Origin of the sequence: Nocardioides sp. NPDC006303, assembly GCF_040613175.1 — a bacterium.
GTDB lineage: Bacteria > Actinomycetota > Actinomycetes > Propionibacteriales > Nocardioidaceae > Nocardioides.
This window is the reverse complement of sequence record NZ_JBEXRR010000042.1, coordinates 1-55,060: the sequence shown is the minus strand read 5'-3', so window position 1 is coordinate 55,060 and position 55,060 is coordinate 1. Positions and strand designations below refer to the sequence as shown.

46 protein-coding genes and 1 pseudogene are annotated in these 55,060 nt (G+C 68.0%); 22 read left to right on the top strand and 25 right to left on the bottom strand.

Annotation, left to right across the window (positions count from 1 at the left end):
* The 3 genes from ABZY89_RS24295 to ABZY89_RS24285 all read right to left on the bottom strand — a co-directional run.
* Positions 1-2,807: heavy metal translocating P-type ATPase (locus ABZY89_RS24295; protein WP_355231340.1), on the bottom strand; the 2,807-nt coding region annotated here is incomplete at its 3' end.
* A gap of 5 nt (positions 2,808-2,812) precedes the next feature.
* Entirely contained in the window at positions 2,813-3,016 is a 204-nt protein-coding gene (locus tag ABZY89_RS24290) for a heavy-metal-associated domain-containing protein (RefSeq protein WP_141801970.1), read from the bottom strand.
* Between the two features lie 33 nt (positions 3,017-3,049).
* Entirely contained in the window at positions 3,050-3,370 is a 321-nt protein-coding gene (locus tag ABZY89_RS24285) for a metal-sensitive transcriptional regulator (protein ID WP_045550265.1), read from the bottom strand.
* 72 nt (positions 3,371-3,442) lie between these two features.
* Between ABZY89_RS24285 and ABZY89_RS24280 the strand changes: the two genes are divergently transcribed.
* The 3 genes from ABZY89_RS24280 to ABZY89_RS24270 all read left to right on the top strand — a co-directional run bounded on the left by ABZY89_RS24280 (position 3,443) and on the right by ABZY89_RS24270 (position 7,513).
* Positions 3,443-4,237 carry a deoxyribonuclease IV gene (locus ABZY89_RS24280; protein WP_355020408.1) on the top strand — a complete coding sequence of 265 codons (795 nt, stop codon included), beginning with the start codon at positions 3,443-3,445 and terminating at the stop codon, positions 4,235-4,237.
* A 203-nt stretch (positions 4,238-4,440) separates the two neighbouring features.
* The gene (locus ABZY89_RS24275; RefSeq protein WP_355231339.1) at positions 4,441-6,498 is read left to right on the top strand and encodes an acyltransferase family protein; all 2,058 of its coding nucleotides are present in this window, start codon (positions 4,441-4,443) and stop codon (positions 6,496-6,498) included.
* Between the two features lie 394 nt (positions 6,499-6,892).
* Positions 6,893-7,513: a DUF5317 family protein gene (locus ABZY89_RS24270; protein ID WP_355231337.1), complete on the top strand. Its 621-nt coding sequence runs from the start codon at positions 6,893-6,895 to the stop codon at positions 7,511-7,513.
* A 414-nt stretch (positions 7,514-7,927) separates the two neighbouring features.
* On the opposite strand, the gene ABZY89_RS24265 is transcribed toward ABZY89_RS24270, so the two are convergent.
* From ABZY89_RS24265 to ABZY89_RS24250, 4 genes are all read right to left on the bottom strand, one after another.
* Entirely contained in the window at positions 7,928-9,820 is a 1,893-nt protein-coding gene (locus tag ABZY89_RS24265) for a CHAT domain-containing protein (protein WP_355231335.1), read from the bottom strand.
* A gap of 530 nt (positions 9,821-10,350) precedes the next feature.
* A complete protein-coding gene (locus tag ABZY89_RS24260; protein WP_355231333.1) occupies positions 10,351-11,865 on the bottom strand; it encodes a S8 family serine peptidase in 1,515 nt (504 codons plus the stop codon).
* A 13-nt stretch (positions 11,866-11,878) separates the two neighbouring features.
* Positions 11,879-12,388, bottom strand: a complete 510-nt coding sequence (locus ABZY89_RS24255; protein WP_160158716.1) for a hypothetical protein — start codon at positions 12,386-12,388, stop codon at positions 11,879-11,881.
* The gene (locus ABZY89_RS24250) at positions 12,388-12,957 is read right to left on the bottom strand and encodes a sigma-70 family RNA polymerase sigma factor (RefSeq protein ID WP_355231331.1); all 570 of its coding nucleotides are present in this window, start codon (positions 12,955-12,957) and stop codon (positions 12,388-12,390) included. The genes ABZY89_RS24255 and ABZY89_RS24250 overlap by 1 nt, the downstream gene beginning before the upstream one ends.
* A 298-nt stretch (positions 12,958-13,255) precedes the next feature.
* Between ABZY89_RS24250 and ABZY89_RS24245 the strand changes: the two genes are divergently transcribed.
* Positions 13,256-14,419, top strand: coding sequence for a peptidoglycan bridge formation glycyltransferase FemA/FemB family protein (locus ABZY89_RS24245; protein WP_355020401.1), 1,164 nt, complete (start codon positions 13,256-13,258; stop codon positions 14,417-14,419).
* A gap of 7 nt (positions 14,420-14,426) precedes the next feature.
* On the top strand, positions 14,427-15,479 hold the full coding sequence (locus ABZY89_RS24240) for an alanine racemase (protein WP_355231329.1): 1,053 nt from the start codon (positions 14,427-14,429) through the stop codon (positions 15,477-15,479).
* Here ABZY89_RS24240 and ABZY89_RS24235 read toward each other — a convergent pair.
* Both ABZY89_RS24235 and ABZY89_RS24230 read right to left on the bottom strand, forming a co-directional pair.
* The gene (locus ABZY89_RS24235) at positions 15,437-16,858 is read right to left on the bottom strand and encodes a glycosyltransferase 87 family protein (protein WP_355231327.1); all 1,422 of its coding nucleotides are present in this window, start codon (positions 16,856-16,858) and stop codon (positions 15,437-15,439) included. The genes ABZY89_RS24240 and ABZY89_RS24235 overlap by 43 nt on opposite strands.
* Before the next feature lie 27 nt (positions 16,859-16,885).
* Positions 16,886-19,429, bottom strand: coding sequence for a transglycosylase domain-containing protein (locus ABZY89_RS24230; protein WP_355231325.1), 2,544 nt, complete (start codon positions 19,427-19,429; stop codon positions 16,886-16,888).
* Between the two features lie 560 nt (positions 19,430-19,989).
* On the opposite strand from ABZY89_RS24230, the gene ABZY89_RS24225 reads away from it, so the two are divergent.
* Both ABZY89_RS24225 and ABZY89_RS24220 read left to right on the top strand, forming a co-directional pair.
* Complete coding sequence (locus ABZY89_RS24225; protein ID WP_355231323.1) at positions 19,990-20,643, top strand: PadR family transcriptional regulator; 654 nt, start codon at positions 19,990-19,992, stop codon at positions 20,641-20,643.
* A gap of 42 nt (positions 20,644-20,685) precedes the next feature.
* Complete coding sequence (locus tag ABZY89_RS24220; RefSeq protein WP_355231321.1) at positions 20,686-21,768, top strand: inositol-3-phosphate synthase; 1,083 nt, start codon at positions 20,686-20,688, stop codon at positions 21,766-21,768.
* 60 nt (positions 21,769-21,828) lie between these two features.
* On the opposite strand, the gene ABZY89_RS24215 is transcribed toward ABZY89_RS24220, so the two are convergent.
* From ABZY89_RS24215 to ABZY89_RS24205, 3 genes are read right to left on the bottom strand one after another with little or no spacing between them, the layout of a single operon-like run.
* Positions 21,829-23,052, bottom strand: a complete 1,224-nt coding sequence (locus tag ABZY89_RS24215; RefSeq protein WP_355231319.1) for an ABC transporter permease — start codon at positions 23,050-23,052, stop codon at positions 21,829-21,831.
* The gene (locus tag ABZY89_RS24210; protein ID WP_355231317.1) at positions 23,049-23,723 is read right to left on the bottom strand and encodes an ABC transporter ATP-binding protein; all 675 of its coding nucleotides are present in this window, start codon (positions 23,721-23,723) and stop codon (positions 23,049-23,051) included. The genes ABZY89_RS24215 and ABZY89_RS24210 overlap by 4 nt, the downstream gene beginning before the upstream one ends.
* 29 nt (positions 23,724-23,752) lie before the next feature.
* Positions 23,753-24,877 carry a hypothetical protein gene (locus ABZY89_RS24205; RefSeq protein WP_355231315.1) on the bottom strand — a complete coding sequence of 375 codons (1,125 nt, stop codon included), beginning with the start codon at positions 24,875-24,877 and terminating at the stop codon, positions 23,753-23,755.
* A gap of 152 nt (positions 24,878-25,029) precedes the next feature.
* On the opposite strand from ABZY89_RS24205, the gene ABZY89_RS24200 reads away from it, so the two are divergent.
* On the top strand, positions 25,030-26,307 hold the full coding sequence (locus ABZY89_RS24200; protein WP_355231314.1) for a helix-turn-helix domain-containing protein: 1,278 nt from the start codon (positions 25,030-25,032) through the stop codon (positions 26,305-26,307).
* 15 nt (positions 26,308-26,322) lie between these two features.
* Here ABZY89_RS24200 and ABZY89_RS24195 read toward each other — a convergent pair whose 3' ends face one another.
* Positions 26,323-26,778, bottom strand: coding sequence for an SRPBCC family protein (locus ABZY89_RS24195; RefSeq protein ID WP_355231312.1), 456 nt, complete (start codon positions 26,776-26,778; stop codon positions 26,323-26,325).
* An 85-nt stretch (positions 26,779-26,863) separates the two neighbouring features.
* Positions 26,864-28,291, bottom strand: a complete 1,428-nt coding sequence (locus tag ABZY89_RS24190) for a CCA tRNA nucleotidyltransferase (RefSeq protein ID WP_355231344.1) — start codon at positions 28,289-28,291, stop codon at positions 26,864-26,866.
* Positions 28,292-28,365: 74 nt separating this feature from the next.
* Here ABZY89_RS24190 and ABZY89_RS24185 point away from each other — a divergent pair, with 74 nt between their 5' ends.
* The 5 genes from ABZY89_RS24185 to trxA all read left to right on the top strand — a co-directional run bounded on the left by ABZY89_RS24185 (position 28,366) and on the right by trxA (position 35,534).
* Positions 28,366-30,555: a DUF6049 family protein gene (locus ABZY89_RS24185; RefSeq protein WP_355231310.1), complete on the top strand. Its 2,190-nt coding sequence runs from the start codon at positions 28,366-28,368 to the stop codon at positions 30,553-30,555.
* The gene (gene murJ, locus ABZY89_RS24180) at positions 30,552-32,189 is read left to right on the top strand and encodes a murein biosynthesis integral membrane protein MurJ (protein ID WP_355231309.1); all 1,638 of its coding nucleotides are present in this window, start codon (positions 30,552-30,554) and stop codon (positions 32,187-32,189) included. Before ABZY89_RS24185 ends, murJ begins: the two co-directional genes overlap by 4 nt.
* A 69-nt stretch (positions 32,190-32,258) precedes the next feature.
* Positions 32,259-33,998, top strand: coding sequence for a hypothetical protein (locus tag ABZY89_RS24175; RefSeq protein WP_355231307.1), 1,740 nt, complete (start codon positions 32,259-32,261; stop codon positions 33,996-33,998).
* 115 nt (positions 33,999-34,113) lie between these two features.
* A complete protein-coding gene (trxB, locus tag ABZY89_RS24170) occupies positions 34,114-35,088 on the top strand; it encodes a thioredoxin-disulfide reductase (RefSeq protein ID WP_355231306.1) in 975 nt (324 codons plus the stop codon).
* A 128-nt stretch (positions 35,089-35,216) separates the two neighbouring features.
* On the top strand, positions 35,217-35,534 hold the full coding sequence (gene trxA / locus ABZY89_RS24165; protein WP_176883721.1) for a thioredoxin: 318 nt from the start codon (positions 35,217-35,219) through the stop codon (positions 35,532-35,534).
* A gap of 154 nt (positions 35,535-35,688) precedes the next feature.
* On the opposite strand, the gene ABZY89_RS24160 is transcribed toward trxA, so the two are convergent.
* Entirely contained in the window at positions 35,689-36,345 is a 657-nt protein-coding gene (locus tag ABZY89_RS24160; protein ID WP_355231304.1) for a GNAT family N-acetyltransferase, read from the bottom strand.
* A gap of 67 nt (positions 36,346-36,412) precedes the next feature.
* On the opposite strand from ABZY89_RS24160, the gene ABZY89_RS24155 reads away from it, so the two are divergent.
* Positions 36,413-37,729 (top strand): PLP-dependent aminotransferase family protein, encoded by a 1,317-nt coding sequence (locus ABZY89_RS24155; RefSeq protein WP_355231302.1) that lies wholly within the window; start codon positions 36,413-36,415, stop codon positions 37,727-37,729.
* 231 nt (positions 37,730-37,960) lie between these two features.
* Here the strand turns inward: ABZY89_RS24155 and ABZY89_RS24150 are convergent, their stop codons facing one another.
* The 3 genes from ABZY89_RS24150 to rsmG form a co-directional block, all read right to left on the bottom strand.
* Entirely contained in the window at positions 37,961-39,001 is a 1,041-nt protein-coding gene (locus tag ABZY89_RS24150; RefSeq protein ID WP_355231300.1) for a ParB/RepB/Spo0J family partition protein, read from the bottom strand.
* 97 nt (positions 39,002-39,098) lie between these two features.
* A complete protein-coding gene (locus ABZY89_RS24145; protein ID WP_355231298.1) occupies positions 39,099-40,091 on the bottom strand; it encodes a ParA family protein in 993 nt (330 codons plus the stop codon).
* A gap of 113 nt (positions 40,092-40,204) precedes the next feature.
* Positions 40,205-40,945, bottom strand: coding sequence for a 16S rRNA (guanine(527)-N(7))-methyltransferase RsmG (gene rsmG, locus ABZY89_RS24140; protein WP_355231296.1), 741 nt, complete (start codon positions 40,943-40,945; stop codon positions 40,205-40,207).
* Between the two features lie 263 nt (positions 40,946-41,208).
* Here rsmG and ABZY89_RS24135 point away from each other — a divergent pair, with 263 nt between their 5' ends.
* Positions 41,209-41,538 carry a GIY-YIG nuclease family protein gene (locus tag ABZY89_RS24135; protein ID WP_355231294.1) on the top strand — a complete coding sequence of 110 codons (330 nt, stop codon included), beginning with the start codon at positions 41,209-41,211 and terminating at the stop codon, positions 41,536-41,538.
* Positions 41,539-42,031: 493 nt separating this feature from the next.
* Positions 42,032-42,787 (top strand): L,D-transpeptidase family protein, encoded by a 756-nt coding sequence (locus ABZY89_RS24130; protein WP_355231293.1) that lies wholly within the window; start codon positions 42,032-42,034, stop codon positions 42,785-42,787.
* 121 nt (positions 42,788-42,908) lie between these two features.
* Here the strand turns inward: ABZY89_RS24130 and ABZY89_RS24125 are convergent, their stop codons facing one another.
* The 5 genes from ABZY89_RS24125 to rpmH are packed head-to-tail and all read right to left on the bottom strand — an operon-like array spanning position 42,909 to position 45,272.
* Positions 42,909-43,403: a R3H domain-containing nucleic acid-binding protein gene (locus tag ABZY89_RS24125; protein ID WP_355231292.1), complete on the bottom strand. Its 495-nt coding sequence runs from the start codon at positions 43,401-43,403 to the stop codon at positions 42,909-42,911.
* A gap of 23 nt (positions 43,404-43,426) precedes the next feature.
* Entirely contained in the window at positions 43,427-44,416 is a 990-nt protein-coding gene (gene yidC / locus ABZY89_RS24120; protein ID WP_355231291.1) for a membrane protein insertase YidC, read from the bottom strand.
* Positions 44,417-44,420: 4 nt separating this feature from the next.
* Entirely contained in the window at positions 44,421-44,759 is a 339-nt protein-coding gene (yidD, locus tag ABZY89_RS24115) for a membrane protein insertion efficiency factor YidD (RefSeq protein ID WP_355231289.1), read from the bottom strand.
* Positions 44,756-45,109 (bottom strand): ribonuclease P protein component, encoded by a 354-nt coding sequence (gene rnpA / locus ABZY89_RS24110; RefSeq protein ID WP_355231287.1) that lies wholly within the window; start codon positions 45,107-45,109, stop codon positions 44,756-44,758. The genes yidD and rnpA overlap by 4 nt, the downstream gene beginning before the upstream one ends.
* 25 nt (positions 45,110-45,134) lie before the next feature.
* Complete coding sequence (gene rpmH, locus ABZY89_RS24105) at positions 45,135-45,272, bottom strand: 50S ribosomal protein L34 (RefSeq protein ID WP_091044043.1); 138 nt, start codon at positions 45,270-45,272, stop codon at positions 45,135-45,137.
* 520 nt (positions 45,273-45,792) lie between these two features.
* Here rpmH and dnaA point away from each other — a divergent pair.
* The 3 genes and pseudogenes from dnaA to gnd form a co-directional block, all read left to right on the top strand.
* Positions 45,793-47,502 (top strand): annotated as a pseudogene (gene dnaA / locus ABZY89_RS24100) (chromosomal replication initiator protein DnaA); the annotation flags it as partial.
* 607 nt (positions 47,503-48,109) lie between these two features.
* Positions 48,110-49,249, top strand: a complete 1,140-nt coding sequence (gene dnaN / locus ABZY89_RS24095; protein WP_008355535.1) for a DNA polymerase III subunit beta — start codon at positions 48,110-48,112, stop codon at positions 49,247-49,249.
* Positions 49,250-49,330: 81 nt separating this feature from the next.
* Positions 49,331-50,221 carry a phosphogluconate dehydrogenase (NAD(+)-dependent, decarboxylating) gene (gnd, locus tag ABZY89_RS24090; RefSeq protein WP_355231285.1) on the top strand — a complete coding sequence of 297 codons (891 nt, stop codon included), beginning with the start codon at positions 49,331-49,333 and terminating at the stop codon, positions 50,219-50,221.
* 34 nt (positions 50,222-50,255) lie between these two features.
* On the opposite strand, the gene ABZY89_RS24085 is transcribed toward gnd, so the two are convergent.
* Positions 50,256-50,654, bottom strand: coding sequence for a DUF2752 domain-containing protein (locus ABZY89_RS24085; protein WP_355231283.1), 399 nt, complete (start codon positions 50,652-50,654; stop codon positions 50,256-50,258).
* 22 nt (positions 50,655-50,676) lie between these two features.
* Positions 50,677-51,099 carry an NINE protein gene (locus tag ABZY89_RS24080; protein ID WP_355231281.1) on the bottom strand — a complete coding sequence of 141 codons (423 nt, stop codon included), beginning with the start codon at positions 51,097-51,099 and terminating at the stop codon, positions 50,677-50,679.
* 29 nt (positions 51,100-51,128) lie between these two features.
* Here ABZY89_RS24080 and recF point away from each other — a divergent pair, with 29 nt between their 5' ends.
* The 3 genes from recF to ABZY89_RS24065 form a co-directional block, all read left to right on the top strand.
* Positions 51,129-52,292, top strand: coding sequence for a DNA replication/repair protein RecF (gene recF / locus ABZY89_RS24075; RefSeq protein ID WP_355231279.1), 1,164 nt, complete (start codon positions 51,129-51,131; stop codon positions 52,290-52,292).
* The gene (locus ABZY89_RS24070; RefSeq protein WP_355231277.1) at positions 52,285-52,857 is read left to right on the top strand and encodes a DciA family protein; all 573 of its coding nucleotides are present in this window, start codon (positions 52,285-52,287) and stop codon (positions 52,855-52,857) included. Before recF ends, ABZY89_RS24070 begins: the two co-directional genes overlap by 8 nt.
* 356 nt (positions 52,858-53,213) lie before the next feature.
* The coding region (locus ABZY89_RS24065; RefSeq protein ID WP_355231342.1) for a DNA gyrase subunit B at positions 53,214-55,060 on the top strand (1,847 nt) is incomplete at its 3' end.

Sequence of the window (55,060 nt, the reverse complement as noted above, 5' to 3'; positions counted from 1 at the left end):
TTGTCGACAGTCGACGATCTCGGGCTCACCTCCAGCGGGACGGCCGGGAGTTGCGTACCTTCGACAGTGAGCTGCTGCCGGTCGAGCACGTCGGCCATGTCGGCCCGGCGCCGGAACTCGGTGTCCACGCGGTAGGTGCCTCCGGCGGGGAAGGTCACGTCGGTCTCGAGCTCGCCCGGTCGGCCGGTCGGCTCGGCGTGGACGTGGCGGAACCAGGAGAGGTCCTGGCTGGTCACGATGACGTGCATCCAGGCCTGGTGGGTGCGACCGAGGTCGGTCACCGGGTCGCCGGTGGTGGCGTCCGTGACGAGGAACCGGAGCCCGCCCTCGCGCCGCGTGATCGCGACGTCGATGCCCGACTCGGCGGAGGCGACGGGGGCGATGTCGACCTCGTGCATCTCCGTCATCGACGGCCGCATCGGGCTCATCCCCTGCGCCCACTCCAGGATGCCGTTCATCCCGCGCTGCGCCGGCTCGGTGCGCGACAGGTACGTCAGGCCGGCCCCGATCGAGATCGCGATCACGGCGGTGACCAGGAGATATCCACCGTCGCGGACGCGGGTGACGAAGCCCCGACCGGCGTACGCCTCGGGCGTCTCGGGGCGGCGGAAGCCGCGCAGACGCAGCGCGTTGGTGACGACGCTGACCGAGCTCATCGCCATCGCGGCGCCGGCGAGGACCGGGTCGAGGAGGGCGAGCGCGGCGACGGGGATGAGGAGCACGTTGTAGGCGAACGCCCAGAACAGGCCCTGCTTGATCGTCGCGACGGTGCGGCGGGAGAGCGCCAGCGCGGTGACCACGCCGCGGAGGTCGCCGCCGACCAGGGTGATGTCGGAGGCGGCCAGCGCGACGTCGGTGCCGGTGCCGATCGCGATCCCGACGTCGGCCTGGGCCAACGCCGGGGCGTCGTTGATCCCGTCGCCGACCATCGCGACGACCTTGCCCTCGTCCTGGAGCTGCTGGATCCGGGCGAGCTTCTGCTCGGGCAGCAGGCCGCCGGCGGCGTGGCGTACGCCGACCTCGTCGGCCACCTTAGCCACCGTTGCGGCGGCGTCGCCGCTGAGGATGTGCACCTCGACGCCCGAGTCCTCGAGCAGGCGCACGGTCTCCTTGGCCTCGCCGCGGATCCGGTCCGAGACCCGGATCGACCCGGCGTACGCACCGTCGACCGCGATCAGGACGGAGCCGTTGTCGGTGGCGTCGATGCCCTCCTCGGCCAGCATCGCCGAGTTGCCGACGACGACCCGGCGCCCGTCGACGTACGCGCTGATCCCGCGGCCCGGGTGGGCCTCGAACGCCGAGACCTCCATGTCCACGGCGTCGGCTGACGCTTCGGCACGCGCTCGGAGGGCGGTGGCGAGGGGGTGGTCGCTGCCGGTCTCGGCTGCGGCGGCGATCCGGACCAGCTCGTCGCGGGTCCAGCCCGGAGCCGGGGCGATGTCGGAGACCTCGGGCTTGCCGTGGGTGATCGTGCCGGTCTTGTCGAAGACGATGGCGGTGACGGAGCGGGCGCGCTCCAGGGTCTCGCCCGAGCCCACCAGTACGCCGAGCTCGGCGGCGCGGCCGGCGCCGACCATGACGGCGGCCGGAGTGGCCAGGCCGAGGGCGCACGGGCAGGCGATGATGAGGACCGCGATGGCCGCGGTGACGGCGCTGGTCAGGCGCTCGGCGTCGGGGCCGAGGACCAGCCAGCCGATGAAGGTCAGCGCTGCTACGACGAGGACGGCGGGCACGAACACCGCCGACACCCGGTCGGCGAGGCGCTGCAGCTTGGTGCCGGAGCCCTGGGCCGACTCGACCATCGCGATGATCTGCGCCAGCGTGGTCTCGGAGCCGACCGCTGTCGCCTCGATCTCGAACGAGCCGGTCTGGTTGATCGTCGCACCGATGACGATGTCGCCCTCGGTCTTCCGCACCGGGTCGCTCTCACCGGTGAGCATGGACTCGTCGACGTAGGACGCGCCGGCGACGATCCTGCCGTCGACCGGGATCTTCTCCCCGGCACGTACGCGAATCCGGTCGTTGACCTGCAGGTTCGCGACCGGGACCGTGACATCACGGCCGTTGCGGATCACCGTGGCCGTCTCCGGCATCAGGCCGACGAGGGCCTTGACCGCATCGGCCGTACGCGACTTGGCCCGCGCCTCGAGCCAGCGGCCCATCAGCACCAGCGCGACGATGACCAGGGCGGTCTCGAAGTAGAGGTGGAGGGGTAGGCCCCACGCCTCGGCCTGCCCCATCCACAGGGTCACGAAGGCGCTGTAGGCGAAGGCGATGCCGGTGCCGAGCGTGACCAGGGTGTTCATGTCGACCGTTCCGTGGCGTGCGCCTCGAACCGCCGCGACGTAGATGTCACGACCCGCCCACCACTGCGTGACCGCGGCGACCACGAGCACGATCGACATCACCGGCTCCATGGCGTCGACGGGGAGCGGGACGTACATCAGGGCCATCAGGCCGAGCCCCACCGCCAGGGCCGCGACCCACCGCCGCTTGAGCTGGACGAGCTCTGTCTCGCGGCGTACGTCCCGGTCGTCCTCGACCTCAGGCTCCTGCGGATTGTCGACAGTCGACGATCTCAGGACAGCCTGATAGCCCGCCTTCTCGATGGCGGCGCTGATCTCGGCGAGGTCGGTGCGGGTGGGGTCGAAGTGCACGAGGGCGGTCTCGGTGGCGAGGTTGACGTTGGCGTCCTCGACACCCTCGACGCGGCTGATGGCCTTGGTGACACGGCGTACGCAGCTCGCGCAGGTCATGCCCTCGATCTCGAGCTGCTGCTCGGTCGGGTTCGCGGCGGTGGGGGTCATCATGATCAGGCCAGCGAGTAGCCGGCCTCCTCGACGGCCGCGCGGATGGCGTCGTCCGAGATCGGCTCAGCGGCGGTGACGGTGACGTTGCCCGAGGCCAGGTCGACGTCGACGTTGCTCACGCCGGCGATCTCGGTGACCTCTTCGGTGACGGAGGAGGCGCAGTGTCCGCAGGTCATACCGACGACAGTGAAGTTCTGGGTGCTCATGAGAATCTCTCTGGGTTGTTGGATTGTCGACAATCAGGACCGGACGAGGCGAGCGATGGCAGCGGAGGCCTCGGCAAGCTTCTCGTCGGCCTCGGCGCCACCGTTCTGGACCGCGCCGGCGACGCAGTGACCGAGGTGCTCGTCGAGCAGGCCGAGAGCGACCGCCTGGAGCGCCTTGGTCGAAGCGGAGACCTGGGTGAGGATGTCGATGCAGTAGGCCTCGTCCTCGACCATCCGCTGCAGCCCGCGCACCTGACCTTCGATGCGCTTGAGGCGCTTGAGATAGGCCTCCTTGTTCTTGTTGTGGAGGTATCCGTGATCCGCGTGGCCTTCGTGCCCAGTGTGCTCGTCCATGCCGCCTACCATACCCCCGTAAGGTATGAAGTCAAGCCGGAAGATGTCGGTGCGGCGTCCTAGACTGGGCCCATGGCTGTTGCGATCGGTGCCCACGTAGACCAGACCGACCCCGTCGCCGAGGCGACCGCGCGTGGCGCGAGCCTGGTGCAGTTCTTCCTGGGCGATCCCCAGTCCTACAAGGGCCCGGTGGTGACGTACGCCGACGGCGCGGCAGCCCTCAAGGCCCGCGCGGAGGAGCAGGGAGTCGATCTCTACGTCCACGCGCCCTACATCATCAACGTCGCCACGACGAACAACCGGATCCGGATCCCGAGCCGCAAGCTCCTCCAGCAGCACATGGACACCGCGGCCGAGGTCGGCGCCAAGGGCCTGATCGTCCACGGCGGCCACGTCAATAAGGACGACGACCCGGCGAAGGGCTTCGACAACTGGCGCAAGGCGATCGAGGCGACCGACATCAAGGTCCCGCTCCTGATCGAGAACACCGCGGGCGGCGACAACGCGATGGCGCGCTACCTCGACCGGATCGCCGGCGTCTGGGAAGCCATCTCCACCGCCGAAGGCGCAGAGAACGTCGGCTTCTGCCTCGACACCTGCCACGCGCACGCCGGCGGCAACCCGCTCGAGACGGTGGTCGAGGACGTCCGCAAGATCACCGGCCGCATCGACTTGGTCCACTGCAACGACTCCCGCGACGAGTTCGACTCGGGCGCCGACCGCCACGCCAACTTCGGCGCCGGCCGCATCGACCCCGACCTGCTCGCCGGCGTGGTCCGCGACGCAGGCGCCCCGGTGATCTGCGAGACCCCGGGCGGCGCCGCAGAGCACGCGAGCGACTTCGCCTGGCTCCGCGACCGTCTCTGACCGATTCTCACCGAATCTTCACTTCTGTCAGCCGAGTTTTGCGTTCTGGCGGACGAATTCGCACGCTGGTCCGCCACAACCGAAGATTCGTTCGCCACAGCTGCAGTTTCGCTCGCCAAAGGTGAAGATTCGGCTGAGAATTGGACCGCCCAGTGGGACCGTCGGCTATGACCCAACAGGGCCATTGACATATCGTCCTCCGAATGAGTTCGAACTGGCGCGCCGATGTTCAAGGTCTCCGTGCCGTCGCTGTCGGTCTGGTGATCGCAGGACACGCGGGGCTCTCAGGGTTCGAGGGAGGATTCGTCGGAGTCGACGTCTTCTTCGTCCTGTCCGGGTTCCTGATCACCACCCTGCTGCTGCGTGAGACCGACCGCAGCGGCACGGTCAGCATCAGCCAGTTCTACGCCCGCCGCGCCCGCCGGATCCTGCCGGCGGCGACCGCGACGATGCTGGTCGTACTCACCTACAGCGCGATCGTCCTGCCCCAGACCCGCACCGATCAGATCGCGGGCGACGCCGGCTGGGCGGCGGTCTTCCTGGCCAACGTGCACTTCGCCCAGGAGGCCGTCGACTACTTCAACAACGCCGCGCCCTCTCCGTTCCAGCACTACTGGTCGCTCTCGGTCGAGGAGCAGTTCTACGTCGTCTGGCCGCTGCTGGTGCTCGCCGTCGCCCTCTGGATCCCGAAGCATCACCGCCGCCGCGCGATCACCGCGCTCGCCGCGCTCGTGGCAGTGGTCAGCTTCGCCTGGTCGCTGCACGCCACCGCCGCAGACCCGACCACGGCCTACTTCTCCACCCCTGCCCGGGCGTTCGAGCTCGCCGCCGGCGCCCTGCTCGCCTGCCTCGCGGGGCGCCTGCAGGTCGCGACGAGCGCGACCCGGACCGGTCGGCTCGCCGCGGCAACCCTCGGCATCGCCGGCGTCGGCACGCTCGTCTATGCCACCGCCAACTTCAGCGAGGCCACTCACTTCCCGGGCTGGCACGCCCTGGTCCCGGTGCTCGCAACGGTCGCGCTCCTGGTCGCCGGCCCCGCCACCCCGACCGGCTGGCTGCTCTCGAAGCAGCCGCTGCGCTACCTGGGTGACATCTCGTTCAGCCTCTACCTGTGGCACTGGCCGATCCTGATCCTCGCGCCCGAGGCGATCCCCGGCGGCGGCGTACGCCAGCTGCTGATCATGCTGGCGCTCATCCTGGCCGCCTCCGCGGCGAGCTACCACTGGATCGAGATGCCGTTCCAGCGCCACAAGGTCCCGCATCTCACCAAGGGCCGCCGCGCACTCGCCCTCTGGCCCGCCGCCGCTGCCCTGGCCCTGGTCGCGGGCACGAGCTCGCAGGCGTACGCCGGCTATCAGGTCGACGTCGCCAAGGCCAACGCCGAGGAGTGGTTCCAGGAGAACCCCGACGTCCTCGAGACCGACGACAAGCCGGTCACCGGCGTACTGAAGACCACCGTCGAGGCCGCCGAGGAGGGTGCACCGCTGCCGCCCGAGGTCGAGTTCGACGCCACCGACTCGTGGGCCGAGCGCGGTGGATACTGCTACGCGGGCTACGGCGAGACGAAGCTCGACGGCGACTGCATCTACGGCGACGGCAATGCCGATCGCACCGTCGCAGTCGTCGGCGACTCCCACATCGGGATGTGGCTGCCAGCTCTCGACACCCTCGCCGAGCGCCAGCACGTGAAGCTGGTCCCGTTCGTGAAGCTCGGCTGCGCCGCGTACGGCGTGAAGCAGAAGTCCTCGAAGATGACCGTCGCCGAGTGCGAGGACTTCCGGAAGTGGACCAACGAGCAGATCACCGAGCTGAACCCGGACACGATCGTCGTCGGCGCCCGCGGCATGCTCGACATGGAGGAGCGCGACGGCGTCTCGACCGAGGAGCAGTGGCGTGAGGGCGTACGCCACGGCGTCAGTGCCTTCGAGAAGATCACTCCGGACGTACGCGTCTTCGCCGACGTCCCCTCCGTCGACAACGACCCCGGCGAGTGCCTCTCCGACGCCCGCAACCTCCTCGAGGACTGCGTGGTGAAGGCCGACGGCACCGAGGTCGACTCCAACGAGGTGACCCAGGACGCGCTCAAGGGGACCGAGGCGGCGTACGTCGACATCGTCGACCTGGTCTGCTCCGAGCGCTGCCCGCTCGTCGTCGGCGACGTCGTCACCTACTACGACGACTCCCACATCACCGCGACCTGGGTCGACCGGGTCACTCCGGCGCTCGGGAAGCGCCTCGGCCGCCTCGACCGTTCCGCCTAGAACACATTTCAGTTCTGGGCTGACGGAACCATTGCCGTAGCGGTTCCGGAGCGGGAGAATCGAAAGTTGCCGGGCGGGGCAGTCAATCCCCTCACCGCCCCGCCCGGCCCACGTCTCGGGCCGGCGCAGGTTGGGCATCCCCCTCTTGCCCAACCCACGCTGCGGCCCCGAAACCGCCTGCCTCCCCCAAGGCGGCGGCGCCAGCGTCCGAACCGAATTCCCCCGAATCTCGGTCCGGACAGTCCCAAGGAGTACGCGGCAGACCCCCTGATACAAGGTCTTCAAGAATTTTCTTGCCGCCGCGCTCAGGCCGACCGTCCGCACCTCCGGCAGCCCGAGACGAGTTGCCTCGTTCCTCGCCCGGGTGCCGCGCAACGCCACTAGCCTGCTTCGCATGCCCGGCCCAGGAATGCTCACGCTGATGGTGCTGCCAGCAATCGTCGGCCTCATCATCGTCGCCCGCCCTAACGTCGCGCTGTCACTGAAGAGAATCCGCGGTACGTGGCTGATCGCCATCGCTGCTGCACTCCAGTTCGTGCATTACCGCGGCTGGTGGCCGGATCAGGTTCCAGAGGCTACCGAGCGGCGCATATACGCCGTCTTCATCATCGTCGTCGCCCTGACCTTCTCCTGGCTGAACCGGTCGCTGGGGAATCGGGCAACGGGTCGCTGGGCGCTGTCACTGATCCCGCTCGGGGCCATGTCGAACGCAATCCCGATCGCGTTCCTCGGGGCGATGCCGTACAGCCTTTCCGGGGCAGGTATTGCTGGTTACACCGACGCGGATCTGGCCACCGATGCGCCCGGATACATCCGCCTCGAGGACGTGTCGCCACTCTGGACTCCGCTGGCAGACCTAATCCCGGTCCCCGTGCTGATGAAGGTCTTGAGCATCGGTGATGTCTTTCTGTTCTCCGGCCTCGTCCTGTTGATCGTCGCCTGTTCTCGGCCCCGCGCCGAGGCAGTTTCAGATCCAGTCAACACCAGTGATGGGACCGTCCAGTCGTCGGTGTGATCTCGCACCGATCTCCATCTCTACCCCACGAGAGGAGGAACCAATGAAGTTCAACGACTTGAAGGCACGCGTGTACCTCGCGGGCGCAACGGTCGTGCCGACCGCGCTGGCGATCTACGCCCTCGCAGCCCCGCACAACGAGCCGACATAGACGGCGACTCGATGACCGAGGCCACGCGTTTTCTCATTCGCCGCAACCCCGGCATCTATCTCCACACTACGAGAGGAGGGACCAATGGCATTCGACGACCTGAAGGCGCGCATGTACCTCGCAGGCGCAACGATCGTGCCGACCGCGCTGGCGATCTACGCCCTCGCAGCCCCACACAACGAGCCCAACTAGCGCAGCACGTCGGGTGGGCGGGGCCTGGGAAGGTCCTCGCCCACCAGGACGCCGATGCTCGTAGCTTCGACCTACGAGAAGCAGACGAAGGGGGCCGGCGGAGCGTCCGCGGTTGCTGCAGGAAGGGACTCGGCGAGAGCCTCGGCCGGGGCCAGGCCCTTCGCGAGGGCGCCGTGGAGGCGGCTGAAGACCTCGTACGCAGCCTCATCGGCCACGACGGCAGGTGAGGCGATCACGGCCCGGGCGCCGGCGTGCAACCAGGCTCCCACTAGCCCGATCAGTTCCTCGCCCCAGCGGATGGTCGATCGTCCGACCTCGCAGGCCGAGAGGAGCACCACGTCGGGGACGGCGGAGAGGCCGTCGATGTCGTAGCCGTACCAGGTCCCGTCCGCGAGCTCGAGGCCTGAGAAGAGTGGGTTGTCGGCGGAGTGGTGGCCGTGGGCGGCCAGGTGAAGTACGTCGACCTCGGCCGCCAGTGCGGAGACGGCTGTCGCGGTGGCGTCGGCGCCGATGAGCGTGTGCGCGGTCGACCAGGCTGTGGCGCTCTTGGTGACCTCGTCGGCGGCTCGCATGACCCGCGGTCCTGCGACGAACCCGGCTGTCGTGGCTCGCAGCGGGGTGTCGGCGCGGCTCAGCCAGGCGGTGGCGCTCTGGGCGACCGTCACCGGTCGGCCGGTGAAGCCGGACAGCAACGTCCACGGCACCGCCGCCAGCACGGCCGAGGGAGTCAGGACGACCGGGCGGGCACCGATCCTGTCGAGAACCGGGGTGACGAGCAGATCGGAGAGCTGCTGGAGCCGAGCGGTGAGGTCACCGCGTACCGCAGCGCCGAGCGGACCCGGGAGGTCTGTCGCAGCGACGTCGAGGTCAGGCAACAGTCCGCCGAGCAGGGACCGGAGCGCAGCTTGCTCGCCGAGGTCAATCCGGGTGGACGAGTTATCGGTCGCGACGACGGCGACGATCCGTCCGGCGGCGACGACATAGGCGACGAGCGCATGGTTGCCGATGCGTTCGCGCAGGTCAGGCAAGGAGATCGGCTCAGAGACCTGGCCCGAACCCTTGACCCGCCAGGCCCGCTGCCGGATCTGCTCACGCAGCTCGGTCTCGCGCTCGGGCGTCACCTCACCGCGGAGCTCGGCCAGGTCGGCAGCAAGCTGCGGGTCGGACGGCGGCCGCACCGGCTGGACTCGCGAGGCCACCATCCGCGATCGCTCCGACCACTCGAAGAGCGCGTCGGTCTCGCCGGACTCAACGGCCAACTCCAATCCTCGCCGTGCCAGGGTGCGGCCGTGTCCGGCGACGTTGGTCTGCAGATCCAGACTGCCGAACGAGCTCTGCCACAGATGGAAGTCGTCGAGCCCTGCCCGAAGCTCACGGAGCCCAGCTACGGATCGGCCCGCGGCTACGGCCAGCTCGGCTCGGAGCTCTCGCTCCAGGAGGCGGATGTCGATCGGCGCCTCGGGCGGGACGGGGCCGATGACCCTGCCGCTCGCCGGTCTCGTCGGTAGACCCGCGATCTCCGCCGAACGAATGCGCGCGAGCCGGGCCTGCAAGCGCACTCGGAGCGCCGGCCAATTAAGGCCTTGTTCCTCGAGCGGACCCGCCAGCGCCTCGCCGTCCTCGCTCGGATCCTCGCGGGCGGTCACCGCCGCCTCGAACGCCACGGCCCGTGCCCGCAACGCCAGCCCTGGCGCTTTGGCCTCTTCGAACCATCCCAGCGCCGAGCGCGCCACCCGCTCCGCCTCGACCGGGTCGGTCGCAACCAAGTGCGACGCCAGCGCCAGCTCTGCCTCCCCCTGCCGCTGGCGCTGCCCCTTCGATCCGTACGCCTCGGCCGCTTGCCTAAGCATCTCGCCACCCTGCCGGGTCAGCCCCGCCGCCATCAGCACCTCGGCCCGGTCCGCGTTGCACACCGCCGTCACCAGATATCCGGCATCGGCCAATAGGCGATAGGCAGCCTCCATCAAGGCAAGTGCCCCGGGAAGGTCGCCCGAAAGAAACAGTGCGTACGCCCGGTTGTGATCTGCTTGCGCAGCCAAAACCTGCTCGCCAACTGATCGGTATCGATCTGCAGCCGAGTCGAAGTCCTCTATGGCTCGCACAATGTCATTGCGATCTAGATGAACCGTGCCTCGGTTGAGGTAAGCCTTGGCCAGGTCGAGACCTTCGAGTGATGAGATGGCGTCGCCAAAGGTCTCCAATGCTTCCGCCGCACGGCCGGCACGCCGTAAGAGCAGGGCACGCTGCGCGAGAAGTACACCTCGTGTGGAGCCCTCGACGTCGAACTCAAGCGCTCGATCACTTTTCTCCAACGCCACGCTCAGGTTGGAGTCATCGACTTCGAGGTACGCCAGCGACGACTCGATCCGAGCGAGGACTTCAGGAGCGGTTGCGAGATTCAGGGCTCGTCCCAAGAGCGCCCTCGCGCTGTCGAAATCGCCTGACCTGAGCGCCGCGACGCCCTGCTTGTGCAGCTCGTCCGGATCGTCGGAAGTCATTGCTTGAGCGTAGTGAGGACTTCGATGGCGGCCCAGGCGCGATCGATGTCCTGCGTGACATCCCCGGGATGACCATTGTCAAAGAGGTGCTGAGCAATTCGGCCGGCGAGCAACGGTGCCGCAAACGACGTACCGCTCCAGGTTCCGAATCCGCCGCCGAAGTCGTCAGGATCCAACGTCTCCCGCCTTCGACCGGAGAACTCGGATGCGACGCTCGCTTGATAACCGCCGTCGAAGCTGGCGGGGAAGGTACTCACGACTCCAGCCCCGATGTCGTACGCACGCACCCACGGTCCAGCGTTGCTGAAGATCGCGTCCGTCCCGTTGGGGTTGAGGGCTCCCACTGAGACGATCGGCAACGCCTTGTCCGACGCCGAGCAAGGACCCTCTCCCTCGCTCCATGGCGCAAAGGCTGCGGGGAAGTTCGGCCTCGATGTCGCGTCGTTGCCGGCCGAGCAAACGACCAGCGTCCCGTTGGCCGCAAGATCGGCCAGGATCTCGTGAAGCATCGGATCGAAGAGCGCATCCTCGGGAGTCTCGTGGTAGTAACCGATCGACAGGCTGAGCACGTCGATCCGACGCCCACGCGGATCCCCTTGGCGATAGAGGTGCACCAAGTCAGCAATCTGAGCGAGGGCCGTCAACCAGCCGTACTCAGCAACGGGGCCATTCGGCGGAACGATTCGCCACGCATAGATGTCGGCGTTGGGACATGCCTGATGAACGAGGCCTGCGATGAAGGTGCCATGGCCGGCCATGGGGTCGATCAGGCCGTCCAGTCCGCCAACCTGGTCGCCGTCGATCTCCGAGTCCGGAACACTTGAGGGCCATCCGATCTGATGGTCGCCGAGGCGTACGTCCCGATCGACGAAGTCGAGCCACGGGTGCTGGCCGCACCCCGTGTCGAGAACGGCCACCACGGGTCGCGACCGGCCGTCAAGGTCATCATCGCTTCGTCGGTAAGGAGCCGAGCCGACGTACGCTACCGGTTGACGACCGCCTGTTCCCAACGGGTCGTACCCGGAGCTCGGGTGCGGGTCGTTGAGGGGGTGGGGATCGTTTAGCGGGTGCGGGTCGTTCAGCGGGTGCGGGTCATTGAGCGGGTGCGGGTCATTGAGCGGCACCGGAACGAGAACGTGCTCCAAGCTCACCCCTTGCGCGCCGTCTTCTCCTTCAGCGCGCAGAAACTGAAGGAGCGTCCAAGCGTCCGGGGCCGCAACTGCCTTTCCAGGAACCACTCCGAGGCTGACTCGCCGGACGCCGAAACGGAGGTCAACGGCGTGTGCAGGCTCCGGCTCGGCGTCGACACGCCAATGCAGAGACCGAGCAACGTTCTTGATCCGCCGGAACGTGTCTTCGAAGTCGACCGACTTGGAGATCAGGAGCGTGGTCGAGGAGTAGATCGTGGTACCGGCAGTGACGCCGTCCACAGCCACGGCATTGGTCGGGTCGAGGATGCGGGCGTCGGACCTGTACGGCACCGGCAGTCGGGGCTCACGCTTGGAATGCACTGCTACTCCTGGGTCAGATCTCGAACGTGGGGGTGAGGAAGGCTGACGAACCGTCGGCGGGCTCGAAGCGGAGCCGGATGAGGCCAGCGGGCAACGAGGTGAGCTCGAAGCGACCCGAGGCTCCGAGGGTGACGGCGACGATCGGCGTACGGACGTCGTCGGCGCGGACGGCGCGGACGGTCATGGGTGAGCCGGGGACGACCCAGCCGTCGAGACGGGCGGTGGTATCGGTGTCGGAGGCGACGCGCACGAGCACGTCGACGCCGGACTGCGCGAAGCGCAGTGTGTAGGCAGAGCGGGCGGAGGCAGGGGCGGCGGAGCGTACTCCGGCCGCCTCGGCGCCCGAGGACTCCACCAGAAGCATCAGCTCCAGGTCGAGCCCGAGTCCGGACTCCTCGGCGGCGCCGGCGGCGGCCGCCTGCATGCGCGAGATCAGGCCCCCGGGGACGGGGTCACCAGCAACATAAGCCTGTCGAACCAGGCCCAACAGCTCTTCGCGAGTGGGCTCCTCCGAGCGACCCATCACGACACCTCCCCTTCATCCAGCAGAGCACGCAGTGCGTCCCGCAGCTTCCCGAGACAGCGGCCGCGGGTGGGGCCGATGCTGCCGACGGGCATCTGGAGCTCTTCGGCCAGGCCGGCGTAGTCGGGCCGGTCGGAGAAGGCGACCACGCGCAGCAGCCGCCGGCACCGCTCCGGGAGCGACTCCACGGCTGCCCAGATGAGCGAGTTGCGGTCGCCCTCGACGACCAGGGACTCCGCCGAACGCTGTGTCGGGACGCGAGACTCGAGCGCCTCGTCCTCCACGGGTACGTCACGCCCGGATCGCTTCGCGACCCGCCAGGCCTCGCGGCGTGTGGTCAGAGTGAGCCAGGCACCGACGGCCGCGGTGTCGAGGATCGAGGAGTGCTTGCGTACGAAGGTGAGCCAGGTGTTCTGGACGACGTCCTCGGCCTGCTCCTGAGTGAGCCGGTAGGAGCGCGCGACCTGCCACAGGATCGGGGTCATCGTCGCGACCAGCTCGTCGAGAGCGGCGGAGTCACCGCTGAGCCAGCGGTCGAAGTCGGCCGTGGCCCGGGACCATACGGTCACGGGTGCTTCGGCATGACCGATCCCCCGTGGTACCCGTGTCACAGTCCCCTCCTCGACCGGCGGCCTCCGGATCGGCGGCGAACCGCTGGGGGGCCAGACGACGCGCGGGCGCGCCATCGTGGTGGTCATAGTTGCTGTCACGACTATAAGGAGGCCCAGGCCCCAGCCGTGATACATCTGGTCGCAGACAATAGCGGCTCAGCGGCCCTGACTCACTAGGGAGCGGCGCGATTGCCCCCGATTGTCCCCACATTGGGGCGGATTCGACCCTACCGCCGGAACGGGTAGCCTTCTGCGGGTGAGTCTCACCGTGCGCCCCATCACCGCTGCGGAGCATCTCGCCTTCATCGAGAAGCAACCCAGCGTGAGCTTCCTCCAGACCCCCTCGTGGGCCCAGGTCAAGACCGAGTGGCGCTCGGAGTCGATCGGATGGTTCGACAGCCTGCAGGGCGGTGCCCTGGTCGGCGCCGCGCTGGTGCTGCACCGGCCGGTCCCGAAGCTGGAGCGGTTCACCCTCGCCTACCTGCCAGAAGGCCCGAGCATCGACTGGTCGGGCGACCTCGCTCCGTGGCTCGAGCCGCTGGCGACGTACCTGAAGAAGAACCACGCCTTCGGCATCCGGATCGGCCCGCCGGTCACGACGGCGACCTGGAGCGCGGCGCAGGTCAAGGACGGCATCGCCGACGACACCGTGCAGCGGCTCAACCAGCTGACCCCGACGCATCGCGACGCCACCGGCGCGCGCGTCGTCTCGCAGCTCAGGGCGGCGGGCTGGCGCCTTCAGTCCCCCGAGGACGGCTTCGGCGCTGGGCAGCCGCAATACAACTTCGTCATCCCGCTGGCCCACGAGGACGGCACCCCGAAGACCGAGGACGAGGTCCTCAAGGGGATGAACCAGCTCTGGCGCCGCAACATCAAGAAGGCCGCCAAGATGGGCGTCGAGGTGACCGTCGCCACCCCCGTCAGCCCGGCGGACGGCGACTTCGAGGGTGACCTGAGCGCCTTCCACGATCTCTATGTCCACACCGCGGCCCGCGACCACTTCACGCCCCGGCAGCGCAGCTACTTCAGCACCATGTTCTGGGCGATGTCGAACGAGGACCCGGAGCGGATCAAGCTCTTCCTGGCGCGGCACGAGGGCGATCTGGTCGCGGCCACGATCATGGTCCGCGTCGGGCAGTACGCCTGGTACTCCTACGGCGCCTCCTCGACCGAGAAGCGAGACGTACGTGGCTCCAACGCCCTCCAGTGGGCGATGATCCAGGACGCCATGGCCGCCGGCGCGACCACCTACGACCTGCGCGGCATCACTCCGACGCTCTCCACCGACGACTCCCACGTGGGGCTGATCCAGTTCAAGGTCGGCACCGGTGGCCAGGCGGTGGAGTACGCCGGGGAGTGGGACCTGCCGCTGAACAAGCCGATCTACACGGCCTTCGATGTCTACATGAAGAGGCGCTGATCTCCGTATGCCGCTGAAACTGACCGTTGACGCCGATCGCTGGCGCAAGCACGTCCAGACCTTCGCCGAAGCGACGCCTGGCCTGGTCCCGGTGGCGAAGGGCAACGGCTACGGCCTCACCCTGCGCAAGCTCGCCCACCAGACCGAGTGGCTCACCAGCCTCGGCACCGGCGTCGACACGCTCGCGGTCGGCACCTACAACGAGGTGTGGGAGGTCGCGACCCGGTTCAGCGGATCGATCTACGTCCTGACCCCGTGGCGGCCCTACTCTCCCGAGATCAACCCGGAGATCGCCGACCGGATCATCCACACGATCAGCCGTCCCGAGGACCTGCCGCTGCTGCTGGAGCGCCAGCCCGGCGCGCGGGTCATCCTCGAGCTGGTCACCTCGATGCGGCGCCACGGGATGACGCCGAGCGACCTGTGGCCGACCGCCGCAGTTGCTCGTGAGCACGCGCGCTTCGAGGGCATCACCATGCACTTCGGCCTCGACGGCGGTTCGCTGGCCGAGGTACGCGCCCAGATGGACGCCGTCGTGGGCGCCGAGGCGAAGACGGTGTGGGTCTCCCACCTGAGCGCCAACGAGCTCGCCCAGCTGCGCGCGGCCTACGGCGACATCACCTTCCGGCCCCGCGTCGGCACCGCGCTGTGGCTCGGTGACCGCGGCGCGCTCACCGTGACCGCGACCGTCGAGGACGTGCACCCGCTCGAGCGGGGATACTCCTACGGCTACCGCGGCCGCACCGCGATGCGCGCCGGACACCTGGTGGTCGCCTCCGGCGGCACCGCCCACGGGATCGGGCTCGAGGCGCCGCTGGGCGACACGCACCTGCGCTCGCGTGCCCTCGCGGTCGCACGTGGTGGCCTCGACGCCATGGGGCAGTCGCGATCGCCGTACACGCTCGACGGCAAGGCGCTCTGGTTCGCCGAGCCGCCGCACATGCAGGAGTCGATGCTCATGCTTCCGTCGGGCGCGCGTGTGCCCGAGGTCGGCGAGGAGCTCGAGGTGCGGGTGCGCTACACCGCGACCTCGTTCGACGAGATCGTCCTGGATTCCTGAGTCTCCGTGCGGGCCTCGGTCCACCGGACCGGATCGCGCCACGGCTCGTAGATCTCTCGGACCACGACCGCGATCAAGTAGATCTCGGCGGCGACCCGGGCGATGATCGCGAACCAGTAGACGGGCTGGTCACCGCCGCTGCTGGCCAGCAGGTCGGCGAGATACCACCAGACCGCGACGAAGTAGAAGAGCTCACCGGCCTGCCAGATGAGCTGGTCGCGCCAGCGCGGCACGGCGAGTACGGCCAGCGGCAGCAGCCACAGGACGTACTGCGGTGAATACACCTTGTTGACCAGCAGGAACCCGGCGACGATCAGGAAGCCGAGCTGCGCCAGCCGCGGCGTCTCACGGGCCGTCAGACCGATGATGAGTACGCCGCTGCACCAGGCGATGAAGAAGGCCCAGGAGACGAGGTTGACCGTCTGGGCCGAGATCGTCGCGTCGGTGGCCTGCTGGAACACGAGCCACAGCGAGCCGAGGTCGGGGCCGCGCTCGGAGTTGAAGCTCCAGAAGACCTTCCACTCCTCCAGGCCGGTGGCCATCGCGGGCAGGTTGGCGAGCACCCAGGCGAGGACCGTGGCCAGAGAGGCGACCGCGAGGTCGTAGTAGCGGCGACGCCGGATGCAGATCACCACGAGTCCGCCGAGCAGGAAGAGCGGATAGAGCTTGGTCGCGCAGCCGAGCCCGATCAGGATGCCGGTCAGCAGCGGCCGGTCGCGCGACCACGCCCACAGCGCGCCGGCCACGAAGACGACCGCCAGCATGTCCCAGTTGATGATCCCGGTCGCCGCCAGCACCGGTGCGAGCGCGAACGCGGCCGCGTCCCAGGGCCGTCGGCGGTGCGTACGTGCCAGGAACCAGGCGGAGAGCAGCGCCGCGACCGCGAAGCCGATCACGTTGACGATGATGAAGACCCGGATCTCGTGGTGCATGCCGGGCAGGCCCCAGAAGCTCGAGGTCTCGACGAGATGGCGCTCGTCCTCGTCCGGGGTGTCGGTCAGCCAGTCGGTGACGTGGGACGTCGCCCAGGCGTAGTAGGAGATGCCGACCGGATACTCCATCACCTGCTGGTAGCGCGCCCGGACCTCAGGATCGGAGGAGTAGGGCCACTCGTGCTCGGCCAGGCCCCGGTCGACGTAGAGATAGGGCAGGTCGGAGTAGCAGAAGTGGGTGTATCTGGTGTCACCGTTGGTCCAGGTGGCGTTGTAGCAGGTCTGCTTGGAGACCATCCCGATCGCGAAGGTGAGCGCGGTCAGGAGCAGCACCAGGCCGACCGCGCTGAACCAGCGCCGTCGGCCGTGTGCAAGCCCGCCGAGAGGACCGCCCGCCGCGGTGGAGGCGGTCCTAACGACCGGATCCTCCGCCGCCGGGGCGGTCACTGGACCATCTGTCACGAAAGTAGTGCCCTATTCGGTGGTGGTTCCGCCATTGCCGCCTCCATTATTGCCATCAGCCGGCGGGGAGGACGACTCGCAGTCGCCGAACCAGTCACACGCGGTCTCGGTGACGGTCGGGTCGGTCGCCTCGGGCTCATCCGGCGTCGCTGTCGCGCCCGGCTCGCCATCGGTGGCGCCGTCCGTGGGACTCTGGGTCTCCTCCGGCTCCTCGATCGGGATGCAGAGACCCTTGCGCTCGTCCTTCTTGGAGCAGTCCTCAGACGGCGTCGGAGTCGGCGTCGGGGTGGCGGTGAGCGACGGCTCGTGACCTTCCATCGGCGCCTCACCGTCCATCCAGGCCGGCTCCGGGAACTCCTCGAGGTCGAGGTCGTCGGTCAGCGTGCCCATGATCTCGGCCCACGTCGACGCGGGGTAGCCCGCACCGAAGTAGGAGTCCAGCCAGCCGTCGAGCTTGCCGGCACCCTTGCCGCGGACGTACATCACCGCCGTGGCGAGCTGGGGGGTATATCCCGCGAACCAGGCGGAGGATACGTCGCCGTCGTCATTGGTCGCCGTACCGGTTTTGCCCGCAGCCGGCTGGCTGATGCTGCTGACCGACTGGCCGGTGCCGTCCTTCACGACCTGCTGCAAGGCGTACGAGGTGTCGTCGGCGGCGTCCTCGGACATCGCCCGCTCCTCGCCGTCACGCTGGTCCCACTCGTAGACGACATCACCATCGGCGTCGACCACCTTCGAGACGACGTGAACAGTGTTGCGGACGCCACCGTTGGCGATGGTCGCGTAGGCATTCGCCATGTTGATCGGGCTCGTACGTGCCTTGCCCAGAGTGATCAGGTAGTCCTTGGCATAGAAGTCCGTGGAGAACGCAGGCATCGACCGGTAGTCCGCCGGCGCGTCATCTGCGTCATCCGCCTGCGGCGGCAAGCCGGCCTTAACCGCCATGTCGTAGACGTCCTTACTGCCGTTGGGCAGTGACGTCGACATCTGGACGAACGAGGTGTTGACCGACTCCTCCATCGCCTTGATGCCGGTGATGTGGTCGCCGTAACCGTGACCGGTCGGGTCCGCCGCAGTCTGGCCCGAGTTGCGGACTACGCGGTCGGTGCCCGGGATCTCCCAACCACCTTCACCGGTCCAGGTGTCCTTGAGCGAGTAGCCCGCCTCGAGCGCAGCCGCCATGGTGAACGGCTTCATCGTCGAACCGGCCATGCCGCCCGAGGCCGCCCAGTTGATCTGGGAGTCGAGGTAGTCCTGGCCGCCGTAGAAGCCCTTGAGCGCACCGGTCTTCACATCGACCGTGGCGGCGCCCACGTGCAGCTCGTTCTCCGGGTGCTTGGCGTTGACCGCCTTCTTGTCCTCAGGACGTACGTCTCTGACGGCGTCCTCCGCGGTCTTCATCGCCTTCGCGCTGAGCGTGGTGGTGACCTTCAGTCCCTTGCCGTCGATCTCCTCCTCGGTGAAGAGGGGCTCGCCGTTCTCGTTCTTCAGGGACTTCAGCTCGTTCTTCACCAGAGTGAGCGCGTGACCCTTCTGGCCACCCAGGCGGCTGTCGGCCTTCGGCTTGGGGAACTTGGGCAGCGCCGACTTCGACTTCTCGAGGGTGGCCTCGTCGTAGTCGCTGAGCGCCTTGCCCTGAGCCTTGAGCTCGGCCATGCCGTTGAGGACGTACTGATAGCGGCCGAGCAGCTCGGTGCCGCCCGCGTCCGCGCCGGACTTCTCCGGGTCGAACCCGTTCGGGTTGTTGAGGATCGCGGTGAGGGCCGCGGCCTCCTTGATGTCGAGGTCCTGGGCCGACTTGCGGAAGTAGGTCTTCGCCGCGGCCTGGACGCCGTAGGCGCCGCGGCCGAAGTAGACGGTGTTGAGGTAGCCGGTGAGAATCTCGTCCTTCGACTTCTGCCGGCTGATCTTCAGCGAGATGACCGCTTCCTTCACCTTGCGGGAGTAGGTGCGCTCCTGGCTGAGGTAGAGGTTCTTGACGTACTGCTGGGTGATCGTCGAAGCGCCGCCCTGGCTGCCGGTGGTGGCGTTGGAGAAGAGCGTGCGCGCGATGCCCTTGAGGTCGATGCCGTTGTTCTCGTAGAAGCTGCGGTCCTCGGCTGCCACGGCCGCGTCCTTCACAAGCGCGGGCATCTCGTCCTCGCTCAGCGCGTCACGGTTCTGGTCGCCCGCCTGGAAGCGGCCGACCTCCTTCTTGCCGCCGGCGTAGTAGACGAAGCTCGACTCGGCCTCGAACGCCGCGTTGGCGCTGGGGATCGAGATCATGTTGTAGGAGATGATCACCGCGGCGCTGCCGATCAGCGCCATGACCAGGGCGACGATGCCCGCGATCTTGCCGATCCGGACCGCCAGCGCCTTCTTGTCGAGCCCCTCGTCATCGAAGCGGCCGTTCGGCGCGCCGGCTACGGAATTGGGGTCACGCGGCCCGCGACCGCCGCCGCCACGCTCGGGACGCGCGGGCCGCTGACCGAGACGGTCGACCGGCGGCTCGCCGGGACGACGGGGTCCCGGCGGGTAGGGCTGCCGCTGACCGGGGCGGGGACCGCCGGGAGGCATCGGCCGCTGGCCGCGGGGCTGGGGGCGACCGCCTGAGGACGGCCCTTGCGGAGAACCCTGCGGACCGCCCTGGGGGCGGCGCGGTGCCGGCGGACGACCGCCCGGACCACCCTGCGGAGGGCGCGGTCCGCCCTGGGGTCGTCCTTGCTGCCCGCCGGGGTTGGACCTGCGGGGACTGGCGCTACGAGGGCTGGGCCTTTGAGAAAAGCCGCCGGATGGGTCGCTCACGGGTGTTGCACTGCTCCTGTGACTGCCCGGCACGTGACCGGACGGGCTGACACTGACAATCCCCCGACGTCGCTGAATCCCCCCGAGGGAATCCCATCAACCTGACGCGCGACGCTTGCCTGACCTTCCCCGGGTGGTTCCTCGGGTAGTCGAACGGCAGCCATCAGCGTACGCAATCGACGCTAGCGCTCCCGCATCCACGCCCAGCGCGCCCCAAGTCACCCGACGTCAACAGTTCGGTGACGGTTGCATCGAAGTGGTCTCTTCAGACGTAATCAGACAAGACTTAGGTCTCTATTTGCCATCGCAGATATATCGGTACGATAGGTCGCATGGCACGTCGCGCAGAGACGATCGAGTTGGCAGTCCTTGGGCTGCTGCACGAGTCGCCTATGCATGGCTACGAGCTGCGCAAGCGGCTCAACCTGATGCTGGGCTGGGGGCGAGTGCTGTCGTACGGCTCGCTCTACCCGGCTCTGAAGAAGATGCTGCGCAAGCACCTCATCGAAGAGGAGGCGCAGTCCGTCACGCCGGTGACCCGGCGGCCGCGGATCGTCTACCAGCTGACGCCTGCCGGGGAGCGTGAGTTCACCCAGCTCATGTCCGAGGTCGGTCCGATGGCTTGGGAGGACGACAACTTCGACATCAGGTTCGCGTTCTTCGGTCGCACCGACATGGAGATCAGGCTTCGCGTCCTCGAAGGACGTCGCAGCCGGCTCCAGGAGCGGCTCGACCGGGTGCAACGCGAGCTTGCCATGACCCAGAAAGAGGTCGACTCCTACGCCCGCGAGCTTCAGCGTCACGGCGTCGAGTCGGTCGAGCGGGAGGTCCGATGGCTCTCCTCTCTGATCGACGCCGAACGCAACCCCAGGCCTGCGGACGACGAGCAGGCAGCGGGTCGGGGGGATCTGGGGGATGACGATGGCGTACGCGACGAAGCGGACGTCTCGCGCACAGCGCAGAGCAGCCAAGAGAACGAGAAATGACCTCCTGGCCGGTGACGGCCAGGAGTATTGGAAGGAGCCCCGATGGGTTCGGTTCGTGTAGCAATCGCGGGAGTCGGCAACTGCGCCAGCTCCCTGGTCCAGGGTGTGGAGTACTACAGGGACGCCGACCCGGCGGCCAGCGTCCCGGGCCTCATGCACGTCACATTCGGCGACTACCACGTCTCTGACGTCGAGTTCGTCGCCGCCTTCGACGTCGACGACAAGAAGGTCGGCAAGGACCTCTCCGAGGCGATCGACGCCTCCGAGAACAACACCATCAAGATCGCCGACGTCCCGTTCAAGGGCGTCGAGGTCCAGCGTGGTCCCACGCTCGACGGTCTGGGCAAGTACTACCGGCAGACCATCTCCGAGTCGGGGCTCGACCCCGTGGACGTGGTCTCGGTCCTTCGCGAGAAGGAGGTGGACGTCCTCGTCTCCTACCTTCCGGTCGGCTCGGAGGAGGCGGACAAGTTCTACGCGCAGTGCGCGATCGACGCGGGCGTCGCCTTCGTCAACGCGCTGCCGGTCTTCATCGCCTCCGACCCCGAGTGGGCTGCGAAGTTCGAGGCCGCCGGCGTCCCGATCGTCGGTGACGACATCAAGTCGCAGGTCGGTGCCACCATCACCCACCGCGTCATGGCCAAGCTGTTCGAGGACCGCGGCGTCGCGCTGGACCGTACGTACCAGCTCAACGTCGGCGGCAACATGGACTTCAAGAACATGCTCGAGCGCGAGCGCCTGGAGTCCAAGAAGGTCTCCAAGACCCAGGCCGTGACGTCGAACCTGACGGGCGAGCTGGCCGACAAGATCGACAGCCGGAACGTGCACATCGGCCCGTCCGACTACGTGCAGTGGCTCGATGATCGCAAGTGGGCGTACGTCCGGCTCGAGGGCCGCGCGTTCGGTGATGTCCCGCTCAACCTCGAGTACAAGCTCGAGGTCTGGGACTCCCCCAACTCCGCCGGCATCATCATCGACGCCGTTCGTGCGGCGAAGATCGCCAAGGACCGCGGCATCGGCGGCCCGATCATCCCGGCCTCGGCCTACCTCATGAAGAGCCCGCCGGTTCAGATCGAGGACACCGAGGGTCGCGTTCAGCTGGAGGCGTTCATCCGCGGCGAGTGACCCTCTGCTGTTGAGCTGCCCCGGGTGCCTGGCACCCGGGGCAGTCGCATTTCGACGGCGTCAGAAGCGGATCGCGTCGATGATCTTCACCCGCGCGGCGATCATCGCCGGGAGGATGCCCGCGATCGCGCCGACCGCGATAGCGACGGCGAGGCCGAGAAACGCCGCCGAGAGCGGGAAGGGCGGGACGTCGTCGATGCCCTGGAGGACGTACTTCTCCACCAGCGGGTTCTTGATGGCGGCCACGGCCAGGAGCACGCCGACCACGCCCGCGACGACGGTGGCCACGACGCTCTCCATCAGCACCGAGAAGAACACCCGCCCCGTGGTCGCGCCGAAGCTGCGCCGGATCCCGATCTCCCGGATCCGCTGCTGGATGGTGACCAGGGCGATGTTGAGCAGACTCAGGGCGCCGAGCAGCAGGATGATCCCGGCAATCCCGATGATCACCCACTTGATCGGGCCGATCGGGTCCTCACCGCCCCATGCCATGTAGTCGTCGCGCTGGGCGTCGACCTGGAGTCCCGGGAGCTCGGCGCGCATCGCCATGCCGATCTCGCCCGCGAGCTCGTCGGCGCCGTCGATCGGCACCCACATCTCGTAGCTGGCGTCCGTGGGGGCTCCGGCCTGCCAGTGCTCCAGGGAGTCGGCCAGCATGAACGCGCGTGGCGACCCGTATCCCCGCAGGCTCGTGACGCCGACGATCGTGGCGGTCACCGACATCCCCTGGCCCTTCAGGTCCACCGACGTCGGCAGCTGTGTGCCCCGCAGGCCGAGCTTCTTCAGGAACGTCTCGTCGACCACCAGCGCCGGGGAGAGGCGCTCCTCGTCCGAGGCCTGCAGCCAGCGGCCCTGCGGCACCACGACCCGGTGGATGGCAGCGTACGCAGGGTCGACCCCCATCAGCTCGACCCGCTTGCTGCTGCTCGCGGTGGTCGCCTTGATGTCGTAGGCGGAGATCCTCGCCGACGCGTACTTCACGTCGAACCGCTCCGCGACCGTCTGGAAGGCGGGCCGGACCCGCTCGACGGAGAGGGGCATGCCGCTGCGGTCGTCGTAGGCCATGACCGAGATGTGCGCCGGTCGCCCGTCGACCTCGTAGGACTCGGTGAACATCTGCTTCGCGATCTGCCCGGCCGCGACGGTCGCGGTGATCGAGGCGACGGCCACCGCCACCCCGACCAGCGACAGCAGCACCCGGAGCCGGTGGATGCGCAGCTCCTGCCACGCCTCGACGGTCGAGGCGGCCAGGCCGGTGACGAGGCGCGCCAGGGCGGTCCTCACGTCACCGCCCCCTCGGTCAGCGGGTGGAGCCGTCCCTCGGCGAGCCGGAACCGCCGGCGAGCCAGGGCGGCGACGTTCTGGTCATGGGTGATCGTGATCAGCGCCGCGCCGGAGTCGTACGTCGCCTGGTCGAGCAGCTTCATCACCATCGCGCCGGTCTCGACGTCGAGCGCCCCGGTCGGCTCGTCGGCCAGCACCACCGACGGCGTCCGGACCAGGGCACGGGCGATGGCGATGCGCTGCTGCTCGCCGCCGGAGAGGAACTGCGGCATCGCGTCGAGCCGGTCGCCGAGCCCGACCTTGTCGAGCATCGTCGCCGCGATCCGGCGCCGCTGCCAGAACTCCTTGCCCGAGGCGTACAGGAGCGGGGCCATCACGTTCTCCAGGGCCGTACGCCCCGGCAGCAGGTTGAACTGCTGGAAGACGAACCCGACATCACGCCCGCGGATCCGGGCGGCCTGGTGGTTGCTGATGTCGGTGACGTTGCGGCCTGCCCATTCCAGGGTGCCCCCGGTGGGCCGGTCCAGCAGGCCGAGCAGGTTCAGCAGCGTCGACTTGCCGGTGCCCGAGCGGCCGACGATGCCGACATGGTCGCCGCGGCTCACGTCGAGGTCGACGCCGGTCAGGATGTGCAGGTCCTCGCCGTCGGGGAGCTCTACCGTGCGGGCCACGCCGGTGAGCCTCAGCAGCTCCTCCGCGCTCACATCTCCCCCGCCGGCATCTCCTCGGTCATCCCATCGTCCATCCCGCCGCCCGACTCCTTCGAGCCCGGGACGTACCGCAGGACCGAGTCGCCTGCCTTCAGCCCGCTGGTGACCTCGACGAGCTTGCCGTCGGTGACACCGAGCTTGACCGGCTGCTCGGCCGGGACTCCGTCCTCACCGACGACCCAGACGGTGCCGTCGCCGACCAGTCCGGTGACCGCGGTGACGGGGATGGTGACGACGTCGCCGTCGCTCTTGCCCGCGTCGATGGCCATGGTCATCGTCAGTCCGTCGAAGACGGTGACCTTCTCCGGCACCAGGCAGCTGATCCGGGCACCTGCCGACGAGTCGCCCTCGGCCCCGGGCTCCCCTTCCATCATCTCGCCCTCGGGCTCGTCGCTGGTGATCGTCTCGGACGCCGCGTCGCCGATGCTCAGATCGGTGCAGGTGAACGGCTTCGGGCCGCTCTCGATGGTCACCGTGGCCCGGTCCGGGTTGCTGGCCAGCCGGTAGCGGTCCAGCGGCGAGATCGCCCCAACTGCGTGGAAGGTCGTGGGACGGATCGAGACGACCACCCCGTCCTCGGTCACCTCGCCCATCAGGTCTGCGGCGTAGTTGCCGACGATGCCGGTGGCGGGCGCGACGACGGTGTACCAGTGATAGACGGGCTTGGGCGCCGGCGGCTCGACCGGTGCGTCGTCGCGGTCGCCGTCGCCGTTGGCGTCATCGACGTTCCCTGGCTCATCCTCGGCGAGCTCCTCGACGGGTTCGGCCACCTCCGCGGGCTCCTCCTCCGCGCGCACCTGGAAGAGTTTGTCGCCCTTCTTCACCTTGGAGCCGGTCTCGGCGAACCTGTGCGCCAGCACTCCGGTGACCGAGCTGGTGGCGGAGACCGGCTTGTCGATCACGATCGTCCCGTCGACCGTGAGCGCGTTGGAGATGGTGCCCTTCTCGGCGACGACCTCCTCCGGCGGGATCTTCCCGGTCGGCGTCAGCGGCGCCCCGTCGGCATCCTGCGTCGAGCCGGTGAAGGCCAGCTTGAAGAGGCTCACCGCGATGACCAGGCCGATCACGGCCCAGAACGACTTGAAAAGTACGCGGCGCACCGCCGTCTTCGACATGAGCGGACTGTAGCCGTGCCCTCTGGATCACGGCGGCCCAATTTCCACAGGGTTTGTCAACACTCCATCCACGTACGTCTCGAACACGTGTTTGATCCCCTAGACTCCGGGACCCGAACGATCGATCGCCTCAGGCACGGGAGACCCCCACGATGCGTCCCGACAACGACACGACCCGCGAACGGACGACCCCGACCCGCAGGAGCTCGACAGGAGGGGGTCGCGGCCTCATCCTCTTCGGCGCCGTCTCGGTCGCGCTGATCTCGACGGCCGCCGCGTACGTCGCCATGGTCGGCTTCGGGCGGGACGTGCTCGCCATGGGCGCGATCAACGCCTACGCCTTCGCCGGCGTCTTCGAGCTCTCGCTGGTCACCGTCGCGCTGATGGCCCGCGAGGCGGCCCAGCAGGACCGGCCGGCTCAGACGCTGCTGACCCTGACCTGGCTGCTCTCTGCCGCGTCCGGGTTCTTCGCCGGCTGGCACGAGATCCACCTCGGCCACGCCGCCACCGCCGCGGCGTTCCGGTTCATCGTGCCGCTGCTGGCGGCTCTGATGTGGCACCTCGCGCTCGTCGGTGATCGCCACCTCGCCATGGAACGCTCCTGGTCCGACCTGCGGATGGGATCCCGGATGCACGCCCTCCTCGCCACCCGCGTCGAGTGGCGCCGGGCCCGCGACACGGCAGTGCGGAAGCGTACGGCCTCCTCGCGCCGGAAGCTGGAGCGCGCGCAGAAGCGCTACTGGCGCGCCGAGGCGGTGGCCCTGCGATCGGTCGCGCCGGGCGCGATGCGCGACCAGATCACCCAGTGGGTCGACGCCTTCGCCGCGGTCGCCGAGGGCACCCGCCAGGCCGACCGGCTGCCGATCACGCTGCCCGACGTCCACGAGGCGCTCAGCGTGCCGGTGGTCGAGCGGGTCTCTGCCGAGCAGATCACCGAGGCGCCCGAGCAGCACGACGCGCTGAACGACGAGCCGGTGCCGAACGATCTCGCCGACATGCCCCGCGAGGTGCAGCCGCCGCGCGAGATCCGGACTCGCGAGATGGCCTCAGCCCTCGCTACCACCGATACGCGCCCCCGGGTCTCGAGCCGGGTGACCGAGGCCGCCCGCACCGCGGCCGAGGTCGCTCCGGGCGCCGGGATGGCCCCGGAGTTCAGCAACGGCCGCAGCGCGACCAAGCCCGCCGAGGCCGACGGCACCCTGCTCGACCGGATCTCGTTCCCGGAGAACATCCCCGACCCCGAGCCGGCGATGGACTACCCCGACACGTTCCCCGACGAGGTCGAGGACCTGTTCGCGAATCTGCCCGACGACAACGCCCAGGCCGCCAGGGTCCTGGTCCGCGCCGGCGCCCGGGTGCCGGATGTGGCCGCCAAGCTGGGCGTCAGCCAGCGCACCGTCTACCGGTGGACCACCAACGCCCGCACCTGACCGCTGCCGATCGGGTCAGCCCTCGAGGTCGGCCTTGAGCTTGGCGAGCGTCGTGGCCATGCCCGTACGCAGCTCCTCGGTGAACTTCTCCTGACCGCCGAGCACGGCATTCGTCAGCGAGCGGGAGAGCGCGGAGATGCCGTCCGGGGTCTCGCGGCGGTGGGTGACCAGGGACCCTGCAGCCGTCTCCTCGATCTGGAAGGACCAGATCGTCGTGTTCTCGGCGACCCGGAACGCGAAGTCGGAGTGGGGCGTGAAGCGTACGACCTTGGCGTTGGTCGGCCAGTGCTTCCAGCCCTGGCGGTTGAGGTTGAAGAAGCGGGTGCCCTCCTTGACCTGACCGAACACCACGGTCTTCACCACCTGCGGGCTCCACGAAGCCATCCGCGGCAGGTCCGTGATCGCGGCCCACACCTGAGCCGGGGTCGCGTTGATGGCGGTCGTTGCCTCGAGATCTGTGATCGTCGTCATACGCGGAACCGTACCGTCAGTATGGCTCGATGGACAGTAGGCGACCAGATGTCAACAACCGTCGGAGCGACATAGCCCGCGCGGACTATGCGGAGCGCTCGGACCACCAGTCCAGGAGCCGCTTGGATGCCTCGTCCTCGGAGAGGATTCCTTCGTCGAGGCGCAGCTCCATCAGGAACTTGTACGCCGCCCCGACATCCCGCCCGGGAGGGATGTCGAGGAGCGACATGATCTGGTTGCCGTCGAGCGCGGGACGGAGGGCAGCGAGCTCCTCCTCCTCGGAGATCCGCTCGATGCGGGCCTCGAGGGCGTCGTAGGTGCGGGCGAGGCGGTCGGCCTTGCGGCGGTTGCGGGTGGTGCAGTCGGCGCGGGTGAGCACGTGGAGCCGCTGGAGCTGGTCTCCGGCATCCCTCACATAACGACGGACCGCGGAGTCGGTCCACTCACCGTCGCCGTAGCCGTGGAAGCGCAGGTGCAGCTCGACGAGCGAGGAGACCGCCTCGATCTCGTCGTTGGAGAAGCGCAGCGCCTTCATCCGCTTGCGGGTCATCTTGGCGCCGACGACGTCGTGGTGGTGGAACGAGACGGTGCCGTCGTCGTGGAACTTCCGGGTGCGCGGCTTGCCGACGTCGTGCATCAGCGCCGCGAACCGGGACACGAAGTCGGGGCCGCCACCGAGGCGCGCCTCCTGGTCGATCGACTGCTCGAGCACGGTCAGCGTGTGCTCGTAGACGTCCTTGTGCCGGTTGTGCTCGTCGCGCTCCATCCGCAGCGCGGTCAGCTCGGGCAGCACCAGGTCGGCCAGCCCGGTCTCGACCAGCAGCGAGAGGCCACGCCGCGGGTAGGGCGCGCAGATCAGCTTCACCAGCTCGTCGCGGACCCGCTCGGCGGAGATGATCGAGATCCGCGACGCCATGTCCTTCATCGCGGCGACGACCTCGGGGGCCACCGTGAAACCGAGCTGGGCGGCGAACCGTGCCGCCCGCATCATCCGCAGCGGGTCGTCGGAGAACGACGCCTCCGGCGTCCCCGGCGTACGCAGCACCCGGGTCGCCAGGTCGACGACGCCGCCGTAGAGGTCGACGACCTCGCGGCCAGGAAGCTGGACGGCCATCGCGTTGACGGTGAAGTCGCGGCGTACGAGATCGTCGGCCAGCGACGTGCCGTAGGCCACCGCGGGCTTACGGGAGTCGGCGTCGTAGGCCTCGGAGCGGTAGGTGGTGACCTCGATCTGCCACGGGCCCTTGCGGGTGCCGATGGTGCCGAAGTCGCGGCCCATGTCCCACAGCGCCTCGCCCCACGTACGCAGGATCTTCTCGGTCTCCTCGGGGCGGGCCGAGGTGGCGAAGTCCAGGTCGTTGTGCGGTCGGCCGAGCATCGCGTCGCGGACCGGGCCGCCGACGAGCGCCAGCTCGAAGCCCGAGCGAGCGAAGACCTCACCTAGGGAGTCGATGACCGGTGCGATACGGTCCAGTTCAGCAGTCACCGATCGCTGAACATCGGCGACGCTGATCGGGGGAAGCTGGCTGTCGGACACAACGCCGCAGTCTACGAGGACCGCACCCCCTGAAAGATATTCTCGAAGTCATGCCAGTCCGCCAGCATCAGGCGAGGCCGCCACGGCCACGTGGGCGAGTCAACGCCGCACTCGTCCTGGTGCTGCTGGCACCCCTTCTGCTGATGCTGTCCGCGACCACGCTGGCCGCTCCGGCCCGGGCCGCGGAGGAGACCGCGGAGCCCGACCCGCTCGCGATGAGCATCGACGAGCTCGACACCGTCAGCCTCGACGGCCGCACCAAGGGCCGGATCACCCTCCGCGGCAAGGTCACCAACACCACCGACGAGGAGTGGCACGGCGTCAAGGTCTACCCGTTCGTGGGCGACACACCGATGACCACCTCCGAGGAGCTGGCCGAGGCCGCCGAGATGCCCGCGGACTCCCTGGTGGGCGAGCGGATCGTGACCGAGGGGACGTACGCAGCGATCCCCGACCTCGCGCCCGGCGAGACCTACTCGTGGTCGCTCTCGGTGCCGCGCAAGCTGCTGGATGTCACCGAGCCCGGGGTCTACTGGTTCGGGGTCCACGCGCTCGGCTCCACCACGCCGAACACCGCCGACGGTCGGGCACGCACCTTCCTGCCGCTGGTCAAGGAGCCCAACAAGAAGGCCAAGTCCGAGAAGGTGTCCCTGGTCATGCCGCTGCGGCGCAGCGTGGTCTACAACGGCGACGGCAGCGTGAACTACCTCCCTGGCTGGACCCGCGACCTGGGCGCCGGCGGACGCCTCTTCCGGATGCTCGAGACCGGCGCCGAGATGCCCGACCTGACCTGGGCCATCGACCCCGCGCTGATCGATGCCGTACGCAACCTCGCCGAGGGCAACCCAGCCCGCAACCTGGCGCCGACGGACGAGGGTGAGGAGGAGCCGGAGGAGAGCGGTAGCCAGAGTGCGTCGCCCTCGGCCTCCGCGCTGCTGCCGAGCCCCTCGCCCAGCACCGACACCGACGCCGAGAAGGCGCTCGACGAGGAGGCCGAGGCCGCACAGAAGGCCGCGACGGTCTGGCTGGGTCGCCTCGAGGACGCGCTCGCCGGCCACAACCTCCTCGCCCTCCCGTACGCCGATCCGGACCTGTCCGCGCTCGCCACGACCGACCCCGACCTGCTGGCCACGGCGCGGGAGCACACCGCCCAGGCGCTCGCCGAGCTCGGCATCAAGGCGACCTCGGCCGTCGCGCCGCCGACCGGCTACCTCGACCGTGCCGCGGTCAACCTCCTCGAGCCGGGTGCGGTCAATCTGGTCAGCGACAGGATGCTCCGCGGCACCACGCCGGTCATCGCCGACCTAGACGGTCACCAGATGATCGTGACCTCCTCCGGCGCCGCCGCCGGCGGGCCCGGACCCAACGACCCCATCGACGCGATCTCGGTGCGCCAGCGTCTCGCCGCCGAGGCGGCGCTGCTCCGCGGCTCCGGCAAGCCGCTCATCGCGGTCCTCCCCGACGGCTGGCACCCTCCGCAGAGCGCCGCCTCGTTCGTCACTCCGTGGAAGAAGGCCGCCTGGATCTCGTCCTCGACGCTGGACGAGGCGCTCGCCGGGCAGAAGGCGACATCGATCACCGCCGACAAGCTCCGCTACCCCCGCCGAGAGATGAAGGCCGAGATCTCCACCGACCGGATCGACACGGCCAACGAGCTCATCGGCGCCGGTGAGATGCTGCAGCGGATCTTGACCCACAACGACGAGGTCGCCTCCGACATCGTCAACGAGGCCCTGACCTCGACCTCCTACTCCGCCCGCAAGGGCGACGCCGACCCGGCCGCCGACGCGTTGAGCCAGGTCAGCTCCGAGCTGAGCTCGGTCACCGTGGCCGTACCGCCGAAGGTGATCCTCTCCAGCATGAAGGGCGGCGAGTTCCAGGTCACCCTGAGCAACGAGCTCGACGAGCCCGTCACGGTGCGGCTGGACGCGATCACCGACGAGTCGCTGCGGGTCGCGACCTCCGAGCCGGTCCAGCTCGACGCCAACTCCAAGGCCAGCTTCAACCTCGCCGCGAGCATGCGCGACACCGGCACCCACACCGCCCTGATCGTCGTCACCGACACCAAGGGCAACCCGCTGGGCGCCCACGCCTCCGTACCCATCCGCCCCTCGCAGGTGAGCGGTGTGATCTGGTGGTTCGTCGGCACCGGCTGCGCGCTACTGTTCGCGGCGATCGCCGTGCGTCTCACCAGGCGCATCATGAAGGCCAAGAAAGCACGTACGACAGGGGAACTGTGACAGCCACCGAGCAGAAGTCCGGCGGGGGCTCGGTCCTGGCCAACAGCGCGGTGATGGCCGCGGGGACGCTCTTCTCCCGGGCCAGCGGGTTCATCCGCTCCGCGCTCCTGGTCGCGGCGCTGGGCTCCGGCCTGCACGCCGACGTCTTCAACATCGCCAACACCGTGCCCAACATGCTCTACATCCTGTTGGCCGGCGGTGTCTTCAACGCGGTGCTCGTGCCGCAGCTGGTGAAGGCGCAGAAGAACGACGAGGACGGCGGGACCGCCTACACCGACCGGATCATCACGCTCGCCGGGCTCTTCCTCGGTGTCGTCACGATCCTCCTGGTGATCGGCGCACCTCTGCTGATGCGCCTCTACCTCGGCGCCGACTGGTACGACGCCGATCACGAGGCCCAGCTCGAGTCGGCCATCGACTTCGCCCGCTGGTGCCTGCCGCAGGTCTTCTTCTACGGGATGTTCGTGCTGGTCGGACAGGTGCTCAACGCCCGCGGCAGCTTCGGCCCGATGATGTGGGCCCCGATCGCCAACAACATCATCGCGATCTCGACCCTGGTGATCTACCTCGTCGTCTTCGGTCCCTCCGACGTCGGTGGCTTCACCACCGGCCAGGAGATCCTTCTGGGCCTGGGCTCGACTCTCGGCATCGTTCTTCAGTTCGTGCTGCTCCTGCCGGTGCTGCACAAGGTGGGCGTACGCTTCCGCCCCCGCTTCGACTTCCGCGGAGCCGGGCTCTCGCAGACCGCGAAGCTGGGCATGTGGACGGTGCTCTTCGTCGTCGTGAACCAGGTGGCGTACACGATCGTGACGCGGCTGGCCTCGACCGGTTCGGCCGCGGGCGGCACCGGTTACACCGTCTACTCCAACAGCTTCCTGGTCACCCAGGTGCCCCACTCGATCATCACCGTCTCCCTGGCGACGGCGATCCTGCCGCTCCTGTCGCGCTACGGCGCCGCCGGCGAGCTGCCCGAGCTGGGACGTACGCTGTCGCACCAGCTGCGCAACGCGCTCGCCATCGTCATCCCGATCGCGGCGCTCCTCCCGGTGCTCTCCGAGGACATCGCCCACATCCTGTTCGGCTACGGCGCCGGCGCCGACGCGTTCAAGGAGTACGCCCCGACGCTGTCGATCTTCGCCGCCGGGCTGGTCTTCTTCACGATCCACTACCTGCTCCTGCGCGGCTTCTACTCGCTGGAGAAGAACCGCACCGTCTTCTTCATCCAGTGCGCTGTCGCCACCACCAACATCGTCGCCGCAGTGCTGCTGACCAGGGCCGTCTCCGCGGAATACACCGCGCCCGCGCTCGCCGGCGCCTACACGCTGTCCTACCTGGTCGGCTCCGTCGTCTCGTACGTCGTGCTCAAGCGCACGCTCGGAGACCTGGACGGTCGCGGGCTGCTCGGGTTCCTCGCCCGCCTGGTCATGGTGACAGCGGTCGCCGCGGCCGCGGCGTGGCTGCTCCGCACGGCGCTGGGCATGATCAACGACGAGCCGACGATGGTGCTGGCCTTGATCGGTGCCGCTATCGTCGGGGCGCTGCATCTCGGCATGCTGCTCCTCGGGGCGCAGGCTGCCCAGGTCAAGGAGCTGACCACGATGGTGCAACAGGTCGCCCGACGGCTGCGTCGTTGAGCATCAGTCCTTGACCACCATCGGACAGCCTCCTCACTGTCTGGCATGGTCTGAAAGAATGGGTCCGATATGGAGTTCACGCAATCAGGCGACGTCCTCGCCGGCAGATACCAGCTGACGGATCTGCTGAGCGAGTCCCGCGAGGGACGCTTCTGGCGCGCCCAGGACGCTGTGCTGGGCCGCCCGGTTGCCGTGCACGTCCTCGACGCCCGCGACGAGCGCGCGCCGCGCCTGATGGCCGCGGCCCGCAACTCCGCTGCCGTCGGTGACCCCCGGATGCTGCGCGTCCTCGACGCCGCCCAGACCGACCAGGTGGCGTACGTCGTCAACGAGTGGGGCGAGGGTTCGTCGCTGGAGAACGCGCTGGCCGCCGGTGGCCCGCTGCCGCCGCAGCAGGCCGCCTGGATCGCCTCCGAGGTCGCCGACCTGCTGGTCCTGGCCCACGATCAGGGCCACGCCCACGGCCGGCTCAACCCCGAGGCAGTGCTGCTCGACGACCTCGGCGCGGTGCGCGTCATCGGCTTCGGTGTCGACGCCGCGCTGCACGGGATCGACCCCGACACGCGCGACTCCCAGCGACGGGACCGAGTCGACGCCGTCGGCGTCCTCTATGCCGCCCTGACCGGCAAGTGGGCCGGCGAGACCCTCTCTTCGATGCCTCCCGCGCCGCGTGACCACGGCCGCGTGCTCCGTCCCCGGCAGGTACGCGCCGGCGTGCCGCGGCCGCTCGACGACCTGTGCGACCGGGTGCTGGGCAGCGGCGCCGACATGCCGCCGCTGACCGCTGCCGAGCTGCACTCCGCGCTCGCCGGCTTCTCCGGGGAGCCGACCGCTCCGCTCAACCGGCCCGCCGCCATCGACGAGGAGACTCAGGCGATGGCCCCGCCGACGCTCGAGCCGGCCGAGGCGCAGGCGGCGTCGAACGCCATCGGCGTGGCCCCCGATGCCGTACGCCCCCAGCGCCAGCGTCCGTCCTCCCCGCCGCCGATGCAGGACCCGACCCCGTCGAAGCCGCTGTTCGCCGACGAGACCCCGGGCTACGTGGCGCCGCAGCGCCCGCAGCAGGCTCCCCCCGCCGCCGCCCGGCGGCCGGTGGCCCCCGATGCCTCCTACAACGGCTGGCAGGGCCCGTGGACCGGCGCCAACGTACCGATCGCCGAAGAGCCCGACTACAACCAGAAGCCCGGCGCCAGCTGGCTCCGCATCGCGATGGGCGTCGCCCTCGTGGTGCTCGTCCTCATCGCCGGCTCGATCGCCTGGAACATCATCGGCGACGACCCCGAAACGACCGCAGAGAACCCCGGCACCGGCAACAACGGCGGCGACACCACCGCTGAGGCCAAGCCGACCCCTATCAAGGGCATCACCGCCAAGGACCTCGACCCCCACGGTGACCCGCCCACGGAGACGCCCGACCTCGTCGACCTGGTGGTCGACGGCGACGCCAACGGGCTGGCGTGGCGTACGCAGCGCTACAACGACCAGATCGGTGATCGCCCGCGCTCCCTCAAGCCCGGCATCGGCCTGGTGCTCAACCTCAAGGGCGAGTACGCCGTAGATTCCTTGAAGTTCAACATGATCGGTGAGCCCACCGAGATCGAGATCTACGTCGGCGACTCCCCATGGACAGACGACCCCAGCGGCGCACCCGCCGCCAAGGGCAGCGTCGGCACCGAAGGTGAGATCAAGGTCGACGACGCCCCCGAGGGCAGCTATGTACTCGTGTGGATGACCGGTCTCCCACAGGTCGACGGCGGCTACCGCACCGAGGTCAAGGAAGTCCAGGTCCTCGGCACCTCCGTCTCCTGATGAGACGTCACTCCCGTCGGCCGACGCAGGTGACGTCTCGGCGTTCAGGGCCCTGGAATGTACGTGGCCTACGATCTGTTGTGCAGTTCGCCAGCCACACCTGAGGAGCCTCAAGATGCCGACCCCGTCGTCCCCGACCGACCCCCGCAACGTGATCGTCGTGGGTTCCGGCCCGTCGGGCTACACCGCAGCGGTCTACAGCGCCCGCGCCGGACTGCAGCCTCTCGTCTTCGAGGGGTCAGTGACCGCCGGCGGTGCCCTGATGAACACCACCGAGGTGGAGAACTTCCCCGGTTTCCGTGACGGCATCATGGGTCCGGAGCTGATGGACAACATGCGTGCCCAGGCGGAGCGCTTCGGTGCCGAGCTCGAGCCCGACGACGTGATCGAGATGGACCTGACCGGCCCGGTGAAGGTCATCAAGACCGCGACCGACACCCACTACGCGAAGTCCGTCATCCTCGCGACCGGCTCCGGCTACAAGAAGCTCGGCCTGCCCCGCGAGGACGAGCTCTCCGGCAAGGGCGTCTCCTGGTGTGCCACCTGCGACGGCTTCTTCTTCCGGCAGAAGCCCATCGTGGTGGTTGGCGGCGGCGACTCCGCCCTGGAGGAGGCCCTCTTCCTGACCCGCTTCGGCTCCTCGGTCACGCTGCTCGTACGCCGCGACGAGCTGCGTGCCTCCAAGATCATGCAGGAGCGCGCCTTTGCCGACCCGAAGCTCGAGATCGCCTGGAACTCCGTGGTCGAGTCCATCAACGGCGAGCTCTCCGTGGAGAGCATCACCGTCAAGGACACCAAGACCGGCGAGCTGCGCGACCTCGAGTGCGCCGGCCTGTTCATCGCCATCGGCCACATCCCGCGGTCCGAGCTGCTCACCGGGCAGGTCGACCTCGACGACGACGGCTACGTCCTCACCAAGGACGGCACCACGGCCACCAACATCGAGGGTGTCTTCGCCGCCGGTGACCTGGTCGACCACGTCTACCGTCAGGCGATCACCGCTGCCGGCACCGGTTGCCAGGCCGCGCTCGACGCCGAGAAGTTCCTCGCCCACCAGGCCCACGCCGAGGCTGCTGCCGTCTCGGCCTGATCCGTGCCTCTACGGTGGTGGTCTCGACAAGCTCGACCACCGGGAATGCGGCACAAAGGCCAAGCGTTCAACTCAACAGACCTCCCAAACACGTCCCTACCAAGAAGGAACCCATCGTGGCTGACAACATGACCGCCGTGACCGACGCCGAGTTCGACTCGACCGTCCTCAAGTCCGACAAGCCCGTCCTGGTCGACTTCTGGGCCGAGTGGTGCGGCCCGTGCCGTCAGGTCTCCCCGATCCTCGAGGAGCTCGCCGGCGAGCACGGTGACAAGGTCACCTTCACCAAGATGAACGTCGACGAGAACCCGGTCACCCCCTCCACCTACCGCGTGACCGGCATCCCGACCATCAACGTCTACCAGGGCGGCGAGGTCGTGAAGTCGATCGTCGGCGCCAAGCCGAAGGCCGCGCTCCTCAAGGAGCTGCAGGAGTTCATCGGCTGACACCAGCTGACACACACACGCTGGCCCGCTACCCGTTGGGGTGGCGGGCCAGCGTCATTTAGCCGAGGCGTCACTTACGTCGGCCGAGACGTCAGTTGTGGCGGGGCATTGGTGGTCTCGACAAGCTCGACCACCACCGTTTCACGGGAAACATTCACTCGCCGTCGCGATGCAGCTCGGTGGAGGCGGGCGACGGGTGGCTGCGGGGACGTACGACCTCCCGCAGCCGCTCCCAGGCGGACTCGAAGTCGTCGATCCAGGTGACCGTCTGCTTCAGGTCCATCCGCATCCGCGGGACGGTGGGGTGGTCCCGGTGGGTCTTGAACCCGACCCGGCCGAGGAAGTCGGCCGGGGCAGCGCACCGGCGACCGTGGATCCCGCTCATCGGCCCGACGTCGCCGAAGGCCTCGATCGCCCGGAACTGACCGCGTTGGACCAGGTCACGGGCCATTCCCTGCACCAGCATCCGGCCGATGCCGCCTCCGGCACGACGCGGGTCGATCCATACCGTGGTCATCAGGACGGCATCGGCGGAGACCGGTCCGGACGGGAACGAGGCGACCCGCGGGACGAAGACCGGCGGCGCGTAGAGCACGAACCCCGCCGGCGTACCGTCCACCACGGCCACCCGCCCGCAGGATCCCCATTCGCGGAGCACCTCGGAGATCCACGCCTCCTTCACCCCGATCGACTGCGACGAGTCGACGCGGCGATGACCGACTGGATCACGCTCCCAGAACAGGCAGGCGCGGCACGGCGCCGGGACCTCGGAGAAGAGATCCAGCGTCAGGGGCAGGATGCGGCGTGCCATGTCTCACCATTGATCCTGGGTTAAGGGTCTGTCACCAGCGTATGCGATCCTTCATGATGGTGACACCATGACTGATCTTCCCCAGCGCGCAACATCATCCCGCCTCGACCCGTACGCGGACCGCTACGCCGCGCGCACGGCAGGCATGACGGTCTCGGAGGTCCGGGCCCTCTTCGCCGTGGCAGCCCGTCCCGAGGTGGTCTCGCTCGCAGGCGGCATGCCCAACATCTCCAGCCTTCCGCTGGACGTGGTCGGCGACTCGATCAAGGATCTCATCCTGACCCAGGGCCCGACCGCGCTGCAGTACGGCGGCGGCCAGGGCGATCCGGTCCTGCGCGAGCAGATCTGCGAGGTCATGCGCCTGGAGGGCATCGAGGCTCACCCCGACGACGTCGTCGTCACCGTCGGCTCACAGCAGGCCGTCGACCTGGTCACCCGCGTCTTCTGCGACCCCGGCGACGTGGTGATCTGTGAGGCCCCTTCGTACGTCGGTGCTCTCGGTGTCTTCAAGGGCTACCAGTGCGACATCGTGCACGCCGAGGTCGACGCCAGCGGCCTGATCCCGAGCGCGCTCGAGCAGGCGATCGTGTCCACCAAGGCCTCCGGCCGCAAGGTGAAGTTCCTCTACACGATCCCGAACTTCCAAAATCCGACCGGCGTCACCATGACGCCCGAGCGCCGCACCGAGATCCTCGAGATCTGCCGGCGCCACGACATCCTGGTCCTCGAGGACAACCCCTACGGCCTCCTCGGCTTCGACGACGAGCCCCGCCCCGCGATGCGCGCCCAGGACCCGGGCGTCATCTACCTCGGCTCCTTCTCCAAGACCTTCTCCCCCGGCCTGCGGGTCGGCTGGGCGCTGGCTCCCTCCGCGATCCGCGAGAAGCTGGTGCTCGCCCAGGAGTCCGCGACGCTCTGTCCGCCGCCGTTCAACCAGATGGCCGTCTCCGCCTACCTCTCCAACCACGACTGGCAGGGCCAGATCAAGCAGATGCGGGAGATGTACCGCGAGCGCCGCGACGCCATGCTCGACGCGCTCGAGGACTACATGCCCGCGGCCTGCACCTGGACCAAGCCCGACGGCGGCTTCTTCGTCTGGCTGACGCTCCCCTCCGGCATCGACAGCAAGGCCATGCTGCCTCGCGCGGTCACCTCACGAGTCGCGTTCGTCCCCGGCACCGGCTTCTTCGCCGACGGCTTCGGCGCCTCCTCGATGCGGATCTCCTACTGCTACCCCACCCCCGAGCGGATCCGAGAAGGCGTACGCCGCCTCGCGGGTGTCATCGAGGCCGAGATGGAGCTCCTGGAGACGTTCGGTGCCACCGGCCCGATCCCAGGTCTTCCCATCCGCGGCGCCGAGCACCCCTCGACGAACACGCAGTAGCTCAGCCGCGGTGGTCGAGCCTGGTCGAGACCACGGTGTCCTGGCGCAAGGGTCATCTCGACAAGCTCGATGACCGGGCTCTCCCCGGTGGTCGAGCTTGTCGAGACCACCCGTCCTGGCACAAGGGTCATCTCGACAGGCTCGATGACCGGACCGCGCTCGATGACCGGACGGCGCTTGGTGACCGGGATAGAAATCTATTTGTCGACAAAGCGCTTTAGCGCTTAATGCCTAGATGGATTCGTCCGCGGCGGGCGACATCAGCTCGACGATCCGACGCAGGTCATCCAGCGTCGCGAACTCGACGGTGATCTTTCCCTTGGAGCGGCCCAGATCGACCTTGACCCGGGTGTCGAAGCGGTCCGAGAGCTTGTCGGAGATCTCCTTGAGCCCAGGAGCAGTCGGCTTGGCTCGCCTCACGCGCGGGGTGGCGAAGGCGTCACCGTCAGGATCGCCCAGGGCGACGATCTCCTCGAGGCCGCGTACGGAGATGCCCTCCGCGACCACCTTCTGAGCCAGCTTGTCCTGCTGGGCCTCGCCGTCGACGGCGAGCAGCGCCCGGGCGTGACCGGCCGAGAGCACACCGGCGGCGACCCGGCGCTGGACCGACGGGGACAGCTTCAGGAGACGGATCGTGTTGGAGATCTGCGGCCGCGACCGCCCGATCCGCTGGGCGAGCTCGTCGTGCGTGCACTCGAAGTCGTTGAGCAGCTGCTGGTAGGCGGCCGCCTCTTCGAGCGGATTGAGCTGGGAGCGGTGGAGGTTCTCCAGCAGTGCGTCCCGGAGCATGTCGGTGTCGTCGGTCTCGCGGACGATCGCCGGGATGACATCGAGGCCGGCCTGCTGAGTGGCGCGCCACCGGCGCTCACCCATGACCAGCTCGTACGAGTCGGCCGCGACTTTCCGGACGACGATGGGCTGCAGAAGGCCGATTTCTTCGATCGAATGGACCAGTTCGGCCATCGCTTCCTCGTCGAACACCTGACGAGGCTGCACATGGTTGGGATGGATCTGCTTGACCGGCAGCTCCGCGAAATATGCGCCGTCGACGGGCGCCAGATCCGAATTCTCGATCTGGCGGCCTTCCACCGAGTCGGTGGACCTGGGGTCCGCGGATGAGCCAGAAGTCGCTCCAGCGGAAAGGTCCGAATGACGGACGTCCGGCTGGACAGAAGCGCTGTCCGCAGACTCGTTTCCGCCAGCGGGAGGAGCGGTCGGGATCAGCGAGCCCAGACCTCGTCCGAGACCACGCTTCGGCGGCTGCTTACTCATATCTGGATGTCCCCCATGTCAGTTCCATGCTGCTGATGGTGGTCTCGACAAGCTCGACCGCCGGGATTGTTCATGTCAGTTCTGCGCTGCTCAGTGCTCAGTGCTCGCTCTGTTTGGCGAGCTCCTTGGCAGCCTCGAGATAGCTCAACGCACCCGGCGAGCCCGGGTCGTACGTCATCACTGTCTGCCCGAACGACGGCGCCTCGGACACGCGCACGGCGCGGGGGATGAACGTGCGCATGACCGTGTCGCCGAAGTGCTCGCGCACCTCCTCGGCGACCTGCGACGCGAGGCGGGTGCGGGCGTCGTACATCGTGATCAACATCGAGGAGACCTTGAGCGTCGGGTTCAGCGCGGCGCGCACCATCTCGACGGTCTTGAGGAGCTGGCCGAGGCCCTCCAGCGCGTAGTACTCCGCCTGGATCGGGATCATCACCTCGGTGCTCGCGACGAGCGCGTTGACCGTGAGCAGGCCCAGCGACGGCGGGCAGTCGATGAGGACGTAGTCCCATCGGTCCTCCGAGTCACCGACACGGGGAGACCTGGCCAGCGCCTCCTTCAGGCGCTGCTCACGTCCGTCCTCCTCGACGAGCTCGACCTCGGCGCCGGCCAGGTCGATGGTCGCCGGCACGAGCTCGAGGCCCTCGAGCTTCGGGACGGGCACGACGACGTTCTCGAGGCTGGCCCCCTCGACCAGGACCTCGTACGTCCCCGGGGTGCCCTGGAAATGGTCGACGTCGAACGCGGTGCAGGCGTTGCCCTGAGGGTCGAGGTCGATGACCAGAACCTTCTGACCGAGCTGCGCCAGAGCCGCGGCGATGTTCACCGTCGAGGTGGTCTTGCCGACGCCGCCCTTCTGGTTGGCGGAGACGATCACGCGCGTGCTCGCCGGGCGTGGCAGTGGCGGACGGTTGCTCGCCGCACCGCGCGCCAGGAGCGTGTGCTCGGCAGCAGCGGCCAGGGGCGTCGCCTCGGTGTCGAAGTCGTTCTCGAAGGACGCGATGTCCCCGGCCGTACGGAGCCTGATCGACACCGGTTCGTCGGTTTCACGTGAAACGGCGTTCTGTGCTCTCTCGTCGTCGTACGGCATGTTTCCTCATCCTCATCGTTCGGTCATCGAGCTTGTCGAGATGCGGTGTATCGAGCTTGTCGAGATGACGTCTCACGCCCGAAAGCTCGTGGTCTCGACAAGCTCGACCACCTTCAGCGGCGGCGCTTCTTCTTTCGGGACCCGCCCTTGGGCCCCTTCTGGCCGCCCTTCGGGACCGGCGGCCAATCTACCCGTGCGGGATCCGACCAAACCACCCGAACCGCGACAGTTGTCGTCTCCAAAACGCCTACACCGAGCTCGGAGACCGTCGGCGGAGCGCATCCCCACTTCTTCAGCGCCGCCTCTGCCTCCTCGATCTCCGCCTCGATGCTCGACCCCTTCATCGCGACCAGCGCGCCCGTGGGTACGACCAACGGCATCGACCAGTCGAGCAGCTTGCCCAAGCCGGCCACGGCTCTCGAAGTCACGACGTCGAACCCGAGCTCGCCGTGGAAGGCATCCGCCCTCCCCCGCAGCACCGTCACGTTCTCGAGCCCGAGATCCTCGGCGACCTCCTCGAGAAAGGTCGTACGCCGCAGCAGCGGCTCGATCAGCGTGATGTGCAGATCCGGGCGAGCGATCGCGAGGACCAGACCGGGGAGTCCCGCACCGGACCCGATGTCCGCCACCGCGACCCCCTCGGGGATCACCTCCCCCAGCACCGCGCAGTTGAGGATGTGCCGATCCCACAGCCGCGGAACCTCCCGCGGTCCGATCAGACCGCGTACGACCCCGGCGTCGGCCAGCCAAGCGGCGTACCTCTCCGCGAGCTCCAGCCGATCCGCCGGAAAGACCTTCTCTGCCCGAGGGTCCACCTCGCCCAGACCACCCAAGTCCCCACGCTCCTCGCTCACACACAAACTGTTTCACGTGAAACGCACAACCAAGAACTCCCGGTGGTCGAGCTTGTCGAGACCACAACGTGTTGGTACGCGAGAGGTCATCTCGACAAGCTCGATGACCGATGGTCGACCCTGTCGAGACCACCACCCCACGTACGTCCGGGTCGTCGAGCTTGTCGAGACCACCACCCTGCCCCGGTGGTCGAGCTTGTCGAGACCACCACCCCGCTGAACAGAGGTCCAGGACTGTCGGTGGTGCCGCTCATGATGAAGACATGGCCTACACATACATGCTTCTCTGCGCCGACCGAACTCTCTACGTCGGCAGCACGACAGACCTCGAACGCCGCATGACCGAGCACCGAGTCGGTCTCGGTTCGGAGTACACCCGACATCGTCTCCCCGTGGAGCTCGTCTGGTACGAGCAGTACGACAACGTCGAGCATGCGTTCATGCGGGAGAAACAGATCCAGAACTGGGGTCGGGCGAAGCGGCTCGCGCTCATCAGAGGAGAGCTCGGCGAGCTCCCGCGCCTGGCCAACACCTCGACGACCCCACACCCCTTACCTACTCCGCAGCAACGGTCATCTCGACAAGCTCGATGACCTACATGTCGTGCGCGTCGTCATCTCGACAAGCTCGATGACCGGTGGTCGAGCTTGTCGAGACCACCACACGCCCGTGCACGATGACCCGGTGGTCGAGCTTGTCGAGACCACTGCACCTACGTGATCGATGACCCCAGTGGTCGAGCCTGACGAGACCACCCCACGTACCTACTCGATGACCGGTGGTCGAGCTTGTCGAGACCACGACCCGTACGCGCGCACGGTCATCGGACAGGATCGATGACCACCTCGTTTCACGTGAAACCCACCCCGCCGGAGACGCCTGGAAGAACGTCTGCCCAACGAATCCGCAGAAGGGTTCCCAAAGGCGTCGTCGGGGCGCCGGGTGCGCTAAAGTCCGCGAGCAGCCTCGCGAATCTGATGCAACCGCGCACGCTGCTCGAACGTCTCAGTCGTAGAACGTCGCACTCGGGGTGCGACTCCAGCGGCCCGTGCGACCGGGCCACCATCCATGACCCACGGAGCTGATGTGAACGTCCGTAGAACCCCGGTGGCGATCTTCCTCACCACCATCCTCGCCTTGGGATTCTCCCTGGGCTCGATCGCGGCGCCGAGCAGCGCCCAGGCCACTGCACCGTCGACCTCCGTCGGACAGATCGGCCTGCACACGGCGTACACCGTCCTCTACCAGCAGGGGTCGACCGGCCTCGGGGTGCGCAAGATCCAGGCGCGCCTCAAGGAGCGTCGCATCTACAGCGGCCGGGTCACCGGCAACTACGGCTCGAAGACGACCAGCGCCGTGAAGGTCTTCCAGCGCAACCAGCGTCTGGCCATCACCGGCAAGGTCAACCAGCGCACCCTCGACCGGCTCCGCTCGCTGACGAGCACCCCGACCGATGCCAAGCTCTACAACCTCGACCGTCGCTGCCTCACCGGCCGCGTGCTCTGCGTCGACAAGACCGACCGCCGGATGCGCTACGTACGCGCCGGCAAGATCGTCCGGGCGATGGACGCCCGCTTCGGTTGCTCCGACACCAAGACCCGCGAGGGCGCGTTCAAGGTCTACCGGAAGAGCCGCAACCACGTCTCGTCGATCTACCACACGCCGATGCCGTACGCGATGTTCTTCAACGGCGGCCAGGCGGTGCACTACTCGTCCGACTTCGATGCCCGCGGCTACAACGGCTGCTCCCACGGCTGCGTGAACGTACGCAACAAGTCGTCGATCGCGTGGGTCTTCGACCAGATCCGCATCGGTGACCGGGTCGTTGTCTACTGGTCCTAGCTGCCCCGGTGGTCGAGCTTGTCGAGACCACCGATCCCAGCCTTGTTCCACGTGAAACACCTTCACAAAGAGATCGCCCCTCGTGCCGTGTGGCACGAGGGGCGATCTCTTTGTGTCAGCGTCACTCAGGCAGTACGACCACGTAACGCCGCGGCTCGACACCGGAGGACTCGGAGGTCAGCCCGGCGGCGGCGACGGCGTCGTGGACTACCTTCCGCTCGAAGGGCGACATCGGCTTGAGCGAGACCGGGGCACCGGACTCCTGGACCTTCGCGACGGTCTCCTCGGCGAGCGCCATGAGCGTCGAGCGACGGTCGGCGCGGTAGCCGCCGACGTCGAGCATCAGGCGGGACCGCTCGCCGGTCTCGCGGTAGACCGCGAGCCGGGTCAGCTCCTGGAGCGCGTCCAGGACCTCGCCGTGGCGACCGACCAACTGCTGCAGGTCGCCACCGACGATCGAGACGGCGGCACGGTCGCCCTCGACGTCCATGTCGAGGTCTCCATCGAGATCGGCGATGTCGAGGAGCTCCTCGAGGTAGTCGGCCGCGATGTCACCTTCCTGCTCGAGCTGCTTGAGGCGCGTCTCTTCGCTGACCTCGTCCACAGGCTCGGTCACGGTCTCGCTCACATCCTGAGTCGTCACTTGGTTCCCCCGTTCTTCTGGGTCGTGGAGCGACCGGCGGTCGTGCCGGCCTTCTTCCGCTGGCTCCTGGTCTGGGCCTTGGGCTGGGTGCGCTGCGCGGGACGCTTCTCGGCCGCGGCCTCGTTGGCCTCGGCGATGTCGATCTCCGCGTCGGGCAGACCCTTCTTACGGCGCTTCTCCCGCTCGCGCTCCTGCTTGGCGTCGAACGCCGGCGTCCCCGGTGCGGGGTTGTTGCGGATCACGTAGAACTGCTGGCCCATCGTCCACAGGTTGGAGGAGGTCCAGTAGAGGATCGTTCCGACCGGGAAGGCGATACCACCGACGGCGAACACGACGGGCAGCACGTAGAGGAGCAGCTTCTGCTGCTGGGCGTACTGGCCGGTCATGGCGTCGGCCGGCATGTTCTTCGACATCAGCTGACGCTGGGTCAGGAAGGTGGTCGCGATCATCGCCACGACCAGGAACCCGGTGAGGAAGTACGTGCTCATGTGGTCGGCCGTCGTGAACTGGTCCGAGAGCAGCGAGCCCAGCCAGGTCGACGTCGCGAACTCGTGCGCGGCCTCGTCGCTCAGGAAGCCCTTGCCGACACCGTCCGAGGCGTGCTCGAGCATGCGGAACAGCACGAAGAAGATCGGCATCTGCAGCAGCAGCGGCAGGCAGGACGCGAACGGGTTGGTGCCCGAGTCCTTGTAGAGCTTCATGGTCTCGTTGGCGAGCTTCTCGCGGTCGTGACCGTACTTCTTCTGCAGCTCCTTGACCTTCGGCTGCAGCAGCTGCATGTTGCGGCTGGAGTTGATCTGCTTCACGAACAGCGGGATCAGCAGCGCGCGGATGGTCACGGTCAGGCCGACGATGGCCAGGGCCCACTGCCAACCTTCAGACGGGATGACGTACGAGAACGCCTTCTGCCAGACGAGCAGGATGCCCGAGATGGCGTAATACAGCGGTGTTGCGATCCATCCGAACAGATCGCCTATGGCTCCCACGGAATCAGGCTCCTCGGTTTGGGGAGTCCGCACTTACACGGACCAGGTCTTCAGGGTCTCTTCTGAACTTCTTCGGGGTCGGCACGGGATCGAAGCCCCGGGTCTTGGCCCAGGGGACGCAACGAGCCAGACGGCGCGCCGTCAGCCAGCTCCCGCGCCAGGGGCCGTGCGTCTTGACGGCCTCGAGCCCGTACGCCGAGCACGACGGGTAGTAGCGACACACATCGCCGTAGAGCGGACTGATCAGCGTCCGCCACACGTGGAGCAGTCCGATCAGGACGGCCGCGACCAGGTGGTTGAACTTGTCGACACCGCCACGTACGACGCGGACCGCACTACTCATCGGAGCACTCGCTCCAGGCAGCGCCGCAGATCGGCGCCCAGGGCGTCATAGTCCGCGTCGGCGGCAGCAGGAAGCGCACGGACCACAAGCACAGCAGAGCCCGGGAGTCCGCTCAGGGACTCCCGGGCCTGGTGACGCAGTCTGCGCTTCACGCGATTCCGGACGACGGCCGGACCGACGGCCTTGCTCACCACGAAGCCCACCTGCGGCTCGTCCTCCCGGTCGGCAGCTGGGCCGGTGCCGGGGACGAGCAGGTGGACCACCAGGCTCTTCGAGCCCGCGCGCTTGCCTCGTCGTACTGCTTCTTTGAAGCCCGACGAATCGACCAGTCGGTGGCGACGTGGCAACACGCGCGTGGTGGCTGAGGCCGCGGCCTCAGACGGTCAGGCTCTTGCGACCCTTGCCGCGGCGCGCAGCGAGGATCGCGCGGCCGGCACGGGTGCGCATGCGCAGGCGGAAACCGTGCGTCTTGTGACGGCGGCGGTTGTTCGGCTGGTAAGTACGCTTGCTCACGGGTGCTTCCTTAGTGTGTGGTGTGGTGGCCGGTCGCTCTTCCGGCTGTCCTGCTTACTAGGACCAAGAATCACGCACCCGTGGAACGGGCGACCTAGTAACGGTACGTGGACGGCGAAACCACGGTCAAACTCGCGCCCTATCACACACCTGTGATTAGCCCTCCCCCTGTGGAGGACGGGTTGCCCATGACCCTCGCCAGCCGGTAGTTTCGTCCTCTACCGAGGTTTCCCTGCACATCGTCAGGAGCATCGGCCGCATTCGGGGGGATGCCACGCAGGGAACTAGTTTTCCCGCCTGACCTGCCGAAACGGTCGGATTCTCGAGGACGGCGAAGTGTCTCGGTTGGTCTCCGATGCCTACATTCGGGGATGCTCCACAGCTTGTGGAAAAGTCTGTGGAGGATGTAGACCGGACCGCTGCATGAATCCAGGCTGCATCAATAAAGACCACCCACCCGAGCCATCAGGGAAGGCAGGAACCTGTGGAGCACTCCGGCCTCGCGCCAGAACCACAGCCAGATCTCCAGTCCGCATGGACGAAGGTGGTCGCTGAGCTTCCGCCGAACCAGCGGGCCTGGCTCCGGGACAGTGAGCCTCTCACTCTGCACGGGTCGACCGCGATCGTCGAGGTCCCCAACGACTTCACCCGCAACCAGATCGAGGGCCGCCTGCGCGGCTCCCTCGAGCGGTCGCTGGGCGAGATCTTCCATCGCGAGATCCGCATCGCGGTCACCGTGAACCCCGATCTCGACGTCACGCCGGATCCCGACACTCAGGCGATCATGATCTCCGAGCGGGAGATCGCCGCCGCGGACGCTGCCGCGGCCGCTGCCCTGCAGCAGCAGTCGCCATTCTCGAACAGCTCAGCCCCGAACCAGTCGGCGTTCCCGCACCAGTCGGTCTACCCGCCCAACTCGCCCGGCCTGATTCCCGGCGCCCCGCCGGCGAGCGCGCCGCACGACGAGCAGGGCGCGCCCGCTGCCTACTCGGCGCCGCAGGCTCCCCTCGCGCCGCCTGCCGCGCAGCAGCCGGCTCCGCCCGCGGCGCATGGAGACGTACGTCCTGGATATGGCGACATGTCGACAAATCCCCCGGCGCCTCCGGTGGCTCCCATCGAGGAGCCGGTTCCGCCGCGGCCGCTCGTCCCTGGTCCGCCCACGCGGCCGAGCGAGCCGAGCCACAACGTCCTCGAGACCCGCCTGAACCCGAAGTACACCTTCGAGACGTTCGTCATCGGGTCCTCCAACCGGTTCCCGCACGCGGCCGCGGTCGCGGTCAGCGAGGCGCCAGGCAAGGCCTACAACCCGCTGCTCGTCTACGGGGAGTCGGGTCTGGGCAAGACCCACCTGCTGCACGCGATCGGCCACTACGTGCGGAGTCTCTACTCCGGGGCGAAGGTGCGCTACGTCAGCTCGGAGGAGTTCACCAACGAGTTCATCAACGCGATCCGCGACGACCGGCAGGACCGGTTCAAACGGCGCTACCGCGATGTTGACGTCCTGCTGATCGACGACATCCAGTTCTTGGAGGGGAAGACCCAGACGCAGGAGGAGTTCTTCCACACCTTCAATACGCTCCACAACGCCAACAAGCAGATCGTCCTCACCTCCGACCGGCCGCCCAAGCGGCTCGAGGCGCTCGAGGACCGGCTGCGCAACCGGTTCGAGTGGGGTCTGATCACCGACGTCCAGCCGCCTGACATCGAGACCCGCATCGCGATCCTTCGGAAGAAGGCCGCCATGGAGCGGCTCACCGCACCGCCGGACGTGCTCGAGTTCATCGCGAGCAAGATCCAGACCAACATCCGTGAGCTCGAGGGTGCGCTGATCCGGGTGACGGCGTTCGCCAACCTCAACCGGCAGGACGTCGACCTGACGCTGGCCGAGATCGTGCTCAAGGATCTGATCCCCGAGGGCGGCGAGCCCGAGATCACCGCCGGCCTGATCATCGCCCAGACCGCCGCGTACTTCGGGCTGTCGATCGACGAGCTCACCGGGCCCTCACGTGGGCGTCACCTCGTCATGGCCCGCCAGATCGCCATGTATCTGTGTCGGGAGCTCACCGAGGACTCGCTGCCCAAGATCGGCAAGCACTTCGGCGGCCGCGACCACACCACCGTCATGTACGCCGAGCGCAAGATCAACCAGCTGCTCGCCGAGCGCCGGGCCGTCTTCAACCAGGTCTCCGAGCTCACCAACCGCGTCAAGATGCAGGCCCGCCAGGCCTAGCTCGACCAGCAGTCGTACGCGGCCGCCGCCCCTCCTGGGCCGGCGGCCGTTTCGCGTTTTGGGATTTGTAAAACCCACAGGACGAGATTTCCCAGGTTGTCCACAGCCCACAGGCTGGGTGAAACCTGTGGAGAACCGACCGTTCAAATGGGATGGAAAAGGGGATGGCCTGTGCACAAAACACTCGAACGGGCCGACAACTCTCCACAGCCCACAGTGACGTGCGTCATTTCAGCATCGCGTCCACATCCCCTGTGGAATCACATTTCCAGGCATGACCAGGGAAGACGCCGGTCATCCACATTTCCCACAGATGCTCTTACGACGTACGAAACTATTTAGATCCATGGATCCTCCGTGAAATTCCACGAACGCCCTTCCCTGGGGACAACCCACTCGGCGAGCTGAGTCCACAGAGGCCCCTGTGCAGACCCAACACAGCTGAGCGCTTACCGCTTGTCGGCGGTCCGTGGCAGGATGCGTACTCCAGGTCATGTCAACGCGGGGGCGTTCCGGAACCGGTGTCGTCTTCCCCATGGTTCAAGCACAGCCCGGACCGCATGTCCTCAACCGCCCCGATGTCGAGTTAGAAGAAGGACAGGTCATCGTGAAGTTCCGCGTCGACCGCGACGTGTTCGCGGATGCCGTCGCCTGGGCTGCCCGCAGCCTTCCGGTCCGCCCCAGCACCCCGGTGCTCTCAGGTCTCCTGATCGAGGCGGGTCACGAGGGCCTGGTGCTCTCGACATTCGACTACGAGACCTCAGCGCGGGCGACGCTCTCGGCCGAGGTCGCCGACGAGGGCAAGGCGCTGGTCTCCGGCAAGCTGCTCGCCGACATCTGCCGCAGCCTTCCGGCCAAGCCGGTCGAGATGGTCACCGATGGTGCCCGCGTCTCGCTCACCTGCGGGAGCGCTCGGTTCAGCCTCCAGACCATGCCGGTCGAGGACTACCCGACGCTGCCGGAGATGCCGACCGCGGCCGGCACGGTGAAGTCGGAACTGTTCGCCCACGCGGTGGCCCAGGCCGTGACCGCCGCCGGTCGCGACGACATGCTCCCGGTGCTGACCGGCGTGCGGCTCGAGATCGAGGGCTCCACGATCTCGCTGCTCGCCACCGACCGCTTCCGGCTCTCCCACCGCGAGCTCGAGTGGAACCCGGCGACTCCCGACGAGAGCCTGGCCGCGCTGGTGCCGGCGAAGGTGCTCGGTGACACCGCCAAGTCGCTGACCAGCGGCAGCGAGGTCACCCTCGCGCTGTCCACCACCGGCACCGGCGAGGGCATCATCGGCTTCGAGGGCGCGGCCGCGGGTGGCGTACGTCGCACCACGACGCGCCTGCTCGACGGTGAGTTCCCGAAGGTGCGCAGCCTCTTTCCGGCCGAGCACCTCACCACCGCGCTGGTCGACAAGGCCTCCCTGGTCGAGTCGGTCAAGCGCGTGGCCCTGGTCGCCGAGCGCAACACCGCGGTCCAGATGGTCTTCGAGGACGGCGTGCTCACGCTCGACGCCGGCTCCGGCGACGAGGCCCAGGCGTCCGAGTCGATCGAGGCGACCATGGAGGGCGAGGGGCTGACCACCGGGTTCAACCCGCAGTTCCTCCTCGACGGGCTCCAGGCCATCGACGAGCAGGTCGTCGAGCTCGCCTTCACCCAGGCGCCGAAGCCTGTGGTGATCAGCGGCAAGCCGGCCGAGGGTGGCGAGGAGCCAGGGTTCCGCTACCTGCTGATGCCGCGGCGCCTGCTCTCCTGAACTCTGCCTCGTAGGGTGGTCTCGACAAGCTCGACCACCGATGGTCAGCTCGACCACGGATCTCGCCTGATAGGAACTTGCATGCACATCGGACTCGTCGGCCTCGGCAAGATGGGTGGCAACATGCGCACCCGGCTGCGGGAGGCTGGTCACACCGTCGTCGGATACGACCGCAACCCCGATCTCGCCGACGTGGCGAGTCTGGCGGAGCTCGTCGAGGCGCTGCCCAGTCCCAAGGTGGTCTGGGTGATGGTGCCGGCCGGCGACCCGACGCGCTCCACGATCGCCGAGCTCAAAGAGCTCCTCGGCGAGGGCGACCTGGTGGTCGACGGCGGCAACTCGAAGTACACCGATGATGCCAAGAACGCCGCGAGCCTCGCCGAGAACGGCATCGGCTTCGTCGACTGCGGTGTCTCCGGCGGCGTCTGGGGCCTCCAGAACGGCTACGCGCTGATGTACGGCGGCTCCGACGAGGACGCAGCCAAGGTGATGCCCGCCTTCGAGGCGCTCAAGCCGACCGGCACCGAGGACGGTCTGGTCCACTGCGGTGTGACCCCTGGCGCCGGCCACTTCTCCAAGATGGTCCACAACGGCATCGAGTACGCGATGATGCAGGCCTACGCCGAGGGCTGGGAGCTTCTCGACAAGGTCGACATCGTCGACAACGTCCCCGAGATCTTCGCCTCGTGGCGCACGGGCACCGTCGTACGTTCCTGGCTCCTCGATCTGCTCGTCGACCAGCTGCGCGCCGACGAGCACCTCGACAAGATCAAGGGCTACGCCGATGACTCCGGCGAGGGCCGCTGGACCGTCGAGGCAGCGATCGAGAACGCCGTCCCGATGCCGGCGATCTCGGCCTCGCTGTTCGCGCGGTTCGTCTCCCGCCAAGAGGACGACCACGCCATGAAGGCGATCGCCGCGATGCGCAACGGGTTCGGCGGGCACGCGGTGATCTCGGAGTCGGAGGCCTGAGTCTTCGGGCGGTGGTCTCGACAGGCTCGACCACCTAGATGGCGGGGATTGCTCCGGTCATCGTGAGGATCAGGCGTACGGCGCCGTAGGCGACGAAGAGTGCGAAGAAGCCGAGGATGATCGGGCTTCGCACCAGCTTGTCGAGGTCGGCAGGGCGCCTCCGGGTCAACCGGGCGCGCACGGAGACCACGGCCAGGACGATGATCGCCAGGATGAGCACCGGTCCGAACCAGTTGCTCGCCAGCGACGAGCCGATGTCGCCGTGCATCAGGTAGACCCATGATCGGGTCAGACCGCAGCCGGGGCAGGGAAGCCCGGTGAGGGCACGGAACGGGCAGAGCACCGGGCCGTCCTCGATGCCGCCGGCCGGTAGGAGCGCCGCGATCACGATCCCGCCGACGCCGATGGCGGCGGTGACCTCCGTGGAGCTCACCGCCGCAATGCGCTGATGCAGGTCAGGCGAGGGGTTTGCCGTCGGCATCCGGGAACTTTCGCACGATGATGAGGATGATGTCGATGATCGTCCAGATTCCGAAGCCACCACAGGTGACCAGCTTGAGGATGCCGAGGCCGATCTGTCCGACGTAGAACCGGTCGACGCCGAGCGAACCCAGGAAGATCGAGAGCAGCAGGGTGACGAGCCACTCGCGGCTCGAGAAGACGCCCGGGATCTGTTTCACGGGAAACCACTGCTGGTCGGTGCCGAGGCTGGCCGGGGTGTCCGCCTTGATCTGTCCCGCGGCCGCCATCTGGGCGAGCTGCTGGACCGGGTAGGGCCCGTGGACCTGGCCCATCACCGACAGATAGAAAGGTCCAGCCGGCTCGCTATAGGCGGGTTGCCCTGGAGGCGGGCCGTACGGGTTGGGAGACTGGGTCATGCAGGCACCTTAACGAGAGAGGAAACACGATGTACGTCTCACACCTCTCTCTTCATGACTTCCGCTCCTATTCGAGCGTCGAGGTCCCCCTCGACGCGGGCGTGACCGCCTTCGTCGGGCGCAACGGCCAGGGCAAGACCAATCTGGTCGAGGCGATCGACTACCTCTCCCGCCTGCAGTCCCACCGGGTGGCCACCGATGCGCCGCTGGTCCGGGCCGGCGCCGAGCAGGCGGTCGTGCGCGCCGCCGTCGTGCGGGACGGTCGCACCGCGACGCTCGAGGTCGAGATCAACGCCGGCCGCGCCAACAAGGCACGGATCAACAAGAGCCCGCTCCCCCGCACCCGCGACCTGGTCGGCCTGGTCCGCACCGTCGTCTTCTCCCCCGAGGACCTGACCCTCGTCAAGGGCGACCCATCCGACCGCCGGCGCTTCCTCGACGACCTGATGATCCTGCGCGCACCCCGTCTGGCAGGCGTACGCAGCGACTATGACCGCGTCCTCAAGCAGCGCAACTCGCTGCTGAAGACCGCCGGCCTCGCGCGCGGCTCTGCCCGCGAGGGTGCGCTCGCCACCTTGGCCGTCTGGGACGACCACCTCGCCGCGATCGGCGCCGAGATCCTGGCCCAGCGGCTCGCCCTGGTGGAAGCGCTGAGGCCGTACGTCGGCAAGTCCTATGAGACGGTCGCCCGCGGCGCGAGCCGCGACGATGCCGAGATCACCTATAAATCGGTGGTCGAGTCGGTGGTCGAGCCTGTCGAGACCACTCCGACCGTGGAGACCCTCCGCCAGGCGATCCTGTCCGAGCTCGCCCGACGCCAGAAGGACGAGCTCGACCGCGGGATCAGCCTTGTCGGCCCCCACCGCGACGATCTGCTGCTGTTCCTCGGCCACGGTGCCGGCGCCGAGCGTCTCCCGGTCAAGGGCTACGCCAGCCATGGCGAGTCCTGGTCCTTCGCGCTGGCGCTCCGGTTGGCGGCGTACGACCTGCTGCGGGCCGACGGCGACGACCCGATCCTGATCCTCGACGACGTCTTCGCCGAGCTCGACAGCCAGCGCCGGGTCCAGCTGGCCGAGCTGGTCGCCGACGCCGAGCAGGTTCTCGTCACCGCGGCGGTCCCCGAGGACGTACCTGCTGCTCTCGCCGGTGCGCGCTACCACGTCAAGGCGGGCGAGGTGACCCGCGATGAGTGACGAGGACCCCGAGGTGGTCGAGCCTGTCGAGACCACCACCCCAGAAGAAGAGGAACCAGAAAAGCGCGCCGACGGCCTGGACCTCGCTCGCTCCCTGACCCGAGCCACCGCCAAGATGCCCGCACCCAAGGCAGGGATGCGCAAGAAGCGGCGTGCGCCCGACAACGCCACCCGACGCGGGACCGTCTCCGGCGCGCGGCCAGACGACCGCGACCCCCAGATGATCGAATCGGTGGTGAGCCGGATGGTCAACGACCATGGCTGGGACACCTCGCTGCGCGTCCACGGCGTGATGGCCCGCTGGCCCGACATCGTCGGCGAGGAGATCGCCGACCACACCACCCCGGAGTCGTACGCCGACGGCAAGCTCTCCGTACGCACCGATTCCACCGCCTGGGCCACCCAGCTCAAGCTGCTGGCCCCCACCCTGGTGAAGCGTCTCAACGAGGAGCTCGGTCACGGAACCGTCCTCGTCATCGAGGTGCTCGGCCCGCATCTGCCCTCGTGGAAGAAGGGTCCCCGAGGCGTACGCGACGGCCGGGGGCCACGCGACACCTACGGCTGAGAGCCCAGCCGAGAGCAGAGCATGAACACGTGTTCGAGGTTCGGCGCCTGAGCCGCGATCTGCCGCTCTAGGCGCCCCGAGGACGTATAGGGACTCACCGAGCCCCCTGCTGGGGGCGCAGAGACACCGTCAGGAGACGCACAGACGCTCATTTCGATGACAGTTCCCCCTCAGGAACGGCGGCATGCGTGGAATCCGGGGTTCTACGGGGTAATATAGGGATTGGGTCGATCGTCCTAGGTTTTAACCTCCCGGCGCTGGTCGGCCCGTTGCATGCCCGACCGACACCATGTCCGATTCCGGACCGAAATGACAGGTGGATCGCACCGGTGACCGCTGCCGACCAGACGACTCCTATGCCGGACGACAAGACCACAGACGGAGTCGAATACGACGCGTCTGCCATCCAGGTCCTCGAAGGGCTCGAAGCGGTCCGCAAACGACCGGGTATGTACATCGGGTCGACCGGAGCCCGCGGCCTGCACCACCTGATCTGGGAGATCGTGGACAACGCGGTCGACGAGGCGCTCGCCGGCTACTGCGACACCATCAAGGTGACGCTGCGTGAGGACGGCTGGGTGAGCGTCTCCGACAACGGCCGAGGCATCCCGACCGACACCGCGGCCGGCCAGGAGATCCCCGCCGCGACCCTGGCGCTGACCGTGCTGCACGCCGGCGGCAAGTTCGGCGGCGGCGGCTACAAGGTCTCCGGCGGTCTGCACGGCGTCGGCTCCTCCGTCGTGAACGCGCTCTCGACCAACCTCCACATGGAGATCAAGAACCGGGGCCGGCTGTGGGAGCAGGAGTTCACCCGCGGCGTACCCGACTACGACCTGCGTGAGGTGCGCGAGCTCGAGGAGGGCGAGCGCACCGGCACCACGATCTCCTGGAACGCCTCGAGCGACATCTTCGAGTCGACCGACTACAACCTCGAGACCATCTCGAGCCACTTCCGCGAGACCGCGTTCCTCAACAAGGGGCTGCGGATCGAGCTGCGTGACGAGCGTCCGGAGGCCTCCGCGATCGCCGAGGCCGTCGAGGACGGCACGATCGAGTCCGACACCGACAGCGCCGACGAGCTGCACAGCTCCGGCAACGGTGAGCGGGTGCTGGAGCAGTCCTTCTACTACGAGCGCGGTCTGGCCGACTACGTCGACCACCTCAACAAGCGCAAGACCCCGGTCTCCAGCATCATCGCCTTCGAGACCGAGACCGACGACAAGGCGCCCAACCCGATGAGCGTCGAGATCGCCATGCAGTGGCAGGCGTCCTCCTACAACGAGTCGGTCCACACCTTCGCCAACACGGTCAACACCCCCGGCGGCGGCACCCACGAAGAGGGCTTCCGCGCCGCGCTCACCACCCTGGTCAACCGCTGGGGCGAGGAGTGGGGTCTGATCAAGAAGAAGGAGGACCGGCTCACCGGTGACGACATCCGTGAGGGTCTCACCGCGATCATCTCGGTGAAGATCAGCGAGCCGCAGTTCGAGGGTCAGACCAAGGACAAGCTCGGCAACACCGAGGTCAAGGGCTTCGTGCAGGGCGCCGTCAACGACCAGCTCGGCGCCTGGCTGGAGCAGAACCCGGCCGAGGGCAAGGAGGTCATCCGCAAGTCGATGGCCGCCGCCTCGGCCCGGATCGCCGCTCGCAAGGCCCGTGACCTGGCCCGCAACCGCAAGGGCATCGGCGGCGGTGGCGGCCTGCCGGGCAAGCTCGCCGACTGCCAGTCGACCAACCCCGAAGAGTGCGAGATCTTCATCGTCGAGGGTGACTCCGCGGGTGGCTCGGCCAAGTCCGGTCGCGACCCGCGCATCCAGGCGATCCTTCCGATCCGAGGCAAGATCCTCAACGTCGAGAAGGCCCGGATCGACAAGGTGCTGGCCAACCAGGAGGTCCAGTCGATCATCTCCGCGCTGGGCACCGGCGTGCACGACGACTTCGACATCAACCGGCTGCGCTACCACAAGATCGTGATGATGGCCGACGCCGACGTCGACGGCCACCACATCAACACGCTGCTGCTGACGCTGCTGTTCCGGTTCATGAAGCCGCTGATCGAGCAGGGGTACGTCTACCTCGCCCAGCCGCCGCTCTACCGCCTGCGCTGGAACAAGCCCGCCGAGCACGAGTTCGTCTACTCCGACGCAGAGCGCGACGCCCTCATGCGTGACGGCGTGGAGCAGGGCAAGAAGCTGCCCAAGGA

Excerpts from the sequence above, each read along its gene's own strand:
- ABZY89_RS24200 (WP_355231314.1), top strand. The coding sequence starts at position 25,030 with ATGCGTCCCGACAACGACACGACCCGCGAACGGACGACCCCGACCCGC.
- ABZY89_RS24230 (WP_355231325.1), bottom strand. The coding sequence starts at position 19,429 with ATGCCTCCCGGCGGTCCCCGCCCCGGTCAGCGGCAGCCCTACCCGCCG.
- ABZY89_RS24135 (WP_355231294.1), top strand. The coding sequence starts at position 41,209 with ATGGCCTACACATACATGCTTCTCTGCGCCGACCGAACTCTCTACGTC.
- ABZY89_RS24265 (WP_355231335.1), bottom strand. The coding sequence starts at position 9,820 with ATGGAGGCTGCCTATCGCCTATTGGCCGATGCCGGATATCTGGTGACG.
- ABZY89_RS24195 (WP_355231312.1), bottom strand. The coding sequence starts at position 26,778 with ATGACGACGATCACAGATCTCGAGGCAACGACCGCCATCAACGCGACC.
- ABZY89_RS24225 (WP_355231323.1), top strand. The coding sequence starts at position 19,990 with ATGGCACGTCGCGCAGAGACGATCGAGTTGGCAGTCCTTGGGCTGCTG.
- ABZY89_RS24150 (WP_355231300.1), bottom strand. The coding sequence starts at position 39,001 with ATGAGTAAGCAGCCGCCGAAGCGTGGTCTCGGACGAGGTCTGGGCTCG.
- yidD (WP_355231289.1), bottom strand. The coding sequence starts at position 44,759 with ATGAGTAGTGCGGTCCGCGTCGTACGTGGCGGTGTCGACAAGTTCAAC.
- ABZY89_RS24175 (WP_355231307.1), top strand. The coding sequence starts at position 32,259 with ATGGAGTTCACGCAATCAGGCGACGTCCTCGCCGGCAGATACCAGCTG.
- ABZY89_RS24275 (WP_355231339.1), top strand. The coding sequence starts at position 4,441 with ATGAGTTCGAACTGGCGCGCCGATGTTCAAGGTCTCCGTGCCGTCGCT.
- ABZY89_RS24255 (WP_160158716.1), bottom strand. The coding sequence starts at position 12,388 with ATGGGTCGCTCGGAGGAGCCCACTCGCGAAGAGCTGTTGGGCCTGGTT.
- ABZY89_RS24160 (WP_355231304.1), bottom strand. The coding sequence starts at position 36,345 with ATGGCACGCCGCATCCTGCCCCTGACGCTGGATCTCTTCTCCGAGGTC.
- ABZY89_RS24285 (WP_045550265.1), bottom strand. The coding sequence starts at position 3,370 with ATGGACGAGCACACTGGGCACGAAGGCCACGCGGATCACGGATACCTC.
- ABZY89_RS24205 (WP_355231315.1), bottom strand. The coding sequence starts at position 24,877 with ATGTCGAAGACGGCGGTGCGCCGCGTACTTTTCAAGTCGTTCTGGGCC.
- ABZY89_RS24070 (WP_355231277.1), top strand. The coding sequence starts at position 52,285 with ATGAGTGACGAGGACCCCGAGGTGGTCGAGCCTGTCGAGACCACCACC.
- ABZY89_RS24155 (WP_355231302.1), top strand. The coding sequence starts at position 36,413 with ATGACTGATCTTCCCCAGCGCGCAACATCATCCCGCCTCGACCCGTAC.
- ABZY89_RS24270 (WP_355231337.1), top strand. The coding sequence starts at position 6,893 with ATGCCCGGCCCAGGAATGCTCACGCTGATGGTGCTGCCAGCAATCGTC.
- ABZY89_RS24145 (WP_355231298.1), bottom strand. The coding sequence starts at position 40,091 with ATGCCGTACGACGACGAGAGAGCACAGAACGCCGTTTCACGTGAAACC.
- ABZY89_RS24280 (WP_355020408.1), top strand. The coding sequence starts at position 3,443 with ATGGCTGTTGCGATCGGTGCCCACGTAGACCAGACCGACCCCGTCGCC.
- ABZY89_RS24290 (WP_141801970.1), bottom strand. The coding sequence starts at position 3,016 with ATGAGCACCCAGAACTTCACTGTCGTCGGTATGACCTGCGGACACTGC.
- recF (WP_355231279.1), top strand. The coding sequence starts at position 51,129 with ATGTACGTCTCACACCTCTCTCTTCATGACTTCCGCTCCTATTCGAGC.
- trxA (WP_176883721.1), top strand. The coding sequence starts at position 35,217 with ATGACCGCCGTGACCGACGCCGAGTTCGACTCGACCGTCCTCAAGTCC.
- ABZY89_RS24220 (WP_355231321.1), top strand. The coding sequence starts at position 20,686 with ATGGGTTCGGTTCGTGTAGCAATCGCGGGAGTCGGCAACTGCGCCAGC.
- gnd (WP_355231285.1), top strand. The coding sequence starts at position 49,331 with ATGCACATCGGACTCGTCGGCCTCGGCAAGATGGGTGGCAACATGCGC.
- ABZY89_RS24185 (WP_355231310.1), top strand. The coding sequence starts at position 28,366 with ATGCCAGTCCGCCAGCATCAGGCGAGGCCGCCACGGCCACGTGGGCGA.
- trxB (WP_355231306.1), top strand. The coding sequence starts at position 34,114 with ATGCCGACCCCGTCGTCCCCGACCGACCCCCGCAACGTGATCGTCGTG.
- ABZY89_RS24240 (WP_355231329.1), top strand. The coding sequence starts at position 14,427 with ATGCCGCTGAAACTGACCGTTGACGCCGATCGCTGGCGCAAGCACGTC.
- ABZY89_RS24080 (WP_355231281.1), bottom strand. The coding sequence starts at position 51,099 with ATGACCCAGTCTCCCAACCCGTACGGCCCGCCTCCAGGGCAACCCGCC.